Genomic DNA, 57,136 nt, shown 5'->3' on the forward strand with positions numbered 1-57,136 from the left:
GACGATGTCCTTGACCTCGTCGCCGCGCTGGAGGACGTGAACCGGCTTGTCCATGCCGACGAGCATCGGGCCGATGGCCTCCGCGCCGCCGAGGCGCTGGAGCAGTTTGTAGCCGATGTTGCCCGCTTCGAGGTTCGGGAACACGAGGACGTTCGCGGGGTCGTCGAGCTCCGCGAAGTCGTAGGTGTCGGTCAGCATCTCCTCGACGAGGGCGGTGTCGGCCTGCATCTCGCCGTCGACCGGGAAGTCGACCTCGGGGTCGGCGTGCAGTTGCTCGACGGCGTTTCGGGGCTTGCGCGTCCCCTCGTTCGTGACGCTCCCGAAGTCCGAATACGAGAGGAGCGCCGCGCGGGGTTCGACGTTGAAGCGCCGCGCGAGCTCGGCGGTGTGTTTCGTCACCTCGGCGAGCACGTTCTCGTCGGGGTCGAGGTTGACCGTCGCGTCGGCGCAGAAGATGACGCGGTTCCGGAACGTCAGCATGTAGACGCCGGCCGCGTAGTCGGCGTCGTCGGCCGTGCCGATAATCTGGAGCGGCGGGCGGAGCGCCGAGGGATAGTGGTGCGTGAGGCCGGTCAGCATCGCGTCCGCGTCGCCCATGGCGACCATCACGCTGGCGAAGTAGTTCGAGTCGCTCCGCACGAGTTCGGCCGCCTCGGTCCGGGTGAGGCCCTTGCGCTGGCGGCGCTCGTAGAGGTGGTCCACGTAGTGGTTCCACTCGCCGCTTTCGGGGTCGGCGATGGTCGGGTCGAAGTCGAGACCGAGGTCCTCGGCGGTCCGGAGAATCTCCTTCGTCCGGCCGACGAGGATGGGCTCGGCGATGCCCTCCTCGACCAGTTGGCTCGCGGCGCGAATCATCTTCTCGTCTTCGCCCTCGGCGAGCACGACGCGCTTGGGGTTCGACGCCGCCTTGTTGAGGACGACGCGCATCATCTCGCGGGACTTGCCGAGGCGGGCTTCCAGCTCCTCGCGGTAGTCATCGAGGTCGCGCTCGCGGCGGGCCGCGCCGCTCTCCATGGCCGCCTCGGCGACGGCCGGCGTCACCTCGTAGAGGACGCGCTGGTCGAGCGGCTTGGGGATGAGGTAGTCGGGACCGAACTGGAGGGGGCCGTCGCCGTAGGCCTTGACGACCGCGTCGGGCACGTCCTGTCGGGCGAGGTTCGCCAGCGCCTCGGCGGCCGCGCGCTTCATCTCCTCGTTGATTTCGGTCGCGCGCACGTCGAGCGCGCCGCGGAAGATGAACGGAAAGCCGAGGACGTTGTTCACCTGATTCGGGTAGTCCGAGCGCCCCGTCGCCATGATGACCGTGTCCTCGCGGGCCGCTTTCGCGTCCTCGTAGGCGATTTCGGGCTCCGGGTTCGCCATGGCGAAGATGATGGGGTCGTCGGCCATCGACCGCACCATCTCTTGGCTGACGATGCCGCCGACCGAGAGGCCGACGAGCACGTCCGCGCCCTCGATTGCGTCTTCGAGGTCGCCGTCGTCGACGCCGCGGGCGAACGGCTCGGCGTACTCGTCGAGTTCGCCGGCCTCGGCCCGCGACTCCGAGAGGACGCCGTCGATGTCGCACAGCGTGATGTTCTCGTGGGGGATGCCCAGCGAGACGTAGAACCGCGCCGTCGCGGTCGCGGCCGCCCCCGCCCCCGAGAAGGTGACGTTCAGCGACGACAGCTCCTTGTCGGCGATGTCGGCGGCGTTCAGGAGCGCCGCGCCGGAGATGATGGCCGTGCCGTGCTGGTCGTCGTGGAACACGGGGATGTCCATCCGGTCGCGCAGGGACTCCTCGATTTCGAAGCACTCGGGGGCCTTGATGTCCTCCAAGTTGATGCCGCCGAACGTCGGCTCCATCGCGGCGACCGACTCCACGAACGCCTGTGGGTCGTCGTGGTCGAACTCGACGTCGAACACGTCGATGTCGGCGAAGCGCTTGAACAGCACGCCCTTGCCCTCCATCACCGGCTTCGACGCCTGCGCGCCGATGTCGCCGAGGCCGAGCACCGCCGAGCCGTTGGAGACGACGCCGACGAGGTTGCCCTTCGCGGTGTACTCGTAGGCGGCGTCTTCGTCGTCCGCGATGTCGAGACACGGCGCGGCCACGCCCGGCGAGTACGCCAGACTCAGGTCGCGTTGGGTGTTCGTCGGCTTCGTCGTCGCTATCTCCACTTTCCCCGCGGGCGGACGCCGATGGTAGTCTCGGGCGTCGTCTTCGAGCGTCATTGCTCGTGATGGGTACGGTCAGGTAAGTAGACCCTTCGCTCCGACAGCGCCTCGTCAACGAGAGTCACACGATACGACCGCTCGTCGCGCTGTCTCTCCGTCGAGGAATCGGAGTATACGGGCTGGACGGTGCGTTCGCGGCCGATGGCCCCGTCAGCAGTCCGTTCCACCCCGCGACTCGCTCACTCACCGAAGCGCTTCGTGCGGCATCGTGTAGAGCTGAACGTTCTCCGCTATCGACACCTCCTCGAACTGACTCTCCGTCGCGAACAGGTCCGAAACTGCGTCGACTTGCTTGATGGGATAGATGTGTTTCGCGTTCCCGTAGCCGTGGTACACCTCGACCGGCACGGCGAACGCCACCTCTCCCTCGTCGACCTCGACTGTCGAGCCGAACGTCAGCTCGTCGTCCTTGTCGGAAACTGTACAGATAGTTGACGGCACCGCGTCCCCTGCATCGTATCTGTCTTTGACCATCCGTTGACAACCCACACTATTTTTCATTATCCTGAGCAGTGTCTCTCCCCGCCCACTCTCCGGGACCGAACTGCTCAGGTTTCAGCCACATATCCAACGAGCACCGCCATAACTATTACTCAACCAACGGAACTATATGTGTGGTTGATACGTTTGGCGGGCGCGAGTCGGTGCGTCACCGAGTCGCCGCGTCGTAACCGACCGACGGGCCGCCGGTCTCGAAACGAGGCTCGCAATGCGTCTCTCCGGCGGGAATGGGTGACCGATTCGAGACCTGCGGCTATCCCCCGAAAGGGAACCCACGCGTCAACCGTCGCGGCACCGAGAGAGCAGTCTGCCAGCTGTCCAGTCCGGTCGCTTGCATGTTGGCGTGTCGCGGGCCGGCCGGTCGATGGTCGGATTTCGGACAGTTCGGCTCGCGTACACCCCGTCGGTGCGGCGTCGAACTCAGCGGAGGGCGTCGTGCGGAATCGTGTAGAGGCGGACTCCGTCCGCGGCGGTCATCTCGTCGGGTTCGCCGTCGATGACGAACAGGTCGGAGACGCGTTCGATCTGTTCTGTCGGGTAGACGTGCCTCGCGCTTCCGTAGCCGTGGTACACCTCGACCGGCACGGCGAACGTCAGCGCGTCCTCGACACCGAGAGCCGAACAGATGTCCGTCGGGACGGTTTCGCCTGCTTCGTATCGTTTGTTGGCCATTCGTTGACAACCCACAGTTCGTGACGACTCTGAGCAGTATCTCACCCCACCACCTCTTGAGAGATTCTGTCGAGCTTCGACTACAACTCCAACGACCACGATGATAACCGTTACCCAAACGCGCGACGGCGACTGACACGCGGCTGAGACGACGCGCGTCTGCGGCTGAGGCGCGCCATCAACATACCTACAACGCGAGCGCCCCGTGTTCGCGCGCGTCGCCTCCCCGACGCGTGCGTCTTCGAGCGCTCGCGAACGCGTCAGACGGCGTTGCCGGTCAGTGTGATACCTATATGTCCGTTATACCTCTGCGACCGCTCGAACGGCGTCCGTCGTCGGTTCGCAGTGGCTCTCGTGCCGCGCGACAGCCGACAGCGGGCGATGTCACCGCTATTGTCACTGACAGTATCTCTGGGTTCGTGACCGCGGTGGCCACGCTGGGGGGTCGCGCCACGGGGCGTCGATTTCGACCGCGTGAGGACCGCCCGCGACCACGAATCGATTTTTCAGAAAGTTTTCCATTCAAAAGTATTATGGCGTTCGTATCTGTTGAGTGAGACATGAGTCGTTACCGCAGGCTCTCCCAACAAGGGTTGAGTCTTGCACTCACTCTCATCGTGGTTTTCTCGGTTATCGCAGGCCCAGTGTCTGCGAGCGTCGGGACCACCACCGGTGAGGCACAGCTGGGGGGACCGCCCGCTAACCAACTCGACACGGTCGACGACGACCAACTGACACAGGCGTCGGAGAACATCAGCGTCTGGGACGGCGCGTTCCTGACGCTCCGGCCCGACGACACCGACCCGCGGCTCGATTCGGCCGCGGCGTATCAGGTCCAGTCGGTCAACACGTACGTCCGGCAAGACGGGACGGAACAGTCCCTCCGAAAGAACCCGATGTACGTGTACAACGTCGGACAGGAGGTCCCGTTCACGTTCGCCGGTTCGAACGCCGGCGCTCCCCGCGCCATCGAGGACCAGGACGTCCAGCTCGTCGCGGCCAAACTCGAGAAGGGCGCGTCGATTCCCCGGAGCATCTCCGGCGTCGCTGAGACGCTCACCAGCGACGACAGCGTGACCTCCTCGGTCGTCGGCGAGACCACGGGCGCGGCGGACGACAACTCGTTCGCGTTCACGCCCGACGAGTCCGGCATGTGGATGTTCGCGGTCGTCACCGTCGACGACGGGAACGGCTTTTCGGACACCAACGGCGACGGGAACCTCGAAACCGACGGCAACGTCACGTTCGTCGGCGTCGACGCCCTGCCGGTCCAGCAGGGGTCGTCGTCGGTGAGCGCGCCGTCGCCCGCGGGCAACGGCCAGAACGTGACGGTCACCGTGGACGCCTCGTCGCTCGACGCGACCGAGGTCAGCCACACCGTCGCAATCTTCAACGAGTCCGACCTCTCGAGCTACGACCAGACCATCAACGCGACCGACCGGTCGAGCATCTCCCTCGAAACCGAAATCGCGCGGGTCAACGGGACCAGTCAGATGCCGGCGGACACGAACGTCATGGGCGTCACTCCCGGTTCGCAGTCGTTCGTCGGGAGCCAGACGGCGATGTCGATTTTCGACCGCTTCAACGACAGCACGTCGCAGTTCGACGGCGTCCGCGTCGTCAGTCCCGGCGCGACCGTCTACGGTTCGGCCGTGACCAAGGTCGCGGGCAACCGGACGACCGTCGAGGTCCCCATCCCCGACGGAGCCACGCCCGGCGACTACGTCGTGATGCACGTGGCGACGAACCAGTCGGGCACCGAGTCGGTGACGAACCGCGCGCCGCTACAGGTCGCCCAGAGCGTCCAGCTGAACCTGACGGCGAACACGACCACGCCCGTCGCGGGCGACGACGTCGAGTTCACCGTCACGCGCGAGGACACCGGCGCGGCCGTCCAGAACGCCGAAGTCACCGTCGGCGACACGACCGTCCAGACGGACGCCAACGGCGTCGCGGTCGTCACCGTTCCGACGGCCGGCGAGTACGACGCCATCGCGTCGAAGAACGTGACGAACGGCGAGGCGTTCGCCGACGCCACGCTCGCGCTCGACGTGTTCGAGCCGGCGACCTTCGAGTACAGCAACCTCACCGTCGAGCCCCAGCAGGTCCTTCCCGGCGACGAAGTGGTCGCTAACGCGACCGTCGAGAACGTCGGCGACGTCAACGGGAGCTACGAGGCGGCGATCACCGTCGACGGCGAGGCGCAGTCGCCGTCCGACACCGGCGAGCTCCAGCCCGGCGAGTCGACCGAGGTGAGCTTCACCACCTCGTTCGAGGACCCCGGAACCTACGACGTCTCCATCGACGAGCTCTCGACCGACGACGCCGAGCTCGTCTCGCGGACCGTCCGCGTCATCGCGCCGGCGAACTCGAGCGTGACCGACGTCAGCGTCGAGCCGACGAGCATCAACACGACTGAGCGGTACACCGTCTCGGCGACCGTCGAGAACACCGGTGGCCGCTCCGACTTAGTCCGGCTCACGTACACCACGACCGACGACGAGGGCGACACGGAGGTCTACAACACCACCCGAACCGTCGTCGTGGGCGCCGATTCCACGGTCACGAGGAAGGTGACCGCCCTCGCGCCGACCGCGCTCGGCTCCGACGACGTCGGGAACTTCACCGTCGCCGTCAACGGCGTCGAAGCGGATTCGACGCTGACGGTCACGCGGCGCGACCGGCTCCCGCCGACCGTCCGGCTTCCGGCACCCGCACAGGGCGCGGTTCCCTTCGGGACGCCCATCACGCTCAGCGTGAGCGACGAGTCGGACATCAGGCGCGCGACGTACAACTTCGGTAACGGCCCACAGCCGCTCTCGCTCGACGCCAACGGGAGTGCGACCGTCCCGACCGGCGACCTCGACGAGGGAGAGACGACGCTGACGGTCAACGCGACCGACACGGCCGGGAACACGATCACCCGGACGTTCACCTTCGACTTCGTCTCCTCGCCGCGCGTCACGAGCGTCGGGCCGACCGACGTCGCCGGACCGTCGAGCACTATCTCGGCGTCCTTCGCGGACGACCGCAACGGCGACGCGGAGTCCGGAATCAACGCCAGCGCGACGAGGCTTGTCGTCGACGGCACGGCCGTCGACCTCTCGGACGCGACGACGAACACCAACTCGACGCTCGAAATCAACGTCTCCGAACTCGGCGTCCCGCTCGCCGAGGGGCCGACGACCGCGAAACTGACCGTCGTCGACGAGGCCGGCCACGCCACCTCGCGGTTGTTCGAGTTCGAGTACGACGAGACCGCGCCGACCGCGAGTCTCACGCTCGATCCCGACTACGTCGAGGACGACGAGGACGTGAGCGCGAACAACCCCGTCGACATCACGCTCGACAGCGCCGACGACAACCTCGAATCCGCGGCGTTCGTCGTCCGTGACTCGGACGACGAGGCGGTCTACACGCGCGACGTGACCTCGCTCGCTCGTTCCACCGGCGAGTTCGAAATCGAGTGGGACGGCACGAACGACGACGGCGCGCTCGTCGCCAGCTGTTCCTACAACCTCACGCTCGTGGGCACGGACGCCGGCGGTAACACCGGCGTCGCCAACGCCACCGTCTGCGTGGACAACGAGGAACCGACCTACGACGTGTCGGCCGTCGACGGGACGACGGACACCGTCTACACGAACGGTAGCGTCAACGTCACCTACAGCACCTCGGAGAGCGTCACCGTCGAGTACGCCTTCGAGTCCGGCTCGGGCGTGACGGCGACGTTCGAACGGACGCCCGACAGAACGCCGGACGGCGAGACGAGGAACCACACGCTCGACGTGGCCTCGGAACTCCCCGACGGGAGCTACACGCTGACGGCGACCGCGACCGACCTCGGTAACAACGACGTTACCGTGGAACGGTCCGAGCCCGTCGTGGTCGACACGACCGACCCCGGCGTCACCGCGACGCTCAACACGACCGCGTCCGGTAACCTCTCGGTCAGCGTGGCGAGCACGGAACCGCTCGCCGACACCCCCGACGCGGAACTCACGTACCCGAACGACGACGTCGAGTCGCTGACCCTCACGCGGGTCGACTCGACGACGTGGACCGCCGACCTCGCCACGAACGAGTCCGGCGAGTACGCGCTCGACGTGACGGGGACCGACCGCGCCGGCAACACCGCGAGCGACTCCAGTACGGCGACCGTCACGAGCAACGACTTCTCCCAGCAGTCGACGCTCCTGCTCGTGAGCTCGAGCGGCAACACGTTCGTTCGGATTAACGCCAGCGACGACGCGGACCTGCCCGCCGGGCAGACCGTCGTCACGCTGACGGACACGAACATCCCGCCGAACGCCCTCTCGCAGGGCACGGCGGCGACGAGATACCTCGAAGCCAACGCCGGCCTCACCGAGGACCAGATCGAGGACGTCACCTACGGCTTCAGCGCCGACCTCGACACCTCCGGCAACGGCTTCTACATCGTCTACATCGAGCGCGGCGGCACGCGAGTGCTCCCGACGACGCTCCAGACCGACCCGTTCGGCCTGACCGGTGACTACTACACCGCGACCCGAACCGGCCTGTCGACCTACGGCGCGGTCACGAACGACACGGAAGCGCCGACCATCAGCTACGACGACCCGACCGAGGGCGCCGAGTTCTCCGAGGCCAACAACACGGTCTCGGTGAACGCGACGCTCTCCGACAACGTGGACGTCAACGCGTCTTCGGTGTCGGTGACGGTCGAAAGCGACGGCCAGCTCAGGGACGTGACCGACGACGCGACGGTCACGAACGAGTCGGTCAACTACACCGCGCCCGGCCTCCCGCCGGCGGACTACACCGTCACTATCGAGGCGTCCGACACGAACGTCACCGCCAACACGGCGACCGAGCAGGTCAACTTCACCGTGCAGGACGACCGGGAAGCGCCGACGGTCACAGCACTCGGCCCGACCGACGGCACGACCTTCCCGTTCGGCACCGACACGGTGGAACTCAACGCGACCTACGAGGAAGCGAGTGACGCGGTGAACGACACCGGCGTCGACGCGGAGAACGTCACCGTCCTGTACGACGGACAGGACATCACGGCCTCGGCCGCGCCCGACGCGACCGGGTTCGACACGACCGTCTCCGTGGACGGAAACGAGACGCACAACCTGACGGTTCGCGTGCCCGACAACGCCGGTAACACGGCCGTCCGCACGGCGAACTTCAGCGTCGCGGACGACGACGCCGAGCCGACGGTCGAGATTTCCAACCCCGCCGAGGGCGACGAACTCTCGAACACGACGACCTCGGTCAACGTGACCGCGAGCGTCGACGACGCCGAAAGCGGCGTCAACCTCAGCTCCGTGACCGTCACCTTCGACGGGACCGACGTCACGAGCGAGGCGAACCTCGACGACCTCTCGAACATCCGGCTCAACGAGACCGGTCTCGAACCGGGCACCAGCCACAAGGTGTCCGTCTCGGCGGCCGACCGCAGTGGGAACGAGAACGCCTCGACGGTGAACTTCACCGTCGCGCCCGACCTGACGGCACCGAACGTCACGCGGGTCAGTTCCCGGAACGCCACCTTCGAGAGCGACGCTAACTTCTCGGTCGAAGTGAACTACACCGACCCCGAGAGCGGCATCGACGCCTCCGCGGTGACGATTCTGCTCGACGGCGAGGACGTGACCGACGACGCGACGGTGTTCCCGAACCCCGGCGCGACGCTCGACCTCAACTCGTCCGAAATCGACTCGGGCGACCACCAGCTCAGCGTGCGCGTCACCAACAACAACGGCGACACGACCACGAACGACACGACGTTCTCGGTCAATCAGGGCCCGGACATCTCGGTGACGTCCGTCACGCTCGACCCGACGAGCGCCCAGACCGGCGACCAAGTCGAGGTGACCGCGCAGGTCGAGAACTTCGGCGACGAGTCCGGCTCGACCGACGTCGGCGTCACCGGCACCAGTCAGGCGGGCACCACCGACTTCGGCGTCACGAAGTCCGTGACCCTCGCCACCGGTGAGAACCACTCCGTGAACTTCGTCATCAAGCCGACGAACGCGGGCACCTACACGGTCGCGGTCAACGGGACGACCGCGACGAACGCGCTCGACGTGAGTTCGCCGAGCGCCGACATCCAACTGCTCGGCGACTCGTCGGCCAGTCCGACGTCGCTCCTCGAAGGCGAGGAGACGACCGTCACGGTCAAACTCGGTAATCTCGGCGGCGCGAGCGGCAACGTCTCCGGCGACGTGACCCGGAACGGAACGACGGTCGGGAACATCTCGACCTCGCTCGCCTCCGGCGCACAGCGGACGTTCACCTTCACCGACACCCCGCCGGGAACCGGCGACTACGTCTACGCGTTCAACGGCACGACCATCGACACGGTCACCGTCTCGGCGCGTGCCCCGGCGTTCAGCATCGACGCGGGCGCGAGCACCATCTCGCAGACGACCGTGGACACCGACGAGACGTTCACGGTCAGGGTGCGCGTGAACAACACCGGCACCGCGGAGGGGACGTACACCAAGGCGCTCACGGCCGGCCGCACGACGCTGGCCACCGAGAGCGTCACCGTCGGCCCCGGTTCCTCCGGCACGCTGACGTACAGCGTCTCCATCGACGACGCCGGCACGTACGATCTGCGGGTCAACGGCGTCAAGATTGGCAGTATCACCGTCGAGGAAGCGAACGTCGGTGGTGGCGGCGGTGGCGGCGGCGGTAACAGCCTCCCCCACGACGACACGACCGACAGCGACCGGCTGTTCTCGGCGCGCGGCTTCGACGCGCAGTTCGACGGCGGGCAGGGCGTCTCCGCGGTGAGCATCACGTTCAGCCAGCAGACGACCGGTGAAATCACCGTCAGCGAACGCTCGGGGCTCCCCGGTAGCGTGGGACAGCCCGGCGGCACGGCCGTCAGCTACGTGCGCATCGACGTGCCCGACAGCGCGCGCGACCGCCAGTCGACCCTCCGGTTCACCGTCAGACAGAGCCGGCTCGACGAACTCGGCGTCGAATCGTCCGACCTCGTGGTCCGGCGGTTCAACGAGGACTCCGGCTCGTGGGAAGACCTCGAAACCCGCGTCGTCGACAGCGGTGACGGCGCGGTCGTCATCGAGGCCGACACGCCCGGCTTCTCGTACTTCGCCGTGACGTCGCGGCAGGTCGTCACGACGACGACCCCGACCGACGACGACACGACGACGACGCCGGACGGCGGCACCACCACCACGGCGTCCAGTACGCCCGGCTTCGACGACGAAACGTCGACGACCGCGAGCGGCACGACCGACTCCCCCGTTCCCGGATTCGGCGCGGCGCTCGCCGTGGTCGCGCTCCTCGCGGCCGCGCTCCTCGCGGTCCGCCGGAACGACTAACGACCGCACCGCGCGGTTCGTCTCTCCTTCGTTTTTTTTCGACCGGACCAGCGCCGCCCGCGGTCGGCGCGGCGAACTGCCTACAAGCTTTTACCACCGGTCAGCAAAACGAACGATGATGCTACGACCCCGCGTCTCGATTCCCGTTCTCGTGGTCGCCGCGATGCTCCTCGCGGCCGTCGCGCCCCCGGCCGTGGGGGCCAACGGGGACTACGATATCGATATCGACGGCTCCATCGACACCGTCGACAGAACCGTCTCGACCTCGCAAGGCGAGTTCACCGTCACCCAAGTCGGCCGCGCAGACGCCGGCGACGCCGTTTCGGTCTCCGTGGACGCGCCGAGCGACAGCGACTACACGATCACGATTCTCGACTCCGAACAGCGAATCCGGCGGTCCGCGTCGGCGACCGGTGACGCGGACCGCGAGTTCGGCACCGGCGGGCTCGACCCCGGAACCTACGCCGTCGTCGTCGGCAACCAGTCGACAGAAGAGGTGTACGCCGGCGAACCCCTCGTGATTCGCGCCTACGCGGTCTCGACGCAGGCCGCCGGGAGCGTCGAGCAGTCGGACGACCTCGACGTGACCGTCGAACTCGACGAGGTCGCGTCGGGCGAGTCAGTCGAGGCCGTGCAGGTCGTCCTCGCGGACGACTCCGAGAACGTCCGCGTCGACGCCTCGGCGGTCAACGACACGCACTACTCGGCGTCCGTCTCCACCGACGACGTTGATTCCGGCGACTACTCGCTGTACGCGGTCGTCCGCGGCGACGACCGGGCCCTCGGTGAGAACGAGCTCATCGGCGTGAGCGACGCCTCGACGGTCGAAGTGACCGAACAGACGGACGACACGTCGACGCCCGACGAGGGCTCCGGCGGTGCTGGCGGTGGCGGCGAGGACGACGCCACGACGACCACCACCGAGTCCGACGACACGTCGACGGCGGCGACCGACACCGCCGAGTCGACGGCGACGACCGACGCCGCGGATACCACGGCCGACGACGAGACGGGAGATTCCACCGAGTCGACCGACACGTCGACGGCCCAGACGACGACCGACAACGTCGTGACGCCCAACGAGTCCACCGCGACGGCCCAGTCGACGACGTCTTCGGAAGTTCCGAACACGGCGCCGTACCTCCTGTTCGGCGCGCTCGTCGTCTTCGCGGTCGGCCGGCGACTCGTCGGCTAATCAGCGCCCGCGTCACCCGCCGCTTTTTCTTCGCCGCGCCGCCGGGCTAGCGCTCCGCGCGCGCTCGCCGACGGTCGAGCCGGTTGACCGCCCAGATACCGAACGCGACGGCGGCGAGGGCGTACTGGAAGTTGTACCGCGGGTCGCCGAGCGATTCGAGCACGCGGACCCACGGCGGAATCGAGTCCGAGGCGTAGTCGGTCGCCGGGAACAGGGGCCACAGGAGGAACTGCATCGAACCCCAGTCGCCGGCGAGAAGCGCCCGGTAGGTGTCGCCGAGGTAGTGCGAGAGCGTCGCGACGACGAGGGCGGTCGCGTGCTCGTCGTAGCCCAGTCGGTGGCCGACGCCGACGAGGACGACGAGCACCGGAAGCATCACGAGAAGCGAGTGGCCGAGCGAACGGCCGCTGACGAGGACGCCGTAGTACGCGAGCGGTTTGTCGATGAGGTCGGGCAACTGCGAGCCGACGAGCGCGGCGACCAGCGTCCACCCGGTCGGAAGCGGGCGGCGACGGCCGACCCGGAAGAGCGCGACCGAGAGATATCCGAGGGCGAGGTGGCCGATTGGGAACACTACCGAGGTGGACGACGCCGAGGCTATTCAACCGTGTGGACGACGCGAGCCGGCGCGCCCCCGCGAATCTGGACGTTCGTCGAGTCGCGTCGGCCTCGCCCCGTCGGGGCGGCGACCACGCACCAAGTATATGTCACGCCGGGGACCACGTGGCAGTATGTCTGATTCGGTCTCCGAACACCGCCCTCCCGCCGCGGCGGACTCGGCGGCGACGCTCCGTTGCGAGCAGGTCGTCCGGGAGTACACCCGCGGCTCCGACTCGCTTTTCTCCCGCGGGTCCGACGCCCCGACGGTCCGCGCGCTCGACGGCGTCTCGATTTCGGTCTCGACGGGCGAGTTCGTCGCCATCGCCGGGCCGAGCGGGAGCGGCAAGTCCACGCTGTTGCACCTCCTCGCCGCGCTCGACACGCCCACCCGCGGCGACGTCCGCATCGCGGGCACCGACGTCCGGTCGCTGTCGAACCGCGGGCGGACGAAACTCCGCCGCGACACCATCGGCATCGTCTTCCAGCATTTCCACCTGCTCCCCTCGCTTTCGGCCCGCGGTAACGTCGCGCTCCCGCTCATCGAACGCGGCGTGTCGAAGCGCGACCGACGCGCCCGCGCCGAAGAACTGCTCGAACGGGTGGGCCTCGGCGACCGCGCCGGCCACAAGCCGGGCGAACTCTCCGGCGGCGAGCAACAGCGCGTCGCCATCGCCCGCGCGCTGGTCTCCGACCCCGCGGTGCTCATCGCCGACGAGCCGACCGGCGAGTTGGACACCGAGACGGGCCAACGCGTCCTCGACTACATCGAACAGACCGCCACGGAGCGGGCGGTCGTCGTCGCCACGCACGACGAACACGTCATCGAGCGGGCCGACCGCGTCGTCCGCCTCCGCGACGGCCACGTGGTGAGCGATGGCTAGGCGACACCGGCTGTTCGGCGTCGTCGGCCTCGCGGGCCGGCGCGTCCTCGGTCGCCTGCGGACCACCTCCTCGAAGCAGGTGCTCCTGAGCGTCCTCGGCGTCGCCCTCGCCGTGACGCTCATGACGACAGTCAGCGGCATCGCCCTCGGCCTCGGCGCGGAAAACGCCATCCAGAGCGAGGGCGTCGATTACTGGGTCGTCCCCGAGGCCAGCACGGCCTCGTCGGTCGCCGTCTCGGTCGGCAGTCCGCAACTCGGCGACACCCACGCGATTACCGACCGGCTCTCGCGCGACGAGCGGGTGGACTACGCCACGCCGGTCCAGACGCAGTTGGTGACGCTCGCGCCCGAAGGCGGCTCGACCGACGAGTACGTCCTCGCGGCGGGCATCATCCCGCCGGAGGAACCCACGTCGGTCGTCGGCGTCTCGACGGAGGCGCTCACGCCGGGGGACCCCCACTACGCCAACGGGAGCTACGACGGTCCCCGAACCGGCGAACTCGTCCTCAACGACGCCGCCGCGGAACTGCTCGGCGTCTCGGCCGGCGACGAGGTGACCGCGAGCGTCGGCGGCTCGAAGGCCGCCTTCACCGTCGCCGACGTCCGCGAGGGGTCGCTGTCGTCGGGCGTCGGGCCCGTCCCGGTCGCGCTCGTCCACCTCTCGGAACTGCAGACGATGACCGGCTCGACCGAGGGCGACCTCGCGGACCAACTGCTCGTCAGCACCGACTCGGCGGGCGTCCGGTCCGACATCGAGGCGCTCTACCCGCGGACCTCGGTCGTCACGCAGACCGGCCTCGCCGTCCGCGGCGCGTCGACCTCCAGTCTCCCCCTGGCGATGGCCGCCGTCTCGCTCGTCGTCGCCGTCCTCGTCGGCGTGCTGTTCGTCGCCACGATGATGGGCCTCGAAGTCAACGCGGACCGCCGCAATCTCGCCGTGCTCTCGGCGATGGGCTACCGGACGAGTTCGCAGATGTTGCTCGTCGTCGCCGAGACGGTGGTCGTCGCCACCGTCGGCGGCGTCGTCGGCGTCGTGGCCGGCATCGGCGGCATCCACCTGACGAACGCGATTACGCGGGAGCTACTCGGGGTGCAGGTCGCGCTGTTCGACCCGGTGCTCGTCGGCTACAGCGTCGCGGTCGCGGCGCTCATCGGCCTCGTCTCCTCCGTCTATCCGGCGTGGCTCACCTGGCGGACGCCCACTCTGGAGGCGATGTCGCATGACTGATGACGACGGTTCGAACCGGAATTCGGACGCGACGGCGAACGGGAACGGGAACGGGAATCGTCGGGCGACCCCGGAGCCGTCGCGGTCCCCGCGGCTCTCCCGAGTCCGCGCGTCGGCGGGCATCGCGGTCTCACAGCTCTCTCACGCCCGCGGGCGGACGGTCCTGACCGTCCTCGGAATCACGCTCGCGGTCCTCGCGGCGACGCTTCTGGCCGGGACGGGAATCGGCGTGATACAGACGGGCCAACAGCAGTTCGACGCGGCGGGCCGCGACGTGTGGATTACCGGCGGCCCGGTCCGGTTCTCGCCGACCGGCGTCGGCGGCTTCGAAAACAGCATCGTCGACGCCCACGGGTTAGACGCCGAACTGGAGACCCGCGAGGACGTGAAACTCGTCACGCCGATGTCGTTCCAGACGGTGTACGTCAGGTCCAACGACTCCGACTACGAGACGCTCGTCGGCGTCGGCGCGCCCGCCCGCGGCGGGTCGGTCCAGATTACGAACGGCTCGGGGTTCAGCTCATCGGACGTCCACTACGGCGACGGCGACTACTCCGGGCCGATGACCCACGAGGTCGTCATCGACGAGCGGACCGCCGAGATGATGAACGTCTCCGTCGGCGACTCGCTGTACGTCGGCGGCACCACGGGCATCGCCCGCGAAAACGAGTTCACCGTCGTCGGCGTCTCGCCGACGTTCTCGCGGTTCCTCGGCACGCCGAGCGTCGTGGTCCACCTGAGCGAGCTTCAGGAGGTGACGGGCTCGACCGGCGCGGACACGGCCACGCTCATGACGCTCACCGTCGCCGACGGGGCCGACCCCGAGGCGGTCGCGGCCGACATCCAAGCGGACTACCCGGACTACGACGTGCGGACGAATCAGGAACAGCTCACGGAGATTCTGCGCGACCAGGCGGTCATCATGGCCGCCGGCGGGAGCCTCGTCTTCCTCGCGTTGCTGGCGGGGCTGGCGCTCAGCGTGAACGTCCTGCTGTCGCACGTCTACCACCAAACGCGGGAGCTCGCCGCGCTGAAGGCGCTCGGCACGTCGTCGTCGACGCTGTCGCTGACGCTCGTCGTGCAGTCGCTCGTCCTCGGGACGCTCGGCGGCCTGCTCGGGGTGGCGCTGTCGTTCCCGGCCGCGCGCGGGCTGAACCGACTGGCCCAACTGCTCGTCGGGTTCGGCGACGTGGTCGTCCTCCCGGAGACGGTCCTCGCCGGCGGCTTCGCCATCGCGTTCGTGATGAGTCTCGTCTCGTCGCTCGCGGTCAGCCGACAGGTAGCCGGCATCCGACCGCTCGACCACCTGTAGTCGCGGCGTGGCGTCCGGGGGGTTCCCCACCCCCGCAAGCGATAGTTTAGTTATCCCGCCCCGTCCACGACCGTACATGGCAACGGCACGACGCGAGCGGTTCATCCGCGCCCAGCTCGCCTGGATGCTCGGCGCGACGCTCGTCTTGGTCCTCCTCGACGCGCTGTCCTACGAGCTGGTGTTCGTCGTGTCCCTCATCGGTTTCCTCGTCGTCGTCGAACTCACCGCGCCGGTCGCGGTGACGCCCGCGTGGCGGCGGCGGCTCCTGTGGCTCATCGGCGGCGGCCTCGTCGCCTTCGGCTACATCGTGGTCAGACGCATCCTCGACATCCTCCCGCCGGGGGTGTTCTGAGTGCGCCTCGGCTCCCGCGAGGTCGGCTATCCGCACCTGTTGGCGGCGGCGCTCCTCGTCGCGATGCTCGTCGGCGTCGGCGTCGGCGCGGGCACCTCGTCGTCGACCTACGGCGCGTTCAACGCCGCGTGGGACGGCGGCTCGGGCATTCGCGGCGTCGCCTCGGACGCGGGTGCCGAGACGCAGGTCGTCTACAACACCACCGAGTACGAGACGGTCGACCCGGCGGGCACCGTCGCGTTCGTCATCTCGCCAGAGCGGGGCTACACCGACGCCGAGGCCGCCCGCATCGAGTCGTTCGTCCGCGCCGGCGGCACCGTCGTCGTCGCCGACGACTTCAGGCCGCACGGGAACGACCTGCTCGCCCGACTGGGCGCGTCGGCGCGCATCGACCGGACGCCGCTCCGCGACGACCGCCACCAGTACCGCGCCGGCGCGCTCCCGGTCGCCACACGCGTCGCCGCCGACCCGCTCACCCGAAACGTGACGCGACTCACATTGAACCACCCGGCGACGGTGACGGCGAACGAAAGCACCGTTCTCGTCCGCTCGTCGAACTTCTCGTATCTCGACCGCGACGACGACGGCGAACTGGACGACGCCGAGACGCTTCAGTCGTACCCCGTCGTGACGGCAGAGCGCCTCGGCGCGGGCGACGTGGTCGTCGTGAGCGACCCCAGCGTGTTCATCAACGCGATGCTCGACCGGCCGGACAACCGGGCGTTCGCGGCGGCGCTCGCGGCCGACCGACAGACCGTCGTGTTGGACTTCTCGCACGCCGAGGAGCGCCCGCCCCTGCAGGTCGCGCTTCGGGCGCTCCGGGGCTCGGCCGGATTGCAACTCCTGTTCGGCGGCCTCGTCGTCGGCGCGGTCGCGCTCGTCGCCCGGCGGGGACGGCTCTCGTAGGCCGTCGAGGCGCTCGGGGGCGCGGTCGGCCCGCCGTCCGTCTCGCGGGCTCGCCGAGACCGCAGTTATATGTGGTCGCCGTCCCGACTGTTGCCATATGAGTGCTCCCGAAGAGGTCTACGAGGCCATCCTGGACGAGACGTCGCAACTCCTCGTCGGGAACGAAGACGCGATAGAGGCGCTCACTATCGCGTTGCTGACAAACGGGCACGTCCTCCTCGAAGGGGTTCCGGGCGTGGCTAAGACGACTATCGCCAACCTGTTCGCACACGCCGCGAACCTCGACTACCAGCGGATTCAGATGACGCCCGACGTGTTGCCGGCCGACATCACGGGCACCCACATCTACCGCGAGAACCTCGGCGAGTTCGACCTCCAGCGGGGGCCGGTGTTCTCGAACGTCGTCCTCGCCGACGAGATAAACCGCGCAACGCCGAAGACGCAGTCGGCGCTCCTCGAAGCGATGGAAGAGGGGCAGGTGACAATCGAAGGCGAGACGCTCAAGCTCCCCTACCCGTTCATGGTCGTCGCCACGCAGAACCCAATCGAGTACGAGGGGACGTTCAACCTCCCGGAGGCCCAGCGCGACCGCTTCCAGTTCAAGGTCGTCGTCGACATCCCCGACCGGGCCGACGAGCGGGAGATTCTCGAACGGTTCGACCGCTCGCCGTCGCTCAAGCCCTCGGACATCTCGAACGTCATCGACGACGCCGACATCGGGGAGGCCCGGCAGGTCGTCACGAGCGTCCACGTCGACGACAAGGTGTTCGACTACATCCTCGACCTCGTCGGCGCGACGCGGACGCACGCCGCGGTCGACTTCGGCGCGTCGCCCCGCGCCTCGCTGGCCTTCCTGCGGGCCGGGAAGGCCGCCGCGGCGATTCGCGGCCGCGACTACGTGATTCCGGACGACGTGAAGCGACTGGCTCCGATAATCATGTCACACCGCCTCGTCCTCGGGACCGAGGCAGACATCAGCGGGCGCGATCCCCGAGACGTCGTCGAGGAGGTCGTCGACACCGTGCCGACGCCCGAAGTCGGTCTCGACGAGTCGACGGCGACCTCGGTCGCGGGCGACGACGACTGAGCGCGAGTCGGCTATCGCTCGTCGGTTTCTGCTTCTGCTTCTGCTTCTGCTTCTGCTTCTGCTTCTGTTTCTCCAGTCACCGGTATTTCGACCTCGCGAGCTGTCTCCGACCCCGAATCCACGGACGACTCGTTGCCGTCCGCGTCACCGTCGCCGTCTTCGACCTCCCACCGGCAGGTGACGGCGAAGTCCGTCTCCTCGCCGGCGGTGACCTCTGTGACGACCGGCGCGTCGAGGCCGCGGGCGGCGACCACGGCGACGAACGACGCGACGGGCGTGTCGAACGTCTCGGCCGAGGCGAATCGGCAGTTTTCGACGCGAACCGTCAGGCGACCGTCCGCGGCGTCCGTCTCGGCGGTCGCGGTCTCGGCGAGTTCGAACAGCTCCACGAGGGCGTCGGTCGCCTGTCGCGCCAGCGTCTCGGGGTCGTCGCCGAGCGGGCCGTCGAGGCTCCGTGCGAACTCGTCGAACAGGCCGCCGCCGCTCGGGTCGAACGCGACGCCGCGGGTCAGTTCGTCGTCGGTGACGACGAAAGTGTCGCGGAGCGACTCGGCGTCGGGAAGGGCGTAGTCGCGGTGCTCCGGGACGAACAGGCGAACGCTGTCGCGCGCCTCGTCGGGGACGTAGACGGCCGCGTCCTGCAGGCCGAGTTCGTCGACGACGGCGGCGTGGTTGCGCGCGTGCGCGCCGAACACGGACGACCCGACACTGACGGGGATGAATCGCTCGGGGGTGAGATACCGCGTCACCGCGGCGGCGAACAGCCCGATAGCGCCGAGGACGACGAGCGTCTCCCGGACGGGCGGAAACAGCGCGCCGCCGATGAGGCCGGCGACGCCGAGTCCGGCCAGCGCGACGGCGGTCTGTCGATACCGGCCCGTTCGGAGCGCCTCGTAGCGCTGTCTGAGCCGGGCGTTCTCGCGTCGGAGGGTGGCGAGTTCGCCGCGGGCGTCGTCCGCCTCGTCGGTGCTCGGTCGCCTGTCGCCGCCGCCATCGCCGGTGGCGGCCGAAACGACGGCGCGGGCGTCCCCGTTGGTCAACGCCGACTCCCGGTCCCGGTCGCGGGCGTCGTCCGCGCTCATCGCTCCGCCTCCGTCGCGTCGACGAGGCCGAGCGCGACGCGCTCGTAGCGGTGGAGTCCGTAGGCGACCGCCGCCGCGAGGACGGCGGCGACCAGCGCGGCCTGCCACGCCCACCGGAGCGTCGTCCACAGCGCCCACGCGACCCCGAGGGCGACGACGTAGCCCGCCGCCAGTCTGGCGAGCCGAGCGCGGTCCGGCGGCCGCTCGTACGCGGCGCTCGCGAGGAGCGGGAACGCGGCCAGTTGCGTGGCTCCGAGCGCGACGAGGCCCGCGTCTCCGAACAGCGAGACGGCGGTCAGTTGGGCGACGACGAACGCGAGCGGTCCCTCGCTCGCCGCCGCCGCGACGAGGACGAAGCCACCCGCGGCGACCCCCCACAGCCCGTCTGTCAGGCTCACCGCGAGGGTGAAACAGAGGACGCCCGCCGCGTCCATCGGGGTGAGCTCGTTCGCGTCCAACACGGTTCGAATCGTCCGTTCGCTCTGGTTCACAGGTGTCTCCATCGGTATCACTCCGCGGCGGTGGCCCGCCCCGTCGCCAGTTTCATCGCGCTCTTCGGGGCGACCTCGTAGGCGGTGACGTTCGGCAGGCGTTCGAGGCGCTTTCTGAACTCCTCGAAGGCGACGAACCCGGCCGCGTCGCCCGCCCCGTTCGCACCGCTCGCGCCGGCGCTGTCGCCTTCGGCCGCGTCGTCGAAGAACGTCGTCGGCGTGAGGAAGACGCTCGTCTGGGAGCTTCGTTTCGACGCGACGACGACCGCCTCGTACGTCTCGACTTTCGCCGAGTCGTCGGTGATGAGCACGAGGTGGTCCTGTCGGTCCGACCGCGAGCACGCGGACTTCACCGCGTCGAAAAGCGGCCGGTCGCTGACCCGCGAGACGTAGCTCTCGCCGTCGTCGAGGTACGGCCGGAGCGTCGCCGCGAACGCCGAGTCGTCGCCGGCGAGACGGCGACTCCGCTTGCGGGCGTCTTCCGGCGCGACCGGGCGAGACGCGCCGACCGGGCGGCGCGGGCTGGTCGTCGGCGCTATCGCGAGCAGTCGCCGCCGAACCGTCTGGTAGGCGTTCGACGACGAGGAGGGGCCGAACTCCCACGTCGTCGCATCGTCCCCGACGAACTGCGCCGAGATCGGGTCGGAGTGGGACTCCGCGGCGTCGACGAGGCCGAGCGCGACCTCGCGGGCGTACGACAGCATCGTCCGCCCGGTCGGCCCGCGGTTCATGTGCGACCCGCAGTCGACCACGAGCGACAGCAGGTAGTCGGACTCCGATTCGAACTCGCGGATGTACGGGTGGTTCATCCGCGCGGTGGTCTTCCAGTCGACCTGCGAGAGCGTGTCGCCGGGGAGGTACTGCCGGGTCTCGTGGGGGACGTGCCCCGGGCCGGTCTGGTCGCTGGCGTGGTCGCCGAAGGTCGCGCCGACCAGTTCGCCGCCGCGGCCGACGTGGACGCCGTCGGGGGCCGGCGGTTCGACCAGACAGCGGGCGTCGAGGTCGAGCGTCACCGTCTCGGTGAAGAAACCGGCGCGGCCCTCGATGTCGACGGCGGCCTCGTCGAACGCGATTCGCCCGGCGACGGGGAACTCCACACTGCACGTGACCGACCCCTCGGTCTCGCCGGGGTCGAACGCGACCGTCCGGCGGGACCGCTCCGGCGCGTTCACGCTCGGCGGCGCGACGAGTTCGACCTCGACGGGCGCGTCGACGGCCTCGGACAGCGACGCCGTCAGCGTCACCGCGGCGCGGTCGCCGACGAACACCGACGTGGGCTCGACCGAGACGGTCGCAGAAAGGTCGCGGTCGACAGCGCGCATCGCCTCGACGGCGTCGACCTGCGCGACGACGAGCCACGCGGCGAGGCCGGAGGCGGCGACGAGCGGCGTCGGCTCGTCGAGGACGACCGCGTAAACGGCGAGAGAGCAGGCGACGCCTGCGAGCGCGGCCCACCGGCGGGTCGGAAGCATCGTGGATTCGATTCGTGCCGGCCAAGTTGAATGTTTGTGTTGGGCGCGGGCCGCTGTCGGCCGCGCGCCCTCCGAGACCCGGGGCGCATTCGGCGTTCACCCGGCCGTTAAACCGGTTGTTAACCCGGTGCAGTCCCCGAATCTCGCGACCCGCCCGTCCGCGGAGCGTCAGCCGAATGCCAAAACCCATTAGGTCCCCCCGTCTGGCTACGGGTAGTGCGTGGAGAATCGGGCCGCCGGGCGCGGTTGCTTTGGACGATGTTCGTCGTCGTCTGTCTCGTCGCGACAGCGCCGGTGGCGGTCGTTTCCGCGGGGACGGGGGCCGCCGCGTCCGCGGACGGCCCGGCCGCGACGACGTCAGCGCCGGTCGGTGCCGACTCGGGCCGCGCTTCGGCGCTCGGGCCGGCCGCGGGACCGCCGCGACAGACCGCCAACGAGACGAACAACAGCACCGGCGTCCTCCACGAGAACCCCGACGAGGTCGGCGACGAGAACCGACTCGACCGCCTGCTTTCGTACCTCTCGGGCGAACTCAACGGCGACATCGGCGCGAGCGCCCTGCGACTCAGTCAGGGCGAGTACGAGGCCGCGAGGGCGGCGCTCGGCGACGACTACGACGACTCGCTCGCCAAGTACGTCGACGTGGAAGGCGAGACCGGAGCCGACCGCGCGGGCGAGGAGTACCGGACCGTCGGCGAGACCCAGCGGGCGTACGTCGACACCGTCAGCGAGTTCCGCGAGACCCGCCGCGAGTACGAGGCGGCGAGGCAGGCGGGCGACGACGACCGCGCCCGCGAACTCGCCCGCGAGCTGACGCGTCTCGCCGAGGACGGAGAGACGCAGTCCGACCGGCTCACGGACGCGTTCGAGACGATTTCGAACCGGACCGACGGCGACCTGACGGACTCCAGCGCCCGAATCGAGGCGGTGCAGGCGAACATCTCCGAGCGGCGCGACGAAATCGTCTCCCGCGAGTTCGTCGCCACCCGCCTCAGCGTCGACGACTACGACCGGGACATCTCCTTTACCGACCCGCTCGTCCTCTCGGGGTCGCTCGTCGCCGACAACGGCACGCCGGTCGCGGCGACGACCGCCCGCTTCGCGGTCGGCGGGCAGACGGTCCGGTCGGCGGTCGCCCCCGACGGCTCGTTCGAACTGACCTACCGACCGACGCGGATTCCGGCCGACACCTCGTCGCTCGTCGTCCGGTACCTCCCGAACGACGCGTCGATGTATCAGGCGACAGAGCGGGTCGTCCCCGTCGCCGTCTCGCAGGTGAACGCGACCGCGGAGCTGTCGGAGCCGTCCGCGTCGCCCTACGGCTACGCCGACGCCGTCTCGGTTCGCGCCGCGGTTCGTGCGAACGGGACGCCGGTGGCTGACTACCCGCTTTCGGCGACGTTCGCCGGGTCGGCGGCGACCGCGGCGGCGACGAACGCGAGCGGCCAATCGGCCGTCTCGGCGACCGTCCCGGCGACCGCGACGGGGACGGCCTCGCTCCGCGTCGCGCCCGACGGCGACGACAGGGCAGTCACGTTCGCCCCCGCGACGGCGTCGGTCCCGCTCGAAACCGAGGAGACGACGCTCGACGCGAGCGCCCGGGAGACCGGGAACGGGACGGTCGCCGTCGAGGGCCGACTCGAAACCGACGAGGGAGAGGCCGTGCGCGGTCAGACGGTCGCCGTCAGCGTCGGCGGGCGCGCGGTCGCGTCGGCGACGACCGACCGGTCGGGCGCGTACCGGGCGACGTTCGACCTCCCGAGCGACGCCAGCGCCGAGAACGCGACCGTCTCGGCCGCCTTCGACGGCGCGGGGACGAACCTCGGGTCGTCCGCCGCGACGGCGAGCATCCGGCTCTCGAACGCTGTCGCCGACGGCGGAAACGGCGCGTCCGGCGGACTCCCGTTCGACCCGCTCGACCTCGCGTGGGTCGTCGTCGGGACCGCGGTCGTCGGGCTCGTCGCCGCCGTCCTCCTCCGGCGGAACGGAGCTGGCGACTCCGTGACGGCGGCGGTCGCCGACGAGTCGGCCGCGTCGGACGCCGGCGACGCGGCCGAGTCGGACCCGGAAACGACGGAGACGACGGCGTTGGACTCGGCGGCCGCGGCCCTCGACGCCGGCCGGCCGAACGACGCGGTGGTCGTCGCCTACGCGGGCGTCCGAGAGTCGCTCGGGACCGCCGCGGGGGTGGACGACGCCGCGACCCACTGGGAGTTCTGCGACCGCTGTGTCGACGCCGGCGTCGCGCCCGCCGACGCGCTCGAATCGCTCACCGCGGGGTACGAGCGCGCGGCCTACAGCGGGCTCTCGGTGAGCGACGAAGACGCCGCCGAACTGGTCGAGACGGCCCGCTCGCTCGCCGACCCGTCCGGGTCCGACGCGCTCGACTCGTCCGAGTCGGGCGACGGTACGGACTCCTCGGAAGCCGTCGGCGCGGTCGAGTAGCGCCGCCGGAACCCGCGGCTGACAAATGATTTTTGTGTTCGTGTCTCCCACCTCGGGTAGATGTCGCCGCGCCAAGACTGGCGGTTGTTCCTCCCCGGACCCGTCCGCGAGCTCCCGGCCGACCTCGCGGTCGTCGTCGCGGGGGTCGCGCTCACGCTCGTCGCGACGCTCACGCCCGGACTGGCGGGGACGCCGCTTCGGGTCGTCGTCGGCCTGCCGTTCGTGCTTTTCATCCCCGGCTACGCGCTCATCGCGGCGCTGTTCCCCGAGCGCGGCCCGCCGATAGACGCCGACGAGGGCCACGACCGGATTGAGGGTATCGACGGAATCGAGCGGGTGGCGCTGTCGTTCGGAACGAGCATCGCTGTCGTCCCGCTTCTCGGCCTCGTCCTCAACTTCACGCCGTGGGGGATACGGCTCGCCCCCATCCTCGTCGTCGTGAGCGGCTTCACGCTCGTCGCGACGGCGTTCGCGGCGAGCCGGCGGTCGGCGCTCCCCGAAGACGAGCGACTGGTGGTCCCCTATCAGCGGTGGTTCGCCGCCGCGCGCGACGAGCTGTTCGAGCCGGCGTCGCGGACCGACGCGATGCTGAACGTCGTCCTCGTGGTGAGCGTGGTGCTCGCGACCGCCAGCGTCGGCTACGCGGTGGCGGTGCCGAAGGACGGCGAGTCGTTCACCGAACTGTACCTCCTGACCGAAGACGGGAACGACGAACTCACCGCCGACAACTACCCGGAGGAACTCGTCCGCGGCGAGCCGGCGTCGCTCGTCCTCGGCGTCGGCAATCGAGAACACCGGACGGTGAACTACACCGTCGTCGCGGTGCTCCAGCGCGTCGAGGTGTCGAACAACTCGACGACCGTCCTGGAGTCAGAGCGGCTCCGGACGTTCACCCCTCGACTCGAACACAACGAGACGTGGCACGAGCCACACGAGGTTCGCCCGACGATGACGGGCGAGCGCCTGCGACTGACGTACCTCCTCTACGAGGGCGCGCCGCCGGCGTCGCCGGCGGTCGACAACGCCTACCGCGAAGTCCACCTCTGGGTGACAGTTCGCGAGAGCTGACGGCCGAACCCGACCGCGGTCGGGCGGCGCGTGGCCGACCAGCCCGCTGACGTTTCTCGGGACCTCCCCGGAATCTGCGAGAACCGTCCCGTAGCTCGTGTAACTCGCTTGTGTTCTAGTTTTATCATCTCTGATAACCTATGGGTAACGCTTAGGGTGTTGCACGCTAAGCTTGCGACAGCGAAGTCACAATGCGAGACTCTGGAAGGACGGTATCCCGCCGCGGCGGCCGAGGTCCGAAGATAGAACGCATCGCGGACCGATACGGACTCGACGGCCTCGGCGACGACCTCGTCGCCGCGTGGCTCGGCGAGGGTCGGCCACAACGGAGCCTCCGCGAACTGGAGGGCGACGTGAACAAGCGACTCATCCGGGCCGCGCTCGACGAGGCCGGCGCGCACGTCCTCGATGGCGAGGCGGAGAACTTCTACCGACTCCTGACGAGCGACGACGTGACCGCGGGAAGCCGCACCGACGCGCGGAACACGCTCCGCGAGCGCGGCGTCGATGTCGAGCAGTTAGAGGCCGACATCATCTCTTACCAGTCGGTGTACAACTACCTCAAGCGACACCGAAACGTCGAGCGCGAGGACGACGACGACGACGAGACGGACGCGGCCGAGTCGGGACTCGCGACGATTCGAAAGCTCCGGTCCCGACTTCGCACCGTGACCATCGACGTCATCGACCGACTGGTGAAGGCCGAGGCGGTCTTCATCGGCGCGTACGAGGTCGAAGTCGACATCAGAGTCACCTGCACAGACTGCGACACGCGAATGACCCCGACGGCGCTTCTCTCTTCCGGGCACTGCGACTGCGACCACGACGGAGACGAGTAGCGGTTCGGGCGCTCTCACACATCCACATCCGACACATGAACGATTCAGAGGCACTTCAGGCGGCGACTGTCCACATACGAAACATCGGCGGCATCGACGAGCGGAGCGTCAGGCTCGACCCCGGCGTCACCGTGCTCACCGGCCGCAACGCGACGAACCGAACGTCCTTCTTGCGCGCGCTCATGGGGGCGTGCGGGAGCGACGCGGTCAGTCTCAAGGGCGACGCCGACGAGGGGATGGTCGAACTCGAACTCGACGGCCGGACGTACACCCGCATCCTCTCGCGCGAGAACGGGACGGTCTCGACCGACGGGACGCCGTACCTCCGAGACACGACGACCGCGGACCGCTTTGCGTTCCTCCTCGGCTCGAACGAGGCGCGGCGGGCGGTCGTCGCGGAGCGCGACCTCCACGACGTCATCATGGCCCCGGTCGACACCGACGCCATCGAGGCCGAAATCGAGCGCCTGCAGAGCCGACGCACGCAGGTCGAGCGCCGACTCGACTCGCTCGACTCGCTCGAAGCCGACCGGCGGTCGCTCGAATCCAAACGCGACGCCCTCGAAGCCGAAATCGAGGAGCTCGAAGCCGAGCGCGACGAACTCGACGCAGAAATCGAGGCCGAAGACCGGACGGTCGAGTCCCAACGCGAGAATCAGGCGGCGTTAGACGAGGTGCTGTCCGACCTCCAGTCGGCGCGGTCGGACCTCGAAACCGTCCGCTTCCGCCTGCAGAGCGAGCGCGAGAGCGTCGAATCGCTCCGCGAGGAGCGCGGCGAACTCCAGTCTGAGCTCGATTCGTTCGACGACGAGGCCGTCGACCCCGGCGAGGCGAGCGACCGCATCGACTCGATTCGGTCGCGCATCGAGTCGCTCAACTCGACGATTTCGGAGCTTCAGACCGTCGTCCAGTACACGGAGGACGTGCTCGACGGCAAGGCCGACCTCGTCGAGGACTCGCTGGGGGCGGTCGGCGGCGACGGCTCGGTGACCGACCGACTCGTCTCGTCGGAGACGACCACCTGCTGGACCTGCGGCACCGAGGTCGGCCGCGACCAGATTCGGGAGACGACCGACCGCCTCCGCGAGGTCAGAGACGAGAAACGCGAGGAGCGCGCCGAGCTCCGCCGCGAACTCGACGAGCTCGAACGGTCGATGCGGGCCGCCGAACGGGCCGAACGCGACCGCCGGAGCCTCCGCGACAAACTCCGGCGACTCGAAGACGAACTCGACCGCCGCACCGGGCAGATAGCGTCGCTGACCGAGCGGCGCGAGGCGATCGCCGAGCGGGTCGAAGCGCTCGAAGCCGACGCGTCGGACCTCCGCGGACAGGCCGAAGGCGACCTCATCGAACTCCACAAGGAGCTCAACGAGGCCGAGTTCGCGCTCGACCGGAAGCGCGACGAACTCGCGTCCGTTCACGACGACCTCGACGCGCTCGACGCCCGGTTCGACGAGCGCGAGGAACTCGAAACCGAACGCGCGCAGGTCGAAGAAGAACTCGAAGCCGCGCGGACCCGAATCCGCTCGCTCACGACCGCGGCGGTCGAGTCGTTCAACGAGGAGATGGAGACGGTGCTCGGTCTCCTCGGCTACGACAACATCGAGCGCGTCTGGCTGGAGCGGGTCGAACGCCGGGTCCGCGAGGGCCGTCGCAAGGTCGACAAGACCCAGTTCGAGCTCCACATCGTCCGCGCGTCGGACTCCGGCGCGGTGTACGAGGACTCCATCGACCACCTCAGCGAGAGCGAGCGCGAGGTCGTCGGCCTCGTGTTCGCCCTCGCGGGCTACCTCGTCCACGAGGTGTACGAGACCGTCCCGTTCATGCTCCTCGACTCGGTCGAGGCCATCGACGCCGAGCGCATCGCCGCGCTGGTCGACCACTTCGAGCAGTACTCGACGTTCCTCGTCGCGGCGCTCCTCCCGGAGGACGCCCAGGCCCTCGACGCGTCGTACCGGCGCGTCACGTGGGGAACCGACGTGACGCCGACCGCCTGACCGCCCCGGCCTACCCTGACCTGCACCGACCTGAACCGACCTGCACCGACCTGAACCGACCTGCACCGACCTGTCCGCGTCACTTCGCGACGACAGTCGCCTTCTCGTGTCTTCGTTGTGTTCGTTCCGGCTGACTCTCGCTCGGCTCCGTCGGACGTTCGGGGTCTCACTCTCCTGTCTGTCGTTTGGACTGTTCGACTGCCGCCTCACTCCGACAGCCCGGTGCGTCGCCCCAGCGGGCGTTTCACGGCCCATCTCAACCACGGTAGTATTGCATTATTCTAGCACTATCAAGGGCACATACCGATAGTACGCAAGAAATATAACAGATTAGGACGACATATCGAACGGACGATATCGGGGGGACGAAGCCATCATCACATCTGACACACAGCTCCGAGACGAGTTCGAACCGACACGGGTCTGGTACGACTGCGAGCGCACCCAGCCCGTCTCTGAAGCGGTCGCCGCGGCCGTGGACAAACACACCCGCCGCGACGCGGACCTGCCGCCGCTCACAGAGCACGTCGACACCGACGCCCTCGACGCCCTATTCGGCCGCGACACGCCCGGAGCGCCGCGCGTATCGGGTGCATCGCTGGAATTCGCCTACGCCGACCTCGTCGTCACCGTCGAGTCCGTCGGCCGCATCGAAGTCCGCGACGCGGGCCGGTAACCCGCCGAGTCGCTCGGCGCGACGTCGGGGCGGGTCGACCGTCGCGGACGGACCGCTCGACCTCGCCGTTCCGACCTGCGCGAATCGGTACCGAAAACCGATTGGGAGGCTCGGTCGAACGGACTGTCTGGACGCTCCATCGACTTAATTGGTTGAGAACGTTCAGACGGTATATTTGCGGTTTATTTGAATTACTGTCCCCGATAACGGGGGTCGGACTCCTCCGCGCCCCCGCCGCGACGTACCTTTTTGTCTCGGGGACGCCGACAAGGGGTATGGAACTCGAATTACGCTTCTTTGCGACGTTTCGAGAGGTGGTCGGCCAGAAGTCCATCTCCTGGCGGGTCGACGACGACGCGACGGTCGGCGACGTCCTCCGGTCGCTGGAAGCGGAGTACGACGGCCTCGCCGGGCGACTCATCGAAGACGGCGAGGTCAAACCGCACGTGAACGTGCTGAGAAACGGGCGCGAGGTGGTTCACCTCGACGGGATGGCCACGACGCTCGACGACGGGGACGCCGTGAGCGTCTTCCCGCCGGTCGCGGGGGGCTGACGTGGCGCGCCGACAGCGGGCGTTCCGCGGCATCTCGCCCCGCCTCGCGATTCAGTACCTCGAAGGGCTCGGCGGCGAGGCCGACGGCGACGGCCGCGTGGTCGGTCCCGACTGGACCGTCGACATCGAGACCGAGGAGGTCACGATAACGAGCAGTATCCAACTCACCGAGGTGCAACTGTCGTTCGAGGGCGACGAGGCGACGCTCGACGACCTCGTCGAGCGGTTCGCGCAGAAGGCGATGCGCGCGGGGGGATGACCGTGGGGGCAGACGGCGACCGGCGACCGGGGCGCGAACGACTCAGCGAGCGCCTCGCGCCGGACGGCGACGACGGCGGGCCCCACGGCGGTGCCATCGACGGCACGGCCATCATGCTCGCGGCCGCGAAGGCGAGCGTTCCCGCCAGCAACCTGCCGCGGTTGCTCGACCGGGCGCAGGCGTACCTCGACGGGCGGGCCGGCGAGTACGCACAGGGGTTCGAGTGCGTCCACGAGGACGACGAGACGGCGGTGTTTCTCGTCCCGCTGGGCCACTGGGACACGAAGGGACTCGACCTCGACTTCTCGCACCGCGAGGTCGACGCCGTCCGCCGGGCGCACGCCGAACACCTCCGACGGGTCGGCGCGGACGCCGACCGCCGCGACGAGTTCGAGACGGCGCTCGAAATCCGCGAGGTCGCCGTCGTCAGTCGGTAGGGCAAAAGCCGGCAACCCGCCCGACGATAGACGCCTATTTCGGGGGCGACGCCGTGCTACCGACAGATGCCAACCGTTTCTTCCGACCTCCTCGACGGCGTCCGGGCCGCGGGGCCGCTCCAACTCGGCATCGCGCCGTTCGGCCTCGTCGCCGGCGTCGCGGCCGTCGAACAGGGGCTGTCGGTCGCGCACGCCCTCGGCTTCTCCAGTCTCGTCTTCGCCGGCGCGTCGCAACTCGCCATGATAGAACTCCTCGGCGCGGACGCGCCGCTTGCCATCGTCGTCGGCACGGCCGTCGTCATCAACCTCCGGACGATGATGTACTCGGCGTCCATCGCGCCCTACTTCCGCGACCTGACCGCCCGGTCGAAGGCGCTCGCGTCGTACCTCCTGACCGACCAAGCCTACGCGGTGTCCATCGCCCGCTACGGCCGCGACGGCGAGACCGACCGCTTCGCGTACTACTTCGGCGCGGGCGCGTCGCTGTGGCTCGTCTGGCAGGTGACGACCGTCGCCGGCGCGCTCCTCGGCTCCGGGCTCCCGCCGGAGCTGGGCTTCGACTTCGCCGCGCCGCTGGTCTTTCTCGCCCTGCTCGTCCCCACGCTGAAAGACCGCGCCTCCGGCGCGTCGTGTCTGGTCGGCGGCCTCGTCGCCACCGGCGTCGTCGTCGCGGGCGTCCCGTTCCACCTCGACATCATCGTCGCGGCCGTCGTCGGCGTCCTCGCCGGCCTCGCGGTCGAATCGCTCGGAGGCGACGCCTGAATGCCGACCGGCTACGACTCGGCGACCGTCTGGCTCGTCATCGCCCTCGCGGGCGTCCTCACGTTCGCCATCCGCGGCTCGTTCATCTACCTGTTCGGCCGCATCGACGACGTGCCGCCGGCGGTCGAGTCGGCGCTCGAGTACGTCCCCGCGGCCGTGTTCGCGGCGCTCGTCTTCCCGCCGCTCCTCGCGCCCGCCGGCGACCTCGCGGTCTCCGTCGGCAACGAGAAACTCGTCGCCGGCGCGCTGGCCGCGCTCGCCGCGTGGTACACCGAACGCGTCCTCGCTACCATCCTCGTCGGCATGGGCGCGCTCTGGGTCCTCCGGTTCGTCGTCTGACCGGACGGCCCCCACGCCCCCAAGCTATTCGGGTCGGCGGCGACCACGACCGCACGCATGCCCTCCCCACCTCCGCGCCTCTACTCGTTCCCCCGCGACGACGAGGGTCGCGCCCTCCTGCCGACCGGGTTCGCCGCCGGCGTCGCCGCGTTCGTCGCCGGCACGCTCGCGGTCGCCGGCTGGCTCGCCCTCGCCACCGACGGCTCGTTTTCCACGCTCGACGCCGCGACCGAGATGACCGGCGGCAAGTCCGTGTCGGCCCCGTTCGTGCCCGTCTGGACGTTCGGCGGCGCGATGGGCCTGCCCGTCCGCCTCGTCGAGACGACCGGTCCCGGCCGCGCGGTCGTCCTCCGGAACCTCGTCGACGGACTCGACGGCCCCGCCGACCCGTGGTACTGGCTGGGCGCGCTCCCGCCCGCCTGCCTCTTTCTCGCCGGGTTCGTCACGGCGCGCCTCACGGCGTGGTCGCGACGCCCCGCCGAGGGGTTCGCCACGGGGTCGTCCGTCGCCTTCGGCTTCGCCGCCGCCGTCGCCGTCGCCGCGGTCGTCGCCCGCGTCGGCCTCGGCGACGTACCCCCGAACGCGGAGGGGTTCGTCCGCGTCGGTTCGACCGGGTTCCACCCGACCGACCTCGACGGGGACTCGGTCGGCCTCCCGCTTTGGGGCGCGTTCACCGGACTCCTGTTCGGCGTCGTCTTCGGCGGCCTCGGCGGGGCGGTGGCGTCGCTCGTCGATAGACTCGTCTCCGCGGTTCGCAATCGGTCGAAAAAGGCGTGATTCGGGTGAGTATCGACCGCGGCCGGGTGGGGCCGGGTGGTCGGTCCAGCCGTCGGCTCAGTCGTCGGCGGGCGCGGGCGAGTCGCCGCGGGAGACGCCCGTACCGGGGCCGATGTCGATTTCGAGCTCGGCGAGACGCTCGTCGGGGACGACGCCGTCGACCCACTGGCGGCGGGCGTAGTACTCCTCTTTCATCTCGTCGAGTTCGCACAGCTGACCCTCGGACGCGCCCTGTCCCGGCATCGCCTCGTCGCCCTCGACGAAGCGTCCCGGAAGCGAGTCGTCGGCGCCGTCGAAGCCGGCGAGGTTGTTGTAGTACCGCTCTAACGTGTAGATGCGGTCGCCGGTTTCGAGCAGTTCCTCTTCGGTCACGTCGCGGCCGGTCATGCCGTTGTACTGCAGGACGTACTCTTCGATGCCCTCCGCGAACGCGTTGAACTTGCAGATGTCGAACGAGTCCGAGATGGCGTGCATGTCCTGGAACAGCGCCACGAGTTCGCCCTTCCCGCGCCACTCGTGGGGGTCGTGTTTCTCCGGGATGCCGAGAATCTCGGCGGACGGCGTGTAGCCGCGGAGGTGACACGCGCCGCGGTTGGAGGTGGCGTAGCCGATGCCCATGCCCTTCATACAGCGCGGGTCGTACGCCGCGATGGTCTGGCCCTTGACGGCCAGCGAGTTGTCGTAGGCGTCGAAGCGCTCGGCGACGCGGTTTGCGCCCTCGGCGAGGGCGTCGGCGAGGTCGCCGTCGCGGTTCGCAACCTCGGTGATGAGGTCGATCATGCGCTCGGTGTCGCCCCAGTCGAGCTGTTCGCTCAGGTCGTCGAGCTTGCCCTGTTCGGACATCTCCATGGCCATCGCCATCATGTTGCCCATCTCGATGGTGTCGACGCCCATGTCGTTACAGCGGTCGATCATGACGGCGATTTCGTCGCGCTCGGTGTGTCCGGAGTTCGGGCCCAGCGCGTAGGCGGACTCGTACTCGTAGGACTCGCCGCGGACGTTCAGCTCCTCGCCTTTGTGCATCACCGACACCTCGACTTCCTTCTTACAGGCGACCGGGCAGGAGTGACACGTCGGCTCGTCGACGAGGATGTTCTCGCGGACGTTCTCGCCGGAGACGCGCTCGGAGTCGATGTCGACGCCCTCGGCGTCTCGCATCGCCGACGTCGAGGTGTACTTCCCGTTTTTCGTCGGGAGGCCGTCGAGCTCCTCGCCCGCGTTCATCAGGACGTTCGTCCCGTACAGCGACAGGCCGCCCTCGTTGGGCGCGGTGACCTCGGACTCGCGGATGAGTTGCATCGCCTGCTGGTAGCCCTGTTTGAACGTGTCGGCGTCGGCGGGCTTCGGCATCCGCGTGCCGGACTTCACGACGACCGCCTTGAGGTTCTTCGACCCCATGACCGCCCCCGTGCCGCCGCGGCCGGACGCGCGGTCGTCCTCGTTGATGATACAGCCGTATCTGACCTCGTTCTCGCCGCCGGGGCCGATGGCCATTATCGAGAGGTTCTTGCCGAGGCTTCCGTCGACCTCGCCTTCGAGCTCCTCGATGGTCTCGTGGACGCCCTTGCCCCAGAGGTGTTCGGCGTCGTGGAGCGTCAGTTCGCCGTCCTCGACGACGGCGTAGCTCGGCCGCTCGGCCTTCCCCGTGAACAGCAGGCCGTCGAAGCCGGACCACTTGAGCCGCGCGCCGCTCCAGCCGCCGTGGTGCGAGTCAGTGACGGTCCCCGTGAGCGGGGATTTCGTCACGACCGCGATTCGACCGCTCATCACGGTCTGCGTGCCGGTGAGCGGGCCGGTCATGAACGCGAGGAGGTTGTCCGGCCCCAGCGGGTCCACGTCCGGTCCCTGGTCGAAGACGTACTTCACGCCGAGGCCGCGGGCCCCGATGTACTTCTTTGCGTCCTCGTCGTCGATTCCCTCGTACGCGATGTCGCCTGACGACAGGTCCACCCGAGCGACCTTGTCGTGATAACCACCGAGTTCAGTCATTGTAATCCTCGTTAGTTATATACGGTCGCTGGCGGGTTAGTGATTCCCACCTTCAAGTAACTGATAGTAGTTACGCCGACGCGAACCGACGCCGGACTGTCTCGGGATTGCGGCAATCCGTGCGACTCATCCCGGTTGCGGGCCGGCCGCCCGCAACGCGACGGTTCCGGTGGCGTCGACGACGACGCTCGCGGGGCCGCGCGGCGGACAGGACCACCACGTTCCCGAGGTTGCCGCGCCGGTTTCGAGGCTCGCCGAGACGGCGTGACCTCCCGAGGTCGTCACGGGGACGAGCTCGCGGACCTCGCCGGGGTCGAGCGCGAGCGTGCGGGCGAACGACTCGCCGCCGCCCGCGGCGTCGACCCGGAGCGAGAGCCGGTGCGGCTCGTCGTCGCGGTTGGCGACCGTGAGCGTCGTGTTCGCCGGGCCGCAACCGGTCGTCCCGCTCGACACGTCGACGTACTTCGTCGGCTGGTCGGGGACCGGCCACGCCGTCTCGACGCGCCGCTCGGCCGTCTCGACGGCGACGCGGTAGCTCCCGCTTCGGTACGTCACCGGCACCGACAGCCGCGCTCCCGTGGGGACGCGGTACGTCCGGTCCACGAGCGCCGTGTCGCCGAGGTCGATGCGGAGCCGCGCGGTCGTCTCGGGACCGGGGTTCTCCACGACGACGCCCGCTGGCGCGTACCACCGGGCTGAGCCGTCGCCGACGAGCGGGAGGTCGATTCTCGGCCCGTCGTCGGGGGTCGCCGCCGCGAGCGAACACTCCCCCCGCGCGTCGCACGAGACGGTCCGCCAGAACGCCGCGGCGTCCCGGCCGAGGACGACTTCCAGCCCCTCGAACGCCGCGTCGACGGTCCACGTCGAGCGTGCCCGCAGGCCGCTGTCCGTCTCGACGAGCACCGCCGTCTCCCCGGTCGGCACCGAAACCGACAGCGCGGCGCGCTCGCCGGGCACGAGGTCGCGGTTCTCGAAGAACGCGTCGCGGCCGCCGCGGACGCCGACGACGGTCGCGAACACCGGGTCCGGCGTCGGGTTCCAGAGCGTCAGCGACCGCTCTACGCGCGCTTCGGTCGTCGGCGTCGCGGTCGGCGCGTCGGTCCCCTCCTCGGGCGTCGGCGTCTCCGTCTCCCCGTCCGGCGTCCCGCACCCGGCGAGTCCGGCGACGCCGCCCGCGAGAAGCGAGAGGAGCGTGCGGCGCTCCATACCGCACCTACGGGCGCGACGCATATGAACGTCTGTCGCGGCGGCCGCCCCTCGCGACCGCGGCGCTCCGCCGTCGCGGCTCCGACCTCCAAAACAGCTATTTCGTCGGCCGTCAGTCGTGTTCACGAACAGATGGGACTCGACAGCTTCCTCGACGCGATTGGCACCACGAGTCGGTCGCTCTCGGTGGTCAATCGCTCGGCACCCGACCCCGTCCAGCGGATGCTCGAAACCACGTTCGCCGACCAGCCGGTCGACGTCGACGAGCTGTCGGACGACGCCCGCGGCGACGACGTGGTCGTGCTCTCCGAGGGGACGGCCGAGGGGCGGGAGGTCGTCGCGACCTCGTCGCTGGAGGACGTGATGAACACCGTCCTCCTCGTGAACTCCGACCTCTACAAGACGGGGCAGACGAAACTCGACGAGTTCGAGCTTCCGTCGGTGCTCACGCGGCTCGACGACGTGCCGTTCTCCCTCCGCGGCTATCCCGAGTCCGACAAGGAGAAACTGCTCCTCGTGGCGATTTCGCGGTACATCGAGCGCCACGCGTGGCGCGCCGGCGACGGCAGGCTCCGGTCGTCGTTCCAGCGGCTCTCCCGAATCAAAGACGAGCGCGGGACGCGGGCGGTCTACCAGAAGGTCGCGTCGACCGACGTGCAGACCCACGTCTACGGGATTCCGGACTGGACGCCGCCGTCGAACTCCGACCTCCTGACCCACGGCGGCTACACGGACGAGTTCTACGACTCGTGGTTCGTCGTCTACACGCCGCCGGAGGGCGGTCCGGGCGAAGCGGTCGAGTCGGACGGTGGGACCGACGAGGCGGCCCCGGGCGACGGGCGGGGTATCGACGGCGCGACGCCGGGCCAGCCCGTCGCCCTCCTCGCCTTGGAGACCGAACCGAAGCGCTGGGAGGGCTACTGGACGTTCCAACCGTCGCTCGTTTCCGACATCGACCGCTACATCTCGCGGAACATGTGAGCGACCGGACAGGCCCGGTCGGTCGGTGCCCGCCGGCCGTCGAACCCAGACGAAGCCGCTTTACGCACCCGTCCGATACGGGTATCCAATGAGTAAGCCGAGCCCCGAGGTCTACGAGCGGGGACGCGGGATGGACGCGCACAACAAGGTGATGCGCGACATCCGTTCGCGGAAGCAGAAGACCTACGACCCCCACGAGCCGACCCGGGTGTGGATAGACGAGGACAACACGCCCGACGGCGTCTACGACTCGCTGACGATTATCCTCAACACCGGCGGCTGTCGGTGGGCGCGCGCCGGCGGCTGTACGATGTGCGGCTACGTCGCCGAGTCCGTCGAGGGCGGTACCGTCGCCCACGAGGCGCTGATGGACCAGATTCAGGTCTGTCTCGACCACGAGGCCGAGGAGATGGACGACGGCGAGAAAGCCGGTCTCATCAAGATTTACACCTCCGGCTCGTTCCTCGACGAGCGCGAGGTGCCCGCCGAGACCCGCGACGCCATCGCCGAGACGTTCGCCGACCGCGACCGCATGGTCGTCGAGTCGCTCCCGGACTTCGTCACGCGCGAGAAGCTCGCCGACTTCACCGACCGCGGCCTCGAAACCGACGTGGCAGTCGGCCTCGAAACCGCCACCGACCGCGTCCGCCACGACTGCGTGAACAAGTACTTCGACTTCGCGGACTTCGAGGACGCCTGCGAGGAGGCCGCCGCGGCCGGCGGCGGCGTCAAGGCGTACCTCCTGATGAAGCCGCCGTTCCTCTCGGAGCCCGAGGCGCTCGACGACATGAAGTCCTCCATCCGCCGGTGCGCGGCGGTCGACAACTGCCACACCGTCTCGATGAACCCGACGAACGTCCAGCGCTACACGATGGTCGACGAGCTGTTTTTCAACGGCGGCTACCGCCCGCCGTGGCTCTGGTCGGTCGCAGAGGCGCTCCGCGAGACCGCCGACGTGGACGCCATCGTCGTCTCCGACCCCGTCGGCGGCGGCCAAGAGCGCGGCGCGCACAACTGCGGCGACTGCGACGAACTCGTGTTCAAGGCGGTCAAGGACTTCAACCTCCGGCAGGACCCGAGCGTCTTCGAGCAGGTGTCCTGCGACTGCGAGGCGACGTGGGAGTTCGTCCTCGACAACGAGACGAGCTACAACATGCCGCTCGTGAAGTAAGCGCGCCGAGGCGCGCGACTGCGCGTCACCGCCGATGTCGCCTTCGCGCGGGCGCACGCTCGCGCTGAACCGGAACCGGAACCGCGGCGTCGCCCGTCCGCATCTCCGACCGTTCGTCCACTATCACGCCACGTTTTCTCTCATTCGGCCGCGTTAGGGGGTGCTATCCGAAAGTAACAGGCTCCTAACGGTTGGATAGGACATTCGTATCAAAGAGGGTGTGAGTCGTTGTCATATTCGGTGGTTCGGACGTGTCCATCCGAACCGCCCGCCATCATGACGAAACACACGTACAAGACCGTCTACTACGCGGATGGGTGGTTCGAGATACGCGAAGAGGAGAACGCCGAGGCGTGGATCGCCACGGACGCTCCCTGCGGTCTCGCCCCATAGCACGCGGTACGCGGGCCGGAAACCTCGACACTCCAACATCGCTCATCGTGTACGCCGCCACGTTCGCCAACCGGCCCCGTACCGCCCGCCACCGCGGCGGACGGTCTTTTTTATAACCCCTATCCCTCGAAGCCCGCCAGCACGCCCCGACCGTCGGTGTTGCCGAGTTGCGGGAGTGACGCCCGCTCGGGGTGCGGCATCAGCACCGCGACGGACTCGCTGTCGCCGAGGACGCCCGCGACGTTCCCGAGCGAGCCGTTGGGGTTCGCCTCGTCGGTGACGTTGCCCTCTGCGTCGCAGTAGCGGAACAGAATCCGGTCGTCGGCTTCGAGTTCCTCGTAGCGTTCGGCGTCGAGTTCGAAGCGACCCTCGCCGTGGGCGATGGGGAGTTCGATGACCTCGCCTTCCTCGTACGCCGCGGTCCAGCGCGTGTCGGCGTTCTCGACGCGGAGGTAGACGTGTTCGCACTGGAAGCGGGCGCTCGCGTTCGTCGTGAACGCGCCGGGGGTGAGCCCGGACTCACAGCCGATCTGTGCGCCGTTGCAGACGCCGAGGACGGGAACGCCGTCTTCGGCCGCCTCGCGGACCGATTTCATGATGGGCGAGCGGGCGGCCATCGCGCCGCCGCGCAGGTAGTCGCCGTACGAGAAGCCGCCGGGGAGGACGATGCCCGTCGTCTCCTCGGGCAGGGGGTCTTCGTGCCAGACGCGCTCGGCCTCGAAGCCGAGGTCCGACAGCGCGCGCACGGCGTCGCGGTCGCAGTTCGAGCCGCCGAACTGCACGACTGCGATCATCTCAGGCCTCGGCGACCGCGACCTCGTAGTCGTGGATGGTCGGGTTCGCCAGCAAGCGTTCTGCCATTTCGTCGGCGCGGGCCTCGGCCTCGTCGGCGTCGGCCGCGTCGAGGTCGACTTCGTAGCGTTCGGTGAAGCGGAGCGCGTCGAGCTCGAAGCCGAGTCGTTCCAGCGCGCGCTTCGTCGTCTCCGCCTCCGGGTCGAGCACGCCGCGCTTGAGGCGCACCGTCACCGTCGCGGTGTAGGTGGTCATCAGGTGGCGATGCGCGGTCATGTGCAAAAACGGTTTTGGGTCGTGTTTGATATGCACAGATGTGCGTATCGGTGCGCCGGTCGGCGACGAAGCCGGCGGAGACCGCGCCACATCGCCGTCGTCGGAGCCTCTGACGGGCGAGTCTCCGCGTCGGCTCCCCCACACGAATTCTATTGTTTGTTATACTTACTATACAAATTATTTCTATAAATTTCTAATATAATAATTACATACATGATATATGATAATCATTTTTATAGTATGGGTGATACGGCGTCTCACGTATGGCAATCGAATTCGCACAGAGTCCGCTCTTGACGTTCGTCGTCGGACTCGCGTTGGTCGTGTTGCTACTGGTCGTGTTAGACCTCCCCGCGTTCGTCGGCCTGGCGATAGCCGCGTTCGCGGTCGGGCTCGTCAACGCGGCGTTCGTCCCCGACTTCGCGCTCGCCGACGCGGCGACGCGGACGGCGTCCGCCTTCGGCGACGGGATGGCCGGCATCGGGATTCCCATCCTGATGGCCGCCATCATCGGGAAGTCGATGCTCGAAAGCGGCTCCGCCCAGCGAATCGTCCGCTCCTTCCAGTCGCTCGTCGGGAAGGGTAACAGCGACATCGCGCTGTGGGGGAGCAGTACCGTGCTCGCCATCCCCGTGTTCTTCGACAGCGTGTTCTACCTCATGGCCCCCCTCGCGCGGTCGATGCGCGCCCGGATGGGCGACAACTACGCGCTCTACCTCGTCGTCGTCGGGGCCGGCGCGGCGACGGCCCACGTGTTCGTCCCGCCGACGCCCGGCCCGCTCGCGGTCGCCAGCCGAGTCGGGGCCGACATCGGCACCACGATGCTCATCGGCGTCACCGTCGCCGTCCCGTCGGCCACCATGGGCGGCCTCGTCTACGGCCGCTGGATTAACCGCCGCGTCGACATCCCCCTCCGCGACGCGATGGGAACGACCACGGAGGAACTGCAGGAGCGCGCCCAGCGCGACGTGTCGTCCCTGCCGAGTTTCCTCGAAGCCACCGCGCCCATCGTCATCGCCGTCGCGCTCGTCGGGTCGCTCACCGTCGTCAACGCCCTCGAAGGCGTGACGGTGGCCGAACCGTTCCAGCCCCTCGTCTCGTTCGTCGTGGATAACCGACCGTTCGTCGCGTTCATCGGCGACAAGAACGTCGCGCTGACCGTCGCCGCGCTCGCCGCGGCCTACACGTACTACCGCTGGTCCGACCTCTCGCGGTCCGACTGGGAGGACGAACTCACCGAGGCGCTGAAAAGCGGCGGCAACATCGCGGCTATCACCGCGATGGGCGGCGCGTTCGGCGCGCTCCTCGCGGCCTCGGGAATCGGCTCCTACCTCGCCAACGGCCTCGAAGGCTTCGGCATCCCGCTTCTCGTGACCGCGTGGCTCATCGCCGCCATCGTCCGCATCGCGCAGGGCTCCGCGACCGCGGCGATGCTCACGGCCGCCGGCATCATGGCCCCGCTCACCGGCCAGCTTCCGGTCCACACCGCGTATCTGGTGATGGTCATCGGCGCGGGCGGCAACATCTGCTCGTGGTACAACGACTCCGGCTTCTGGCTCGTCAAGGAAATCGGCGGGCTCACGCAGATGGAGACGCTGAAGACGTGGACCGCGCTGACGACGATTATCTCCGTGACCGGTCTCGTCGTCGTCCTCATCGTCTCGTCGATACTGCCGCTGGCGTAGGCGCGCTCACCGTCACGTCGGCTTTTCCTTTTCCCGGGTGATTCACGGTCGTTCCCGAGGGGTTCGCTTGCGGAGAACGACAGCGGTTTACCGTTCGCCGACGCAGGACGGGTATGTTCAGCTTCGAACAGCTGGAGGTGACGGTATGACTCGCGAACTCACCGAAATCACGGTCATCGGAGGAGACAAGACCGGACTCATCGCGAACGTGACCACCCTGCTGTTCGAGCGCGGAATCAACGTCGAGGACCTCGACCAGGCGGTCCGCGAGGGAATCTTCCGGATGACCCTCCACGCCGACACCGCGGAGATGACCTGCTCGCGCGACGAGCTTCGGGCGGCGCTGTCCGACCTCGGCGACGACCTCGGCGTCGACGTGCAGGTCCGGTTCCCCTCGGACCGCGAGACCCGCGAAATCGCCGTCCTCGTCACGAAGGAGTCCCACTGCCTCGAAGCGCTGTTCGAGGCGTGGGCCAACGACGACCTCGGCGCGGATATCTCGGTCGTCATCGGCAACCACGACACGCTCGAACCGCTGGCGAGCCACTACGACGTTCCCTTCCACGACATCGGCGACCAGAAGGGCACCGCCAACGAAGAGCGCCTGCTCGACCTCCTCGAACAGTACGACGTGGACCTCATCGTCCTCGCGCGCTACATGCGCATCCTCGGCCCGAACGTCGTCTTCCGCTACGAGGACCGCATCATCAACATCCACCCGTCGTTGCTCCCGTCGTTCCCCGGCGCGGCCGCCTACCGGCAGGCGAAAGAGGAGGGCGTCCGCATCGCGGGCGTCACCGCCCACTACGTGACGACCGACCTCGACCAAGGCCCCATCATCGCCCAGCGCGCCTTCGACGTGCCGGACGACGCCTCCATCGACGAGATAAAAGAGCGCGGCCAGCCGCTGGAGGCCGACGCGCTCCTCGAAGCCGTGAAACTCCACCTCAACAACGACGTGTCGGTCCACCGCGGCCGCACCAGCCTCCGCGAGAGCGCCGACCCCGAGCGCTACCAGCTCGGCCTCACCCGCGAGGCGCAGGCGTCGAACCCCGACCGCCCGGTCGACGGCATCATCGACGCCCTCGGCGAGCGCGAGGCGCTCGCCCCCGAACAGTCCGAGGACTGAGCCGACTCCGAGCGGGGCGACTCCCGCCAGACACCAAGCCTATTTTCCCGCCGACCGACTCTGAGCCGTGCCCGTCTCTCTCCGCTATCGCGTCGCCCTCGGCTGTTACGCGCTGTGGCTCGCGGCGACCGTCCTCCTCGCCGCGCACGAACTCGGGTTCATCCCGCTCCTTCCCGGCGTCGAACCGGGCGTCGTGGCCGGCGCGGTGGTGTTTTTCGCGCTCGGCGTCGTCCAACTGCTCCGCCGCGGCTGGCGGTTCCTCGTCGGTGGCGACGCGTCGTGAGAAGGGAACAGACGAAAAACGGAGTCGCTCGCTCGTGGCCGACTACAGCTCTCGAACGCGAGCCACGGCGTCTTCGATGGCCGGCGCGTCGAACCAGTCGTGGTCGACGTAGGCGTTGGTGCCGGCGCAGTAGAGGTCCGACAGCGCCTCGACGATGTCGGCGGGCAGGTGGTCGGGCTCGACCGCGCAGTTCTCGCGCCAGTTCGGCTCGCCCGTCTCGATGGCCTCGGCCTTCGCGTCTTTCACGGCCGCGACCCACTCGGGCTGGACGCGCTTGTAGTACTGGCGGACGACCTCCTTCGAGACCTGCTGGCCGCCGTAGGAAAACCGGTTCTCGTCGAAGGTGCCGACCACGTCGCCGACCTTGACGGTGCCGTCGTGGTAGAGACACTCGATTTTGCCGTCCTCGTGGTCGAAGCCGGCCTTCTCGGCGCGCTCGGTCAGCACGTGATTCACGGCGAGCGCCAGCTCTTCGAGGCGGTCGAGGTCGACCTTCCCGGCGATGTCGTCGGCCTCCTCGCGGGAGAGATACCGGTCCTGTTCTTCGTACTTCGTGGAGAACTCCACGACCGGCTCGGGGAGGGAGACGGCCTCGTCGGGCCACTCGTCGGCGTCGAGGCCGTAGTCGGCGGGCTCGCCGCGCCGCCGGAGGCTCGACCCCACGGGGACGGTGTTGCGGAAGACGATTTCCAGCGGGATGAGGTAGTTGTCGCCGGCGGCCTCGTGGTAGGCGTCGTAGTCGTACGCGCCGTCCTCGTGGGGGAGGTCGGGCACCTGCGTGAGTTCGATGGCCATCTCCGTCGGCGGCGACTCGCACTCGCCGAGTTCCTTGACTTCGCCGTCCTCGACGACGCCGAGGTAGTGGGTCGGGACGTGGTTCACGTCGAGCAGTTCGAAGTTGTACGCGCCCATGAGACAGAGGCTCGCGCCCTTGTTCGGGACGTGGTCGGGCATCTCGCCCCAGTCGAACACGGAGTAGCGGTCCGAGAAGACGAAGCGGCCCCGCCCGAGGTCGGTCGCCGTCGGCTCCTCCTCGACGCGGAAGTCCTTCACGCTGGTCATGGTCGTTCTCTGGACTCATCCCACTAAGAAGCTTCCACTTCCGTGCGTATCTCACTCCGTGTCGAGACGAATCTATGCACGAATGCGCCCACCGAACGAATCGTATCGCTTTTTCGCGACTGTCCCGTCCGTTGGGCTATGGACGCTGCCCTCGAATCAGACGCCGCGTGGGTCGCCCGCCGACTCCGCGAGGCCGACACCGCCGTCGCCTTCACCGGCGCGGGGATGAGCACCGCCTCGGGCATCCCCGACTTCCGCGGCGACGACGGCATCTGGGAGACCGAGTTCGACCCGGCGTCGTTCCACCGCGACCGCTTCGTCAACGACCCCGGCGGCTTCTGGCGCGACCGCGTCCGCCTCCAAGAGCGCATGTTCCCCGACGGCGTCGAGCCGAACCCCGGCCACGAGGCGCTTTCGGCCCTCGAATCGCGGGGCGTCCTCGACGCGGTCGTGACGCAGAACACCGACGGCCTCCACCGCGAGGCCGGCTCGGAGCGCGTCGTCGAACTCCACGGCAACGCCGCGGAGGTCGTCTGCGAGGACTGCGGCACGCGAACCGACGCCGAATCCGCGTTCGAGACGGTCCGCGCGGGCGACGCGCCGCCGCGGTGCGAGGACTGCGGCGGCCTGCTCAAGCCCGGCGTCGTCCTGTTCGGCGAACACCTCCCGCGGGTCGCCTACAGCGAGGCGAACCGCCTCGCCGGCGACGCCGACGTGTTCCTGTCGCTCGGGTCGTCGCTGACGGTCCACCCCGCGGCGGGTCTCGCCGGCCGGGCCGCCGAGGGCGGCTCGCTCGTCGTCGTCAACTTCGACGCGACGCAGTACGACGACCGCGCCGACCGCGTCGTCCGCGGCGACCTCGCGGCGTTCCTCCCCGAAGTCGAAAAACGAGTCTGAAAACGAGTCTGCGCGCGACCGCTCGACCGCGCGACCCTGACCGCCCCGTCAGGAGTCGGACGGCTCGGCTCGCGGTCGTCACGTCCGCGTCGGTGTCCGCGGACAGCGGGCCCCTCGCCAGCCTCGCCCGCTGGAGATGCGTGACTGCGGACTGTCGCGAACTGCCGGTCGCACTCACCAATCAATTGATACCGGTTCCCAGTCATGTCTGTGCATGACTCGGTCACCCTCGCCGGGGACGGCGGGGACGGCACCGTCCGTTCTCTTCGTCGCTCCCGACCGCACCCGGGCGGACGCCGTCGCGGCCGCGCTCGACCGCCACGACGTGTCCGTCACCGTCGAATTCGACCTCGGGACGGCCCTCGGGCACGTCGCCGACCGGACGGTCGACTGCCTCTTGATTCCCGGCCAGTTCGGCCAACACACCGCCGCCGACGTGGTCGCGCTGGTCCGCGACCGCCACCCCGAGGTCCCGGTCGTCCTCCTCGGCCCCGGCGGGGCGGACGGGGGCGACGAGGGTGACGAGGGTGACGATAGCGACGAGGGCGACGACGACCTGCTCGCGGCCGACCCCGCCGTCTATCGCTTCTCCGACGACGTCGACTCCATCTCGTACGACCGCCTCGCCGACCGCATCCGGGCGGCGGTCGCCCGCTACCGGAGTTCGCAGGCCCAGCGCACCGAACGCGACATCGTCACCCGGCTCGAACGCCGCATTCAGCGCACCGAGCGGAAGATTACGTCGCTCCACGGCGTCGCCATGCGGCTCGCGTCGGCCGCCGACGCCGACGACATCTACGCGGAGACCGTCGAGGCGGCGGAGCGCATCCTGAACCTCGACATCTGTTTCGCCTTCGAGGCCGAGGCGGACCGGTTCGTCCCGAAGGCGCAGTCGTCGACGCCGACGGCCCGCGCCCTCCGGCCGGTTCCGAAAGACGCCGGCGCGATGGGCGAGACGTTCCGCACCGGCGAGTCCCACCGCGCGGTCGACATGGAACTCCACGCCTTCGGCCGCCCAGAGTTCGGCGACTACCGCTCCGGCCTCAGCGTCGCCATCGGTTCGTTCGGCGTCTTTCAGGCGGTCTCCGAGCAGACCGGCGCGTTCGACGAAATCGACCTCGAACTCGCGGAGCTCCTCGTCGCCCACACGAACGCGGCGCTCCAGCGGCTCAGCTTCGAGCGCCGGCTTCGGGTCGAACGCGACCAGTACGCCGCCCTGTTCGAAAACAGCGCCGACTGCATCATCGACTCGGAGTTCGTCGACGGCGAGTCCGTCATCCGCGCGGTGAACCCGGCGTTCGAGGCCACGTTCGGCTACGACGAGTCCGAGGTCGTCGGCCGCGCCATCGACGACGTGGTCGCGCCGGACGACCGTCTCGACGAGGCCGCGAAGCTCACCGAGATGGTCCGCGCCGGCGACTTCGTCCAGACCGAGGTGCGCAGACAGACCGCAAACGGCGAGCGGGACTTCCTCCTCCGGTCGGTCCCGGTCGGCGAGAACACGATATACGCGGTGTACACGGACATCACGGCGCGCCGGGACATCGAACGCGAGATGGAAGCCCAGAACCGCCGGCTCGACGAGTTCACGAGCGTCGTCTCCCACGACCTGCGCAACCCGCTTTCGGTCGCCACGGGCCACCTCAACCTCGCCCGCGAGAGCATCGATAACGACCACCTTGAGGCGGTGGCGCGGGCGCACGACCGGATGAACGCGCTGACGGAGGAACTGCTCGTCCTCGCGCGGCAGGGCACCGACGCGTTCGCCACGACGACCGTGTCCCTCGCCGAGACCGCAGAGCGGTGCTGGGAGAACGTCGAGACCGAGGGCGCGACGCTCGTCGTCGCGTCCGACCGGACTGTCGTCGCCGACGCGGGCCGGCTCCACCAACTGTTCGAGAACCTGATGCGGAACTCCGTGGAACACGGCTCGCCGGAAGCGTCCGAACCGACCGACGGCGGCGACGACACGGGCGGCCCACTCACCGTCACCGTCGGCGCGCTCGACGACGGGTTCTACGTCGAAGACGACGGCGCGGGCGTCCCGCCCGAACTCCGGTCGCGCATCTTCGACACCGGCTTTTCGACCGGTACCGCCGGTATCGGCTTCGGGCTGACAATCGTCTCGAACGTCGCCGACACCCACGGCTGGACGGTCTCGGTGGGCGAAAGCGCCGCGGGCGGCGCTCGCTTCGAGTTCACCGGCGTCGCGTCCGAGCCCTGAGCACCGGGTCGGCGAACGGGTCAGCGAGTCGGCGGGGGCCGCTCAGGCGAACTCCTCGTGGAGATACGCGCCGAGGTAGCCGCCGAGCGCGCCGAGACCGACGGTGTAGACGAGGAGCAAGGCGAGGCCGAACAGCGCGACGACGGCGATGCCGAGGATGCCGAGGCCGAAGCCTCGCGGGCCGACGCCGATGGCGAAGATGCTGAAGAAGCCGAGGACGACGACGCCGAGAACGACGCCGACGAGGCTCACGAACAGCCCCGAGACCGCGCCGGACTTCACGCCGAGTTCGCGGTCGCTCCCGGTCAGGTAGCCGGCGAGCGCCCCGCCGAGGACGGTCGACCCCGGAAGCGGTGAGAGGACGACGCTGGCGACCGCGCCGACGAGCGCGGAAAACAGCAGGCTCTCGCGGTCGTCGCCGAGAGCGGACTCGGTTTCCGAAGACGGGGTGTGTTCCATGCCCGACACAACACGGCCGGACGGCCTAACGCTTTCTCCGCCGCGGCGTCCCGCGGTCGGAGTTCCGGTACCGCCCCGTTTTTAGCACCGTGGCGCGTTTCAAACGAGCATGACCGGTGCCGCCCACGACTTCGGGTTCGACCACGTCCCGGAGACAGACCAGTCGTTCGAGAACGCCTTGGCGAAGGCGCGAGCGGGCGAGCGCCTCACGGTCGACGACGGCGTCGAACTCATCACGACGGGGACCGACCGCGAGGGAATCGACGCCGCGCGCAAGGAACTCGTGCTCGAAGCCGCCGACCGCCGGCGCGCCGAGATGGTCGGAAACGACGTGACGTTCGTCGCCAACCTCAACAACAACGTGACGACGGCCTGCAACACCGGCTGTCTGTTCTGTAACTTCAAGAACACCGCCCACCTGTTCGAGTCCGACTCCGACGCCGACCACGGCGGCTTCACGAAGACGCCCGCCGAGTCCCGCGACATCGTCGCCGACGCGGTCGAGATGGGTATCTACGAGGTCACGTCCGTCTCCGGCCTCCACCCCGCGCTCGTGCTCGACGAGGAACACCGCGAGATTCTCGAAGCCTACGACAACCCCGCCGCCGAGGTGAACTACAAGCCGCCCGAGGCGTACGACACCGACCCCGCGAGCTACGCCGAACAGCTTTCCGCCATGTCGGTCGACGGCGCGCACGTCCACTCGATGACGCCCGAGGAGGCCCACCACGCAAAGCGCGGCACCGACTGGAGCTACGAGGAGGTCTACCGCCGCCTCGCCGACGCGGGCCTCGCCAGCGCGCCCGGCACCGCCGCGGAGATTCTCGTCCCCGAGGTGCGCGAGGTCATCTGCCCCGGGAAAATCGGCACCGACGAGTGGGTCGCCGGGATGGAGGGCGCGATGGAGGCCGGCCTCGACGTGACGGCAACCATCATGTACGGCCACGTCGAGACCGAGAAACACCGCGTGCTCCACCTCGACGTGATTCGGGACCTACAGGACCGCTACGGCGGCATCACCGAGTTCGTCCCGCTGTCGTTCATCCACCAGAACACGCCGCTGTACGACCGCGGCCTCGTGACCGGCGGCGCGTCCGACGACGAGGACGAACTGATGGTCGCCGTCGCGCGGCTCTACCTCGACAACGTCGACCACATCCAGTCGTCGTGGGTGAAGTTCGGGAACGCGAAGGCGCTGAAGCTCCTCAACTGCGGCGCGGACGACCTGATGGGGACGATTCTCTCCGAGGAGATAACGAAGCGCGCCGGCGGCGGCTTCGGCGAGTTCCGCTCGTTCGATGACTACGTCGACATGATAACCGCCATCGGCCGCCGCCCGGTCGAGCGCTCGACCGACTACCGGACCCGTCGCCCCATCGATATCGACGACGGCCCGCACGGCCCGACGCTCGGCCCGCGCGCCGACGGGACGCCGCTCCTCGACGGTCGGCGCGACCCGGCGACCGCCGACGACTGAGATGATGGCGACCACCCACGCGGTCGTGGGGCTGACCCTCGCCGCACCGCTGGTCTGGATTGCGCCCGAACTCGCCACCGCCGCGGCCGTCGGCGCGCTCGCCGGCGGCGTCTTCCCCGACGTGGACCTCTTCGTCGGCGTCCACCGCAAGACCCTGCACTTCCCCGTCTACTACAGCGTCGCGGCCGCGGTGTTCGGAGCCGTCGCCGTCGCATCCCCCTCGACGCTCACCGTCGCGGCCGCGTTCTTCTTCCTGTCGGCGGGGCTTCACTCCGCGTCCGACTGGCTCGGCGCGGGCGGCGAACTCCGGCCGTGGGACCGCACCTCCGACCGCGCGGTGTACGTCCATCCCGCGAAGCGCTGGCTCCGCCCCCGCTATCTCGTCCGCTACGACGGCGCGCCCGAAGACCTCGCGCTGACGCTCCTGTTTTCGGTCCCCGGGTTTCTCGTCTTCTCCGGCGGCGTCCGCGTCGCCGTCGCGGTCGGCGTCGCCGTCGCGCTGTTCTACACCGGCTTCAGAAAGCGGATGCCCGAGTGGTTCGGCATCTGAGGCGCGGCGTCTGCGAGGACGACCGCGCCCGCGGGCGTTCGGCCCGACCACGAAACTCATACGTCTCGGTCGCCGAGTAGGCGAAGCGATGACGACTCGACGGAACCGACCGGCGCTGGAGGTGTTCGCCCCGTGATGGCCCCGACGCACGTGTCGATGAGCCTCGCGCTCGCCGCCGCCGTCGCGGTCGTCGCCCCCGCCGCCGCACCCCTCGTCGTCGCGGCGGCGCTCGTCGGCGGCGTCTTCCCCGACCTCGACATGGTCGTCGGCGTCCACCGAAAGACGTTCCATCAGGTCGAGGCGTTCGTCGTCGGCTCGGTCGGAGCGGTCGCGGTCGCGGTCGTCACGGGCGACCCGCTGGCCGCGGCCGCGGCGACCGGGTTCGTCGCGGCGGCGCTCCACTGCGCGGCCGACTACCTCGGCGGCAGTAGCGAGGCCCGCCCGTGGGAGGCCCGAACCGACCGCGGCGTCTACGTCCGCAGTCTCGGCGGCTGGGTCGAACCTCGACGCCTCGCCGCCTACGACGGCTCGCCCGGCGACTTCGCGCTCGCCGCGGCGCTGTCGGTGCCGGGGTTCCTGACGCTCGGCGACGGCGCGCGGGGGGTTCTCCTCGCCAGCCTCGCCGTCGGCGTCGCCTACACGGTCGTCAGAAAGCGCGTGCCACAGCTCTCGGGGCGCGCGCCCGCGGTGACCGCCGTGGTCGTCGCGCTCTACTCGCTTTTCGTCCGCCGCCGATAAGCCGTCGCCCGACTCAGTCGCTGGCGTTCGGCGGAGCCGGCCCGCCGCTTCCGAGCGACGACGCCGGCCCCTCGCGGCCGGTCGCCGACTCGACCGCCAAGCGAGCGAGTCGGAACTCCCGGCACTCGCCGACGCCGAGGGCGTTCTGCGGGAGCACCGCGTTGTCGGCGAGCGCCCGAAACGCGCGGGACTCCTCGTCGGCCGCCACGGGAACGAGGCGACCGCGGACGACGACGCTGTGCCAGTCGTCGACGCTCTCGACGGCGCTCACGACGAGTTCGACCGGGCCGTCGGTCGCGGCGAAGCGACTCGCGTTCGACTCCGCCGGGGCCGCAAGCTGGAAGTAGAGGTCGTCGCCGTCGACGCCGAACGACATCGGGCGGGCGACCACGTCGCCGTCGACCGCGGCCGAGAGGACGCCGTGGCCTCGTCGTCGAAGCACCTCGGCGATGGTCTCGTCGCTCAGTTCGCGGCCGCGTTCGACCCAGTCCGTGCTGTCGTGGTTCCCGCCTTCCATACCCCCCCGTTTATTCGGAGGTGTATAACCGACTGTGGGACGTTTTCGCCCGGCGAGAACGAACGAAACCGCGGTCAGTCGGGAATCGACAGCGGGCCGTCGCCGCGGGCGACGTTTCGGAACCGGCGGCCGTGAACGTCGTCGGCGCCGAGCCGGTCGGTAATCGGGTCGCGGAGCCACTCGCGGTCCGGCGCGGTCGCGGGCGCGGGCGCGCCGTCGCCCTCGTCGGTTTCGCCGGCCGGTCCGAGCGCCCCGCCCGGCAGGAACCGCTCGTAGACCGGCAGTCGCTCGCGGAGCGGGACGCCCGCCTCGTCGGCGATGTCGGCGAGTTCTCGGAGCGCGGGCCACTCGTAGTCGGGGTTGACGTAGTCGTCGGTGACCGGCGAGACGCCGCCGAGGTCGTCGACGCCGCAGGGGACGAGGTCCGCCGCCGCCGAGAGGTTCGGCGGCACCTGCACCGACACCTCCTCGGGGAGCGCGACCCGCGCCATCGCCACGACCCGGCGCATCGCGTCGAGCGACGGGCGCTCGTAGTCCGACCGCTCGTTGGGGACGACGTTCTGGACGATGACCTCCTGTACGTGGCCGTAGCGCTCGTGGAGCGCGCGGATGGCCAGCAGGCTCTCCGCGCGGTCGCGCCACGTCTCGCCGATGCCGACGAGGATGCCCGTCGTGAAGGGGACGCCCACCTCGCCCGCGGCGCGGACGGTGTTGAGCCGCTGGCCCGGCGTCTTCCGGCGGTTCCCCGAGTGGGCGGCCACGTCGGCGGTCGTCTCCAGCATCACGCCCATGCTGGCGTTCAGGGGCGCGAGGTCGGCGAACTCCTCGCGGGTCAGGTCGCCGGGGTTCGAATGCGGCAGGAGGCCCTCGTCGAGCGCGACTTCGCAGGCCGCCGCGAGGTAGTCGAGGATGTCGTCGTAACCCCACTCGTCGAGCTGGCGGTGAATCGCCGTGTAGCGCTCGTCGGGGGCGTCGCCGAAGGTGAAAAGCGCCTCCGTACAGCCGGCGTCCGCGCCCGTGCGGACCGTCTCGCGGACCTCGTCGAGGGACATCAGCGTCGCCTCGCCGGGCACGTCGTAGTAGGTGCAGTAGGTGCAGGTGTACCGGCAGGCGGTCGTCAGCGGGACGAAGACGTTCCGCGAGAACGAAAGCGACGCCGGCGCGTCGGCGTCGTCCGGGGTGACGGCGAGCAGTCGCTCCACGTCGGCGTCGTCGATAGTCAGGTCGACTCCGTACTCGTCGGCACCCGGGAACATACCTCCCGGTGTGTGACGAGCCACTAAAAGCGTGTCACTCGCGGCCGATACGGTGGGTGTTCGAGACTGCGGCGGCAGAACGGAAGTCGAGCTCGGGGCCGGATAGTTGGTGCCAGACACGTCTCCGGCCCGTCCGAGGCGCCGTCAGGCGCTCGCCCCGAGTTGGTTGCGAGTGAGACTCGCGTCGTCGTCGCGACGTTCGGACTCCACTTCGACCCCCACGTCGTCTTCGCGACGCGGAGCGCGCGGCGTACGTTGCCTCAGTTCCCGCCGGGCAGACAGACAACCGCGCCAGACACTGTTTATCGCGGACCGTTAAGGTCCTATCGGCGCGCGCGGACGGCCTCGACCCGGCCGGTCCCGCGTTCGAGCCGGACGCCGGCGTCGACCAGCCACTCGCGGGCGCGGCCCTCGCCGTGGACGAGCACCTCGACGAGGTCGCTCGGCTCGTCCACGTCGACGGCGAGCCGCATCGAATCCACCTCGGCGAACGAACAGCCGGCGTCGCGGGCGATTCGCCGGTGGTCGAGGATGGACGCGCCGTGGTAGTCCACGGAGAACTCCGGGTCGCGGACGACGAGCGCGTTCGTTCCGCCCCCGAGACCGGGTGCGGCGACCACGTCGCCGTCGGTCTCGAACAGCCGCGAGAGCGCCGCGGGCGTCGCGAGCGCGAGGTCGGCCATGACGACCGCGACGGGGTCGCCGCCGAGTCCGTCGAGTTCGTCGCTGACGACCGCCGTGAGCGGCCGGTCGTCCACGGTGACGGGTGCCCCGACCGAGACGGGCGCGTCCGCGACGACCGCGGGGTCGCCGCCGGCCGCGCGGACCGCGTCGAGTACGTCCCGGAGCATCGAGACCGCGAAGTCGCGTCGCTCGTCGGCGTCAAAAAATGAGGCGAGTCGGGTCTTCGGCTCGCGTCCCCCGAAGGGAACGACGACTCGCACGGAGAATCAGCCCAGTTTGTCGTAGCTCGTCTGCTGGGAGCGCCAGTAGAGGAACCCACCGACGATGAGCGCGACGACGAGCAGACCGCCCGCCGCGTAGATGAGCAGTTGGGTCGTCTGACTCGACTGCCGAGCCTGATTCGCGCTCGTCTCCGCCTCGTTGGCGAGGTTCGTCGCGAGGTTGAACTCCTCGCCGTTGTACGCTTCGACGGCGTTGTTGAACGTCTGCTGGGCTTGTTGCGTGTTGGCCCCACTCGCACGCTGAATCGCGTCCCGCGCGCTATCGAGTTCATCGCGCGCGGCGGCGCTGTCTTCGGTGTAGTGGTGGACCGTCCACGAGTCGATATCGTTACTGGAGCCGCCTTCGCGGGTCTGGTCGAGCGAGATGATGGTGAACGTCTGTGCGGGGTCGTAGCTGAACGACTCCACCTCGGGAACGATTCCCGTCACGGTGACTTCCACTTCGCTCGTCCCGTCGGCAGTGGCGATTTCAGCGCCGCTGAAGTTCTGCCCGTCGAAGGACTGCTGGTCGACTCTCGCGCCCGTCTGGTCGTAGTACGCGACGGTCCACGTCACGTCTTCCAGGTCGGTCTCGCCTGCGAGCGTCCACGATTCGAGTTGCGGGCTCCGGTACAGCTCTTCGAGGGTGACCGACGCGGTCACCTGCGTACCGACCTGCGCCTCGTCGGGGACGTCGTCGGACGCGACGCTCACCGCCCCTGCCTGCCCCGCGAAGGCCGACAGGAGTACGACGAGCGCGAGCGCCAGCTTAGAAAAGCGACTCCAGTTCGTCCTCGTCATCGTTTATGAGGGTCTCCAGATTCGAATCACTCTCTTGGCGGATCTCTTCGATGTTGTCCTGTGCTTCGATGGCGACCTGTTGCAGTTCCTTGATGCGCGGGACGTTCGTCACGCCCGACAGAAGGATGACACTCGCCACCTTCTCCGCGCCCGGGATGGGGTAGTCGCCGCCGCGAACTTCCATGGAACCGGTCTGCTCCTCGATCCACTTCCGCCCGCGCTCTATGCCTTTCCGGTTCAGATGCTCCGGGGGACCAGCGAGGACGAGCAGTGCGCGCTCCGCGCCTTCGATCTCACACGGGAGCGTGAGTCGACCGAGCGCGGCCTTGCGGACGAGGCTCGTGATGCGGTTGGTCGTGTGCGCCGTGTCGAGGTTGTCGTCGGGCTCGTCGCCGCCCGTCAGCCGAGACAGGAGGCCGCCGCCCTTGTTCTTCCGCGGTTCGACGCCCTCGGAGGCGTAGCCCACGGTCGAGACGCCGCCGCCGGCCAGCGTGTTGATGATCTCCGAGGAGTCGACGACGGACTCCGCGACTTCCTGTCCGTCCTGGACCTCGCCGGCACCGAAGAGCACGCCGAATCGGTTGACGATTTCCGCGTTAATCTCGTCGTATCCCCCTTGGACCGACTCGCCGGTCTTCCGCCAGGCGTCGTTGTCGAACACGAGGAGGTTGTCGACCTCGCGGACGAACGTCTGGAAGGAGCGCGCGGCGTTGAGCGTGTAGATACCGCCCTCGTCGGACCCCGGCAGGATGCCGATCCCGTAGACGGGTTCGGTGTAGATGCGCTTGAGGTGTTTCGCGAGGACCGGCGCGCCGCCGGAGCCGGTGCCGCCACCGAGCCCGGACACGACGAGGAAGGCGTCGACTTCGTGGACGGGGATGCTGTCGATGGCACCCTGTACCTCGTCGATGTCCTCCTCGGCGATTTCGGCACCGAGTTCGTTGTCCGCACCGACGCCGTGTCCCTTCACGCGGGATTGGCCGATGAGGACGCGCTGGTCCTTCGGGATGTTCTTCAGTCCGAGCAAGTCAGCCTTCGCGGAGTTCACCGCGACCGCCGCGCGGACGATTCCCGCGTTGCGTTCCCGGTCGTACTCGACAAACTTGTCGACTACTTTTCCCCCGGCTTGCCCGAATCCGATCATTGCGAGCTTCATAGGTTCAGTCCCCTCGCCATTGCGTGAATGGCAGTACGAACGCGGACATAAGCGTTGTGATGGGGAAGTGTATTCTCAGCATCAGATTATCGGCGAAAAACGGCGACTCGAAACCGGTGTTAATCGGACGTTATCCCCGGAGAGCGCCTCATACCGGCGAAATGGGCCGCAGTTCACGACCGCTTAACTTCGGAGAACGGTTGGCGCGCCGTCAGTTTCGCTCGGCGAGATACGTGCCGAGCGTCTTCATCGACGACACGTCGACGCCGAAGACGCCCACGTCGTTCCGGTCTGTCGTGTTGTCGAACTGGAGCGAGCGGTACTGGTCTTTCCCCATCGGGAAGCCGGGGACCGCCCCGAGGACGGTCAGGCCGACGCCCGCGAGGCCCATCGGGAGCGGGACGATGGTGATGGACTTGTTCTCGGCGTCGTACACCATCTCCGTGATTTCGCGGAGTGTGAGCTTCTCCGGACCGCCGATGCGGTAGGTCTCGCCGACGTGTTCGTCGCCCTCGACGGCGTCCGCGAGCATCGGCGCGAGGTCGCCGACCCAGATGGGCTGGAACCGCGTCTCCCCGTTGCCGGGAAGCGGGTACAGGGGAACGCCGGGCGCGAACATCCCCTTGAGCCGCTTCGTGAAGGAGACGAACTCGCCGCCGTCGCCGAAGACGACCGACGGGCGGAAGATGACCCAGTCGAGCCCCGACGACTTGACCGCGCCCTCGGCTTTCCCCTTCGAGCGGATGTAGGCCGTGTCGCCGTCGGTGTCGGCCCCGAGCGCGCTCATCTGGACGAGTCGGGGCACGTCGTTGGCCTCGGCGGCCTTGACGACGTTTTCGGTCCCCTGCCAGTGGACGATGTCGTGCATCCGGTTGCCGCCGCCCGGCTCGAACAGCGGCGAGAGCGCGACGAGGTTCACGACCGCGTCCTTCCCCTCGAACGCGCCCGCGATGGAGTCGTAGTCCGTCACGTCTCCCATCGCCTTCTCGACGCCGTCTGGGAGGTCCTCGCTGTTCGGACTCCGCGACATCGCGGTCACGCTGTGGCCCCGCGACTGCAGTTCGCGGCAGAGGTGGCTCCCGATGAATCCGCTTCCGCCGACAACAAGGACTTTCATGCGCTAATATTCGGCGGAATGAGGGTAAAGCTAACGGGGGAATGAGGTCGATTTCGCCGGCGAACGCTCAGATGCGAAAGACGTTCTCGCGCTCGGCCGCGGTCCGCATCCGCACCGCCCGCGACTGCGACCGCGCTCAGAACAGCACCGAGGGCGCGACCGACCCGTCCGTGCGTTTCACCATCCGACCGATTCGGTCGTAGACGACGAGCTCTTCGGCCGCCGCGGGCCACTCGTCGGGCGCGTCGTTCGGGTGGTCGACCTCCGACTGCTTCGTCGCGAACGCCGGGTCGGTCGGGGACACCAGCTCGTCGAAGCGGACGACGCTGTACTGTTTGTCCCTCGGTCGGAGGTCGTCCCACCGCTCGCAGGTGGGTGCCACTACGCTGTATATCGGTCCGCGTTGACATTATCGTTGTGGCGGCGCGCTTCGGCGCGCTTTTTCCGGAGCGCCGAGTTGGTAGGGTATGCTCGTCACGCTCGAAGGGCTCGACGGGAGCGGGAAGACGACCGTCTGGGAGGCGCTCCACGACGCGTACCCCGACGCCGTCTTCACGCGCGAGCCCACGTCGGACTCGTGGTACGGAGAGGCTGTCAACCGCGCCATCGACGACGACGACGCCGACCCGCTGGCCACGCTGTTCCTCTTTACCGCCGACCACGCCGACCACCTCTCGCGGGTCGTCCGGCCCGCCCTCGCCGACGGGGACCTCGTCGTCTCCGACCGCTACTCCGACTCGCGGTACGCCTATCAGGCGGCCGCGCTCCGCGACAGCGACCTCCGCCGCCCGATGGAGTACATCATGGGCATCCACGCGGCCTTTTCCCGCCCGCCGGACAAGACCATCTACCTCGACGTTGACCCCGAGACGGCCGCCGCGCGGAGCGGCGCGACGAACAAGTTCGAACAGGCGGCGTACCTCGCGGACGTGCGCGCCAACTACGAGCGACTCATCGATGCCGAGCCGGAGCGGTTCGTCCGCGTCGACGCGACGCAGTCGCCCGAGGACGTGCTCGACGCGGTCGAGGCGGCGCTCGAAGAGGTTCTCGCGGAACAGTAACCCGACCGCTCGCGCCTCACCGAGAGTTCGGAAGGTTCTCGTACTCCTCCGGCGGCGGAACGTAGAGCGTGTCGATGGTGAAGCCGAGCGCGAGCGGCATCCCTATCATCACGCCGAGCGCCGCCGTCGGACTGCCGAGGTCCACGCCGATGCTGAAGACCCCGGAGAACACCAGCGTCGAGACGAACAGCACGAGCGGGATGAGAAACAGGGCGTACAGGACGGAGCCCCACCGCGTGTTCAGCCGCAGGCGGAAAAAGCGGGTCATGACCGCCGCGATGAGGGTGTGGAGGACGATGAGCGCGCCCATGAGCACGAGGTTGACCACCGAGACCATGGCCGACCTAGGGAGGCGGTGGTCTTTGGCCTGTCGCTCTCGGCGACCCGCTCGTCCCGCGCCGCAGTCGGTCGAACACCCCGGATCTGACCGCCCGACTTGAACCGCCCCGGACCGCCCCGCAGACGGGTGACGTTTATCACGAAGGACCGTGACTCACGGCCATGCACCGACTCATCGCAGAGCGCGGGCTGGACGACACGGGGTTCACCGCGGACGACGCCCGTGCCGCCCTCCGCGACATGATTCGAGCGCGCCGGTTCGACGAGCGCGCACTCGCCCTCCAGCGGCGCGGGTGGATGAGCGGCTACCCGCCGTTTCGCGGGCAGGAGGCCTCCCAAATCGGGGCCGCACACGCCATGCGCGACGACGACGTGTTACTGCCGACCTATCGGTCCAACGCCCTCCAGCTCGCCCGCGGCGTCCCGCCGAGCGACATCCTCCTCTTCCGACGCGGCCACGCCGAGTACGCCTCCGACCACGACGTGCCGGTGTTCCCGCAGGCGGTTCCCATCGGGAGCCAGATTCCCCACGCCGCGGGCGTCGGCATGGCCGCGAACTACCGCGGCGACGACCACGCGGCGCTGGTCTGTTTCGGCGACGGCGCGACCTCCGAGGGCGACTTCCACGAGGGGCTGAACTTCGCCGGCGTCTTCGACGCGCCGGTCGTCTTCTTCTGCGAGAACAACGGCTGGGCGATTTCGCTCCCCCGCGAGCGCCAGACCGCCAGCGAGTCAATCGCGGCCAAGGCCGACGCCTACGGTATCGACGGGATGCAGGTCGACGGCAACGACCCGCTGGCGGTCAGGGAGGCCGTCGAGCGCGGCTTCGAGAAGGCCCGCGCCGGGGAGCCGGTGCTCATCGAGAGCCTCACCTACCGGCAGGGGCCGCACACGACCGCCGACGACCCCTCGCGCTACCGCGACGACGAGCCGGACCTCCCCGAGTGGCGGACGCGCGACCCCCTCGACCGCTTCGAGTCGTTCTGCCGCGAGGGGGGCGTCGTCGACGACGCGGCCGTCGAGGCCATGTATGACGACGCCGACGAGGAACTGCGCGAGGCCGTCGAGCGCGCCGAGGCGACGCCCGAACCGGGGACCGACGAGCTGTTCGACAGCGTCTACGCGGAACTGCCGCCGGAGC

General features: G+C 68.9%; 52 protein-coding genes (1 of these 52 cut by a window edge). 31 read left to right on the forward strand and 21 right to left on the reverse strand.

Annotated elements, in window-relative coordinates; genetic code table 11:
* From C438_RS09500 to C438_RS09510, 3 genes are all read right to left on the reverse strand, one after another.
* The coding region (locus C438_RS09500) for an NADP-dependent malic enzyme (RefSeq protein WP_004969150.1) at window positions 1–2,214 on the reverse strand (2,214 nt) is incomplete at its 3' end.
* 186 nt (window positions 2,215–2,400) lie between these two features.
* Complete coding sequence (locus C438_RS09505; protein ID WP_049917928.1) at window positions 2,401–2,691, reverse strand: hypothetical protein; 291 nt, start codon at window positions 2,689–2,691, stop codon at window positions 2,401–2,403.
* A 447-nt stretch (window positions 2,692–3,138) separates the two neighbouring features.
* Window positions 3,139–3,390, reverse strand: coding sequence for a hypothetical protein (locus C438_RS09510; protein ID WP_004969155.1), 252 nt, complete (start codon window positions 3,388–3,390; stop codon window positions 3,139–3,141).
* A gap of 617 nt (window positions 3,391–4,007) precedes the next feature.
* On the opposite strand from C438_RS09510, the gene C438_RS09515 reads away from it, so the two are divergent.
* Window positions 4,008–10,733, forward strand: coding sequence for a PGF-pre-PGF domain-containing protein (locus C438_RS09515; protein WP_049917930.1), 6,726 nt, complete (start codon window positions 4,008–4,010; stop codon window positions 10,731–10,733).
* Between the two features lie 115 nt (window positions 10,734–10,848).
* Entirely contained in the window at window positions 10,849–11,928 is a 1,080-nt protein-coding gene (locus C438_RS09520; protein ID WP_004969157.1) for a hypothetical protein, read from the forward strand.
* Window positions 11,929–11,974: 46 nt separating this feature from the next.
* Here the strand turns inward: C438_RS09520 and C438_RS09525 are convergent, their stop codons facing one another.
* On the reverse strand, window positions 11,975–12,502 hold the full coding sequence (locus C438_RS09525) for a metal-dependent hydrolase (protein ID WP_004969158.1): 528 nt from the start codon (window positions 12,500–12,502) through the stop codon (window positions 11,975–11,977).
* Window positions 12,503–12,659: 157 nt separating this feature from the next.
* On the opposite strand from C438_RS09525, the gene C438_RS09530 reads away from it, so the two are divergent.
* From C438_RS09530 to C438_RS09555, 6 genes are all read left to right on the forward strand, one after another.
* On the forward strand, window positions 12,660–13,409 hold the full coding sequence (locus tag C438_RS09530) for an ABC transporter ATP-binding protein (RefSeq protein ID WP_004969159.1): 750 nt from the start codon (window positions 12,660–12,662) through the stop codon (window positions 13,407–13,409).
* On the forward strand, window positions 13,402–14,637 hold the full coding sequence (locus tag C438_RS09535; RefSeq protein WP_004969161.1) for an FtsX-like permease family protein: 1,236 nt from the start codon (window positions 13,402–13,404) through the stop codon (window positions 14,635–14,637). The genes C438_RS09530 and C438_RS09535 overlap by 8 nt, the downstream gene beginning before the upstream one ends.
* Complete coding sequence (locus C438_RS09540) at window positions 14,630–15,949, forward strand: ABC transporter permease (protein WP_004969162.1); 1,320 nt, start codon at window positions 14,630–14,632, stop codon at window positions 15,947–15,949. The genes C438_RS09535 and C438_RS09540 overlap by 8 nt, the downstream gene beginning before the upstream one ends.
* Before the next feature lie 76 nt (window positions 15,950–16,025).
* The gene (locus tag C438_RS09545) at window positions 16,026–16,301 is read left to right on the forward strand and encodes a hypothetical protein (protein ID WP_004969163.1); all 276 of its coding nucleotides are present in this window, start codon (window positions 16,026–16,028) and stop codon (window positions 16,299–16,301) included.
* Window positions 16,302–17,207, forward strand: coding sequence for a DUF4350 domain-containing protein (locus C438_RS09550; protein WP_004969164.1), 906 nt, complete (start codon window positions 16,302–16,304; stop codon window positions 17,205–17,207). It begins immediately after the preceding gene.
* A 97-nt stretch (window positions 17,208–17,304) separates the two neighbouring features.
* Window positions 17,305–18,294 (forward strand): AAA family ATPase, encoded by a 990-nt coding sequence (locus C438_RS09555; RefSeq protein WP_004969165.1) that lies wholly within the window; start codon window positions 17,305–17,307, stop codon window positions 18,292–18,294.
* Between the two features lie 11 nt (window positions 18,295–18,305).
* Here C438_RS09555 and C438_RS09560 read toward each other — a convergent pair whose 3' ends face one another.
* From C438_RS09560 to C438_RS09570, 3 genes are read right to left on the reverse strand one after another with little or no spacing between them, the layout of a single operon-like run.
* Window positions 18,306–19,376 (reverse strand): hypothetical protein, encoded by a 1,071-nt coding sequence (locus tag C438_RS09560; RefSeq protein ID WP_004969166.1) that lies wholly within the window; start codon window positions 19,374–19,376, stop codon window positions 18,306–18,308.
* Window positions 19,373–19,867, reverse strand: coding sequence for a hypothetical protein (locus C438_RS09565; protein WP_004969167.1), 495 nt, complete (start codon window positions 19,865–19,867; stop codon window positions 19,373–19,375). The genes C438_RS09560 and C438_RS09565 overlap by 4 nt, the downstream gene beginning before the upstream one ends.
* A gap of 17 nt (window positions 19,868–19,884) precedes the next feature.
* On the reverse strand, window positions 19,885–21,339 hold the full coding sequence (locus tag C438_RS09570; protein ID WP_004969168.1) for a DUF58 domain-containing protein: 1,455 nt from the start codon (window positions 21,337–21,339) through the stop codon (window positions 19,885–19,887).
* A gap of 258 nt (window positions 21,340–21,597) precedes the next feature.
* Here C438_RS09570 and C438_RS09575 point away from each other — a divergent pair, with 258 nt between their 5' ends.
* The 11 genes from C438_RS09575 (at window position 21,598) to C438_RS09625 (ending at window position 31,492) form a co-directional block, all read left to right on the forward strand.
* Window positions 21,598–23,784 carry a DUF4129 domain-containing protein gene (locus C438_RS09575; RefSeq protein WP_004969169.1) on the forward strand — a complete coding sequence of 729 codons (2,187 nt, stop codon included), beginning with the start codon at window positions 21,598–21,600 and terminating at the stop codon, window positions 23,782–23,784.
* A gap of 60 nt (window positions 23,785–23,844) precedes the next feature.
* The gene (locus C438_RS09580) at window positions 23,845–24,852 is read left to right on the forward strand and encodes a DUF1616 domain-containing protein (RefSeq protein WP_004969170.1); all 1,008 of its coding nucleotides are present in this window, start codon (window positions 23,845–23,847) and stop codon (window positions 24,850–24,852) included.
* Between the two features lie 191 nt (window positions 24,853–25,043).
* Window positions 25,044–25,691: a rod-determining factor RdfA gene (gene rdfA / locus C438_RS09585; protein ID WP_004969171.1), complete on the forward strand. Its 648-nt coding sequence runs from the start codon at window positions 25,044–25,046 to the stop codon at window positions 25,689–25,691.
* A 35-nt stretch (window positions 25,692–25,726) separates the two neighbouring features.
* On the forward strand, window positions 25,727–27,688 hold the full coding sequence (locus tag C438_RS09590; protein ID WP_004969172.1) for an archaea-specific SMC-related protein: 1,962 nt from the start codon (window positions 25,727–25,729) through the stop codon (window positions 27,686–27,688).
* A 376-nt stretch (window positions 27,689–28,064) separates the two neighbouring features.
* The gene (locus C438_RS09595; RefSeq protein WP_275039876.1) at window positions 28,065–28,364 is read left to right on the forward strand and encodes a HalOD1 output domain-containing protein; all 300 of its coding nucleotides are present in this window, start codon (window positions 28,065–28,067) and stop codon (window positions 28,362–28,364) included.
* A gap of 275 nt (window positions 28,365–28,639) precedes the next feature.
* Entirely contained in the window at window positions 28,640–28,918 is a 279-nt protein-coding gene (gene samp3, locus C438_RS09600; protein WP_004969175.1) for a ubiquitin-like modifier protein SAMP3, read from the forward strand.
* Window position 28,919: 1 nt separating this feature from the next.
* Window positions 28,920–29,177 carry a hypothetical protein gene (locus tag C438_RS09605; protein ID WP_004969176.1) on the forward strand — a complete coding sequence of 86 codons (258 nt, stop codon included), beginning with the start codon at window positions 28,920–28,922 and terminating at the stop codon, window positions 29,175–29,177.
* Window positions 29,174–29,614 (forward strand): hypothetical protein, encoded by a 441-nt coding sequence (locus tag C438_RS09610; RefSeq protein ID WP_004969177.1) that lies wholly within the window; start codon window positions 29,174–29,176, stop codon window positions 29,612–29,614. The genes C438_RS09605 and C438_RS09610 overlap by 4 nt, the downstream gene beginning before the upstream one ends.
* 66 nt (window positions 29,615–29,680) lie before the next feature.
* Complete coding sequence (locus C438_RS09615; RefSeq protein ID WP_004969178.1) at window positions 29,681–30,376, forward strand: AzlC family ABC transporter permease; 696 nt, start codon at window positions 29,681–29,683, stop codon at window positions 30,374–30,376.
* A complete protein-coding gene (locus C438_RS09620) occupies window positions 30,377–30,715 on the forward strand; it encodes an AzlD domain-containing protein (protein ID WP_004969179.1) in 339 nt (112 codons plus the stop codon). It abuts the gene before it with no gap.
* A 57-nt stretch (window positions 30,716–30,772) separates the two neighbouring features.
* Window positions 30,773–31,492 (forward strand): hypothetical protein, encoded by a 720-nt coding sequence (locus C438_RS09625; protein WP_004969180.1) that lies wholly within the window; start codon window positions 30,773–30,775, stop codon window positions 31,490–31,492.
* A gap of 57 nt (window positions 31,493–31,549) precedes the next feature.
* Here C438_RS09625 and C438_RS09630 read toward each other — a convergent pair whose 3' ends face one another.
* Together C438_RS09630 and C438_RS09635 are read right to left on the reverse strand one after the other, a co-directional pair.
* Entirely contained in the window at window positions 31,550–33,481 is a 1,932-nt protein-coding gene (locus C438_RS09630; RefSeq protein WP_004969181.1) for an aldehyde ferredoxin oxidoreductase family protein, read from the reverse strand.
* A 126-nt stretch (window positions 33,482–33,607) separates the two neighbouring features.
* Window positions 33,608–34,687 carry a hypothetical protein gene (locus tag C438_RS09635; RefSeq protein WP_004969182.1) on the reverse strand — a complete coding sequence of 360 codons (1,080 nt, stop codon included), beginning with the start codon at window positions 34,685–34,687 and terminating at the stop codon, window positions 33,608–33,610.
* Window positions 34,688–34,819: 132 nt separating this feature from the next.
* Here C438_RS09635 and C438_RS09640 point away from each other — a divergent pair, with 132 nt between their 5' ends.
* Together C438_RS09640 and C438_RS09645 are read left to right on the forward strand one after the other, a co-directional pair.
* The gene (locus C438_RS09640; RefSeq protein ID WP_004969183.1) at window positions 34,820–35,668 is read left to right on the forward strand and encodes a DICT sensory domain-containing protein; all 849 of its coding nucleotides are present in this window, start codon (window positions 34,820–34,822) and stop codon (window positions 35,666–35,668) included.
* Between the two features lie 88 nt (window positions 35,669–35,756).
* Window positions 35,757–36,839: an archaeosine biosynthesis radical SAM protein RaSEA gene (locus C438_RS09645; protein WP_004969184.1), complete on the forward strand. Its 1,083-nt coding sequence runs from the start codon at window positions 35,757–35,759 to the stop codon at window positions 36,837–36,839.
* A gap of 512 nt (window positions 36,840–37,351) precedes the next feature.
* Here C438_RS09645 and purQ read toward each other — a convergent pair.
* Both purQ and purS read right to left on the reverse strand, forming a co-directional pair.
* On the reverse strand, window positions 37,352–38,026 hold the full coding sequence (gene purQ, locus C438_RS09650) for a phosphoribosylformylglycinamidine synthase I (RefSeq protein WP_004969186.1): 675 nt from the start codon (window positions 38,024–38,026) through the stop codon (window positions 37,352–37,354).
* Between the two features lies 1 nt (window position 38,027).
* The gene (gene purS / locus C438_RS09655) at window positions 38,028–38,279 is read right to left on the reverse strand and encodes a phosphoribosylformylglycinamidine synthase subunit PurS (protein ID WP_004969187.1); all 252 of its coding nucleotides are present in this window, start codon (window positions 38,277–38,279) and stop codon (window positions 38,028–38,030) included.
* 284 nt (window positions 38,280–38,563) lie between these two features.
* Between purS and C438_RS09660 the strand changes: the two genes are divergently transcribed.
* The 3 genes from C438_RS09660 to C438_RS09670 all read left to right on the forward strand — a co-directional run bounded on the left by C438_RS09660 (window position 38,564) and on the right by C438_RS09670 (window position 41,397).
* The gene (locus C438_RS09660; RefSeq protein ID WP_004969188.1) at window positions 38,564–39,985 is read left to right on the forward strand and encodes a GntP family permease; all 1,422 of its coding nucleotides are present in this window, start codon (window positions 38,564–38,566) and stop codon (window positions 39,983–39,985) included.
* A 145-nt stretch (window positions 39,986–40,130) separates the two neighbouring features.
* Entirely contained in the window at window positions 40,131–41,114 is a 984-nt protein-coding gene (locus tag C438_RS09665) for a formyltetrahydrofolate deformylase (RefSeq protein ID WP_004969190.1), read from the forward strand.
* 67 nt (window positions 41,115–41,181) lie between these two features.
* Complete coding sequence (locus C438_RS09670) at window positions 41,182–41,397, forward strand: hypothetical protein (protein ID WP_004969192.1); 216 nt, start codon at window positions 41,182–41,184, stop codon at window positions 41,395–41,397.
* Between the two features lie 42 nt (window positions 41,398–41,439).
* Here the strand turns inward: C438_RS09670 and C438_RS09675 are convergent, their stop codons facing one another.
* Window positions 41,440–42,459 (reverse strand): phosphoribosylaminoimidazolesuccinocarboxamide synthase, encoded by a 1,020-nt coding sequence (locus C438_RS09675; protein WP_004969193.1) that lies wholly within the window; start codon window positions 42,457–42,459, stop codon window positions 41,440–41,442.
* A gap of 138 nt (window positions 42,460–42,597) precedes the next feature.
* Between C438_RS09675 and C438_RS09680 the strand changes: the two genes are divergently transcribed.
* Window positions 42,598–43,356: an SIR2 family NAD-dependent protein deacylase gene (locus C438_RS09680; protein WP_004969194.1), complete on the forward strand. Its 759-nt coding sequence runs from the start codon at window positions 42,598–42,600 to the stop codon at window positions 43,354–43,356.
* Window positions 43,357–43,570: 214 nt separating this feature from the next.
* Complete coding sequence (locus C438_RS09685) at window positions 43,571–45,580, forward strand: hybrid sensor histidine kinase/response regulator (RefSeq protein WP_004969195.1); 2,010 nt, start codon at window positions 43,571–43,573, stop codon at window positions 45,578–45,580.
* Window positions 45,581–45,622: 42 nt separating this feature from the next.
* Here C438_RS09685 and C438_RS09690 read toward each other — a convergent pair whose 3' ends face one another.
* Complete coding sequence (locus C438_RS09690; RefSeq protein ID WP_004969196.1) at window positions 45,623–46,039, reverse strand: DUF5518 domain-containing protein; 417 nt, start codon at window positions 46,037–46,039, stop codon at window positions 45,623–45,625.
* Window positions 46,040–46,148: 109 nt separating this feature from the next.
* Here C438_RS09690 and cofH point away from each other — a divergent pair, with 109 nt between their 5' ends.
* The 3 genes from cofH (at window position 46,149) to C438_RS09705 (ending at window position 48,804) form a co-directional block, all read left to right on the forward strand.
* Window positions 46,149–47,516 carry a 7,8-didemethyl-8-hydroxy-5-deazariboflavin synthase subunit CofH gene (gene cofH, locus C438_RS09695; RefSeq protein WP_004969197.1) on the forward strand — a complete coding sequence of 456 codons (1,368 nt, stop codon included), beginning with the start codon at window positions 46,149–46,151 and terminating at the stop codon, window positions 47,514–47,516.
* Between the two features lies 1 nt (window position 47,517).
* The gene (locus C438_RS09700) at window positions 47,518–48,066 is read left to right on the forward strand and encodes a hypothetical protein (RefSeq protein ID WP_049917932.1); all 549 of its coding nucleotides are present in this window, start codon (window positions 47,518–47,520) and stop codon (window positions 48,064–48,066) included.
* Between the two features lie 135 nt (window positions 48,067–48,201).
* Complete coding sequence (locus C438_RS09705) at window positions 48,202–48,804, forward strand: hypothetical protein (RefSeq protein WP_083899990.1); 603 nt, start codon at window positions 48,202–48,204, stop codon at window positions 48,802–48,804.
* A gap of 13 nt (window positions 48,805–48,817) precedes the next feature.
* On the opposite strand, the gene C438_RS09710 is transcribed toward C438_RS09705, so the two are convergent.
* From C438_RS09710 to C438_RS09740, 7 genes are all read right to left on the reverse strand, one after another.
* Window positions 48,818–49,321 (reverse strand): pyridoxamine 5'-phosphate oxidase family protein, encoded by a 504-nt coding sequence (locus C438_RS09710; protein ID WP_004969200.1) that lies wholly within the window; start codon window positions 49,319–49,321, stop codon window positions 48,818–48,820.
* A gap of 74 nt (window positions 49,322–49,395) precedes the next feature.
* Complete coding sequence (gene cofG / locus C438_RS09715; protein WP_004969201.1) at window positions 49,396–50,577, reverse strand: 7,8-didemethyl-8-hydroxy-5-deazariboflavin synthase subunit CofG; 1,182 nt, start codon at window positions 50,575–50,577, stop codon at window positions 49,396–49,398.
* Between the two features lie 323 nt (window positions 50,578–50,900).
* Window positions 50,901–51,521 (reverse strand): 2-phospho-L-lactate guanylyltransferase, encoded by a 621-nt coding sequence (gene cofC, locus C438_RS09720; protein WP_004969202.1) that lies wholly within the window; start codon window positions 51,519–51,521, stop codon window positions 50,901–50,903.
* Between the two features lie 6 nt (window positions 51,522–51,527).
* Entirely contained in the window at window positions 51,528–52,322 is a 795-nt protein-coding gene (locus C438_RS09725) for a hypothetical protein (RefSeq protein WP_004969203.1), read from the reverse strand.
* Window positions 52,291–53,478, reverse strand: a complete 1,188-nt coding sequence (locus C438_RS09730; protein WP_004969204.1) for a tubulin/FtsZ family protein — start codon at window positions 53,476–53,478, stop codon at window positions 52,291–52,293. The genes C438_RS09725 and C438_RS09730 overlap by 32 nt, the downstream gene beginning before the upstream one ends.
* Before the next feature lie 211 nt (window positions 53,479–53,689).
* Window positions 53,690–54,595, reverse strand: a complete 906-nt coding sequence (locus C438_RS09735) for a complex I NDUFA9 subunit family protein (protein ID WP_004969205.1) — start codon at window positions 54,593–54,595, stop codon at window positions 53,690–53,692.
* A 136-nt stretch (window positions 54,596–54,731) separates the two neighbouring features.
* Complete coding sequence (locus C438_RS09740; RefSeq protein ID WP_004969206.1) at window positions 54,732–54,977, reverse strand: hypothetical protein; 246 nt, start codon at window positions 54,975–54,977, stop codon at window positions 54,732–54,734.
* Between the two features lie 85 nt (window positions 54,978–55,062).
* On the opposite strand from C438_RS09740, the gene tmk reads away from it, so the two are divergent.
* Window positions 55,063–55,656: a dTMP kinase gene (gene tmk / locus C438_RS09745; protein WP_004969207.1), complete on the forward strand. Its 594-nt coding sequence runs from the start codon at window positions 55,063–55,065 to the stop codon at window positions 55,654–55,656.
* A 16-nt stretch (window positions 55,657–55,672) separates the two neighbouring features.
* On the opposite strand, the gene C438_RS09750 is transcribed toward tmk, so the two are convergent.
* Window positions 55,673–55,993: a hypothetical protein gene (locus C438_RS09750; protein WP_004969208.1), complete on the reverse strand. Its 321-nt coding sequence runs from the start codon at window positions 55,991–55,993 to the stop codon at window positions 55,673–55,675.
* A gap of 164 nt (window positions 55,994–56,157) precedes the next feature.
* Between C438_RS09750 and C438_RS09755 the strand changes: the two genes are divergently transcribed.
* Window positions 56,158–57,136, forward strand: partial view of a thiamine pyrophosphate-dependent dehydrogenase E1 component subunit alpha gene (locus tag C438_RS09755; protein ID WP_004969209.1) — the 5' portion only. Its footprint extends 68 nt past the window's final position; the window shows 979 of its 1,047 coding nt (coding positions 1–979); it begins with the start codon at window positions 56,158–56,160; its stop codon lies off the right edge, out of view.

The organism is Haloferax denitrificans ATCC 35960 (assembly GCF_000337795.1).
Lineage (GTDB): Archaea > Halobacteriota > Halobacteria > Halobacteriales > Haloferacaceae > Haloferax > Haloferax denitrificans.

What these genes read in the sequence shown, in the direction of transcription:
- C438_RS09675 (WP_004969193.1), bottom strand. Translation starts at nt 42,459, where the DNA reads ATGACCAGCGTGAAGGACTTCCGCGTCGAGGAGGAGCCGACGGCGACC.
- C438_RS09615 (WP_004969178.1), top strand. Translation starts at nt 29,681, where the DNA reads ATGCCAACCGTTTCTTCCGACCTCCTCGACGGCGTCCGGGCCGCGGGG.
- C438_RS09610 (WP_004969177.1), top strand. Translation starts at nt 29,174, where the DNA reads ATGACCGTGGGGGCAGACGGCGACCGGCGACCGGGGCGCGAACGACTC.
- C438_RS09540 (WP_004969162.1), top strand. Translation starts at nt 14,630, where the DNA reads ATGACTGATGACGACGGTTCGAACCGGAATTCGGACGCGACGGCGAAC.
- C438_RS09690 (WP_004969196.1), bottom strand. Translation starts at nt 46,039, where the DNA reads ATGGAACACACCCCGTCTTCGGAAACCGAGTCCGCTCTCGGCGACGAC.
- purS (WP_004969187.1), bottom strand. Translation starts at nt 38,279, where the DNA reads ATGACCACCTACACCGCGACGGTGACGGTGCGCCTCAAGCGCGGCGTG.
- C438_RS09625 (WP_004969180.1), top strand. Translation starts at nt 30,773, where the DNA reads ATGCCCTCCCCACCTCCGCGCCTCTACTCGTTCCCCCGCGACGACGAG.
- C438_RS09730 (WP_004969204.1), bottom strand. Translation starts at nt 53,478, where the DNA reads ATGAAGCTCGCAATGATCGGATTCGGGCAAGCCGGGGGAAAAGTAGTC.
- C438_RS09665 (WP_004969190.1), top strand. Translation starts at nt 40,131, where the DNA reads ATGACTCGCGAACTCACCGAAATCACGGTCATCGGAGGAGACAAGACC.
- C438_RS09560 (WP_004969166.1), bottom strand. Translation starts at nt 19,376, where the DNA reads ATGAGCGCGGACGACGCCCGCGACCGGGACCGGGAGTCGGCGTTGACC.
- C438_RS09750 (WP_004969208.1), bottom strand. Translation starts at nt 55,993, where the DNA reads ATGGTCTCGGTGGTCAACCTCGTGCTCATGGGCGCGCTCATCGTCCTC.
- cofG (WP_004969201.1), bottom strand. Translation starts at nt 50,577, where the DNA reads ATGTTCCCGGGTGCCGACGAGTACGGAGTCGACCTGACTATCGACGAC.
- C438_RS09700 (WP_049917932.1), top strand. Translation starts at nt 47,518, where the DNA reads ATGATGGCGACCACCCACGCGGTCGTGGGGCTGACCCTCGCCGCACCG.
- C438_RS09645 (WP_004969184.1), top strand. Translation starts at nt 35,757, where the DNA reads ATGAGTAAGCCGAGCCCCGAGGTCTACGAGCGGGGACGCGGGATGGAC.
- samp3 (WP_004969175.1), top strand. Translation starts at nt 28,640, where the DNA reads ATGGAACTCGAATTACGCTTCTTTGCGACGTTTCGAGAGGTGGTCGGC.
- C438_RS09640 (WP_004969183.1), top strand. Translation starts at nt 34,820, where the DNA reads ATGGGACTCGACAGCTTCCTCGACGCGATTGGCACCACGAGTCGGTCG.
- C438_RS09545 (WP_004969163.1), top strand. Translation starts at nt 16,026, where the DNA reads ATGGCAACGGCACGACGCGAGCGGTTCATCCGCGCCCAGCTCGCCTGG.
- purQ (WP_004969186.1), bottom strand. Translation starts at nt 38,026, where the DNA reads ATGATCGCAGTCGTGCAGTTCGGCGGCTCGAACTGCGACCGCGACGCC.
- C438_RS09535 (WP_004969161.1), top strand. Translation starts at nt 13,402, where the DNA reads ATGGCTAGGCGACACCGGCTGTTCGGCGTCGTCGGCCTCGCGGGCCGG.
- tmk (WP_004969207.1), top strand. Translation starts at nt 55,063, where the DNA reads ATGCTCGTCACGCTCGAAGGGCTCGACGGGAGCGGGAAGACGACCGTC.
- C438_RS09685 (WP_004969195.1), top strand. Translation starts at nt 43,571, where the DNA reads ATGACTCGGTCACCCTCGCCGGGGACGGCGGGGACGGCACCGTCCGTT.
- C438_RS09555 (WP_004969165.1), top strand. Translation starts at nt 17,305, where the DNA reads ATGAGTGCTCCCGAAGAGGTCTACGAGGCCATCCTGGACGAGACGTCG.
- C438_RS09630 (WP_004969181.1), bottom strand. Translation starts at nt 33,481, where the DNA reads ATGACTGAACTCGGTGGTTATCACGACAAGGTCGCTCGGGTGGACCTG.
- C438_RS09520 (WP_004969157.1), top strand. Translation starts at nt 10,849, where the DNA reads ATGATGCTACGACCCCGCGTCTCGATTCCCGTTCTCGTGGTCGCCGCG.
- cofH (WP_004969197.1), top strand. Translation starts at nt 46,149, where the DNA reads ATGACCGGTGCCGCCCACGACTTCGGGTTCGACCACGTCCCGGAGACA.
- C438_RS09505 (WP_049917928.1), bottom strand. Translation starts at nt 2,691, where the DNA reads ATGGTCAAAGACAGATACGATGCAGGGGACGCGGTGCCGTCAACTATC.
- C438_RS09575 (WP_004969169.1), top strand. Translation starts at nt 21,598, where the DNA reads ATGTTCGTCGTCGTCTGTCTCGTCGCGACAGCGCCGGTGGCGGTCGTT.
- C438_RS09735 (WP_004969205.1), bottom strand. Translation starts at nt 54,595, where the DNA reads ATGAAAGTCCTTGTTGTCGGCGGAAGCGGATTCATCGGGAGCCACCTC.
- C438_RS09510 (WP_004969155.1), bottom strand. Translation starts at nt 3,390, where the DNA reads ATGGCCAACAAACGATACGAAGCAGGCGAAACCGTCCCGACGGACATC.
- C438_RS09570 (WP_004969168.1), bottom strand. Translation starts at nt 21,339, where the DNA reads ATGCTTCCGACCCGCCGGTGGGCCGCGCTCGCAGGCGTCGCCTGCTCT.
- C438_RS09635 (WP_004969182.1), bottom strand. Translation starts at nt 34,687, where the DNA reads ATGGAGCGCCGCACGCTCCTCTCGCTTCTCGCGGGCGGCGTCGCCGGA.
- rdfA (WP_004969171.1), top strand. Translation starts at nt 25,044, where the DNA reads ATGCGAGACTCTGGAAGGACGGTATCCCGCCGCGGCGGCCGAGGTCCG.
- C438_RS09710 (WP_004969200.1), bottom strand. Translation starts at nt 49,321, where the DNA reads ATGGAAGGCGGGAACCACGACAGCACGGACTGGGTCGAACGCGGCCGC.
- C438_RS09580 (WP_004969170.1), top strand. Translation starts at nt 23,845, where the DNA reads ATGTCGCCGCGCCAAGACTGGCGGTTGTTCCTCCCCGGACCCGTCCGC.
- C438_RS09590 (WP_004969172.1), top strand. Translation starts at nt 25,727, where the DNA reads ATGAACGATTCAGAGGCACTTCAGGCGGCGACTGTCCACATACGAAAC.
- C438_RS09705 (WP_083899990.1), top strand. Translation starts at nt 48,202, where the DNA reads ATGGCCCCGACGCACGTGTCGATGAGCCTCGCGCTCGCCGCCGCCGTC.
- C438_RS09680 (WP_004969194.1), top strand. Translation starts at nt 42,598, where the DNA reads ATGGACGCTGCCCTCGAATCAGACGCCGCGTGGGTCGCCCGCCGACTC.
- C438_RS09620 (WP_004969179.1), top strand. Translation starts at nt 30,377, where the DNA reads ATGCCGACCGGCTACGACTCGGCGACCGTCTGGCTCGTCATCGCCCTC.
- C438_RS09660 (WP_004969188.1), top strand. Translation starts at nt 38,564, where the DNA reads ATGGCAATCGAATTCGCACAGAGTCCGCTCTTGACGTTCGTCGTCGGA.
- C438_RS09530 (WP_004969159.1), top strand. Translation starts at nt 12,660, where the DNA reads ATGTCTGATTCGGTCTCCGAACACCGCCCTCCCGCCGCGGCGGACTCG.
- C438_RS09725 (WP_004969203.1), bottom strand. Translation starts at nt 52,322, where the DNA reads ATGACGAGGACGAACTGGAGTCGCTTTTCTAAGCTGGCGCTCGCGCTC.